Genomic DNA, 57,671 nt, shown 5'->3' on the forward strand with positions numbered 1-57,671 from the left:
GTAGATGTTTTGTAAAATCTAATATTTATTAAGTTCAGTCTCCCTACCACATGGAAGGTTCGCCACTTGAAATATAATCCGCCCCACTGTTAAGAGCTTCTATAATCTCCTGCTCGTGGCGAATCAATCCACCGACAATTAGAGGCTGTTTGATCGTGCTTTTAAGCTCGCGAATCACTCTCGGCATCAATCCAGGCATTAGCTCTACTTCATCTGGTTGAGTGCTGTTGATCATGCGAATCGCCGTTTGCATGGCAGCTGTATCAATAATAAAAATGCGCTGAATACTTTTTAGTCCCGCTTGTTTAGCAGCCGCAACGACATTCGACTTCGTCGTCATAATACCATCTACTTTAAATTTCTTCGCCAAATACTCGACGGCATACGCATCTCTGCCGAGACCAGCCACCATCTCAAGATGAACGTATACCAGCTTACCAGTATGATGAATTTGTTCAATAATCGATTCTAGATTCCCGATATTTCCCGACATTAGATTGACCCTTGACACTTTGCTGTCGAGTAATTTCGGGATTTGCCCCTCTTTTGTGACCGAAGCTATGATCGGATAATGATTCATTACCTGACACCCCCAAACAAATTGTAGCTTAACTGTATCAACTGAATGTTTGGGGAGTGTTAATGCGTAGCTATTAAATCTTAATAATAATTCATTTCTTCCGCCCGCTGTTCAGTTAAGTCGTATTTTCCGTTGATACGTAGATAGGATAACTCCTGCTAGAATGAATAAAGACCCTAATATTTCTACACCAGTAATGGGTTTGTACAGTAATATTAATCCCATAATCATCGCCACAAAAGGCTCTAAATTAGATAATACAGATGCTTTGGAAGCATCAACATATCGAATATTGTTATTCCAAATAAGTGTGGCTATGCCATGTACAACAACGGCAGTGCCGATTAGAAGAGCCCAATCTGCTATATTCGAGCTCATTCGTAGAGGAGTATCTAGCGAAAAGGCAAACGGGATCGATACAATAAAGCCCACCAAATTCGAATATAAAGTAATCGTGAGCGGATCTATTCTTTGCGAGAGTACCCTGGTCATAATAATCATCATTGCAAATGTTATCATCGTGACAACAATCCATATTAGGCCCTTATCAATATGTAAAGAAGATGAACTGCCTTTTACAACGACAAAATAAATGCCTATGATCGCAAGAATGGATCCCAATAACATACGGATCGTTAATTTTTCCTTTAAAAAGAGCGCTGCTAACACGCCCGTTAAAATAGGAGTCATTGCTAAGATGATGGCAGATGTTGTTGGATCAGCTGTTTGTAAACCTTTAAAAAAGGACCATTGATTTATAAACACACCAATAACACCTAGAATTAAAATGGATAGTAAATCCGATTTATTCACTCGCTTGAAATGTTTCTTGTAAGACGTCAATCCAACTAGAAATAACACAATAAATAAAAGTCTCAGTGATGTTAACAGACTTGGGGAGAAGTCCTGAACTAATATCTTGCCAAATACAAAATTGCTACCCCATACGACTACACAAAAAGTGAGCCAACCATAAGCTTTTAACATATATAATCACCTTTCATTAATACCGACGGTACGGCTTGTCCATAAGCATCCATATTTCGTTCTGTAAGTACGGATAGCATGAATAAGTGCCAACAGCTTGAGCGTAGGCGGTGAGGCGATTTAGACTTTTACGCCAAAGTCGGCAAAAACTTCTTCTAATTAGATATATTGAAAAAATAAGAAAGACGCCGATCAGCGCCTTCACCATTCACTATTCACTATTCACTATTCACTATTAGGTACATTAAATACATCTAAATTCAACCCAATTCCTCTAAAGCTAACTTTAGTTGCATGGAGTACATCTAGATTACTGGAATCCTCACTTTTTTACCGTTATCGCCATTTTTAACTGTAGTTTTGACAACTAATTCACTCATTCCCTACTTTTCCTTCTAATATTTCAAAAAAAACGATAAGATAAATTCTTATCGATCTCTTGAACGGGTGCGACTAGACTGAACGGTCCCTCCCCAAAGGAACGACGAGTGGTGTAAGAGCGATCGGATCTTGTATTATCCTACATCTTAAGCCAAAGACCTCTTCTACTAGCTTCTCAGTGACGATCTCACGAGGATCACCTTGTGCAATAATTTGGCCTTCTTTCATGGCAATCATGTGAGTTGCATATCTCGCAGCATGATTTAAATCATGTAATACAGCCACTAGTGTATTCCCCTGCTGATTAAGGTCTGTAAATAATTCAAGCAACTCAATTTGATGGGCAATGTCAAGAAATGTCGTTGGCTCATCAAGAAGAAGCAGAGGAGTCTGCTGTGCAAGTACCATCGCAACCCATACCCGTTGTCTCTGTCCACCTGAAAGCTCGTCTACGAAACGATGTGAAAGCTCACGCGTATTCGTAAGCTGCATCGCAGACATTACCGCTTGTTCATCTTCATCAGTCCACTGCCTAATGAGATTTTGATACGGATAACGCCCATGTGCGATCAAATTAGCTACTGTAATACCATCTGGGGCCGTCGAAGATTGTGGTAGCAGACCAAGCTTCCGAGCGACCTCTTTTGACTTATATGTCGTGATTTTCTTCCCATCTAATAAAACCTGCCCTTCAGCTGGCTTAATCAGTTTAGAAAGTGTGCGCAAGAGGGTTGATTTACCGCATGCATTTGGCCCAACAATAACCGTAAATGATCCATGAGGAATCTCTACAGATAGGTTACGGGTTATTACCCGATCATCGTATTTGATTGTAATATTTTCCGTCCAAAGCCGAGAGCCTGATTGAGAAATCATCTGGCTTTGAACATCTGCGGTTGTTATCTTCATATTCAATTTCAGCTTCTTTCAATCAGTATATCGTAATCTATGGAACCACCGAGAATGGACTTATACACAATTCATCGACTTTTCGCTTCAATTAAGGCGCCGAACGTGCCTGGTGAAACAATAACCACACGAGATAGATCCCACCTAGCGATAGAGTGACTACGCCAACTGGTAGAATCATTCCAGGAATAATTCTTTGTGCAAGAACGTCTGCACCTAATAATAGAAAGGCACCCATTGCTGCTGCTGGTACAAGGCTCTCCGCTGATTTTGTAAACCGCTGAGCAATCTGTGGTGCAACAAGAGCAACAAAGGTAACGGGTCCAATGACTGCCGTTGGCGCAGCTGTTAATGCAACGGCTATAAGGATTAGCACAATTTGGGAACGTTCAATTCGGACACCGTGAGATTTAGCTGCATCCTCACCTAGCTCCATCTCCCGTAAAGGTCTGTTCATCATTCCAGCGCAAACAAGCAGAAGAAGAACAAGAATCATTGCGGGGATTGTTTGACTCCAGGTAATTCCATTTAAAGATCCTACACCCCAGGCTGCTGCGGTCAACGCTACTACTGCATCACTTCGCAGGAGCAGCATCGAGTTCACACTTCCTAACATAGCCGAAATAGCTATACCGACGATAATAAGACGAAAGCCCTGCGTTCCTTGGCGAAACGCAAGCATATATATGACGATCGCTGTTGTGAATCCTCCAACTAAAGCACCCGCTGCTATACCCATATATGAGGTCGAACTAGATAGAAGAATCACGATAAGTACGCCAGTGTAGGAGCCTGAAGTAAAACCTATAATGTCAGGGGAACCTAGAGGATTTCGTGTTAATGATTGGAAAATTGACCCACTTACAGCTAATCCCGCTCCAAAAATAATTGCTGCCAGTACACGGGGCAAACGCCATTCAACGACAACCGTTCTTGTCATCCCTGTCGCTTGACCAATCAAAGCGGAAAGAACATCCTGAATACTTATTGATAATGTCCCTACCATTAATGCAAACACTGCAATTGCAATAGTGGCTCCAAGGACAATTAACGTAACAATCATACTTTTCATATCGAAGCGTAATTTCAATAGCCCTTTCAGTTGCAAATAGCGCCGACCAAAATCAATGGGATCTATAGTAATCACTCCTTCATACATCATAATCCACTCGCTTTTCGTCTTCGGACAAGAATTAGTAGAATCGGTGCACCAACAAATCCCATAATGATTCCGACTGGAACTTCTGTAGGAGACATGACGACTCTTCCAATAATATCAGAAAGAATAAGCAGTAGAGGAGCCGCTACCATTGAATATAGAAAAATCCAGGGTTGGCTTGGCCCAACAAACCATCGCACACAATGGGGTACCATCAACCCTATAAAACCAATCGGTCCAGCTATCGCAGTCGCCCCTCCAGCTAACAGGGCAATGGCAATAAGACCAATTATACGAATCCATCCCACGTTTACACCTAGAGAAGATGCACGATCATCTCCAAATGCAATGGCATTTAAAGCTGGGGATATCGATAAAGCTAATAATGCACCAACAATGAGAAATAGTGAGACGGGCCAGAGATCGTCCATACTCCTTCTCGCTAATGTACCGACAGTCCAGTTCAACATACGTGAGAAAGCATCACTATTCATCAATGTCAATGCAGTTGTTATACCGCTCAATGCGGCTCCTAATGCGACCCCGGAAAGTGTAATTTGTACAGGTGTCGGTGTCTTCTTGCCAGCACCCCCACTAATGACATACACAGCAATGGTTGCTATGAATGCACCCACAAGAGCAAACCATATGTAGCCAGACATTGTTGTTACAGAAAATATACCAATACCCAGCGCAACAGCGAAAGCTGCCCCGGCATTCACTCCAAGAATACCAGGGTCAGCTAATGGATTTCGCGTCAAGGCCTGTATAAGTGCACCCGCAAGCCCAAATGCAGGTCCTACTACAAGTGCAGTAATGGTGCGGGGGATACGAGCCTGTTGAATAATCGTATGGTCATAGCTGTTAGTTGGAGAAAACAGTGCATCCCACACGACTTCAATGGGTAGGGATTTAGCCCCTACCATTAAGCTTAAGAACATTGTAGCCATCAAAAGCAAGAGTACTACGATAAGCCCTGAAATACGTTGCAGCCGCAAGGTAGTCATTGTCTTTATTTTCTTCTCAACTACTTGCGTTGTCCCGTCCTCTAGATGCTCTACCGTTGTCACTTAGTTCACTCCCCGCCTTCTAACACTTCTTTAAACTGTGATGATAAATTTTCGATTGTCCACAACAAAGCGGGAATCGTACCCATAGAGAATGCATTTGATGTGTCGGCATCAAGAATAATAGATCTTCCATCAGCAACGGAAGGGACTTTCTGATACAATGCATTACTTGTAATTTCATTTGGATCGATCCAAATTGGTAAGATAACGGTCAGATCAGCATCTAGAAGCTCTAGCTGTTCATCCGAAACTTTAATATAAAAATTTGAATTCTCTATCGCTTCAATTTCAGCCTTAGTCTTAAATCCAAGTCGAGTAGCAAAATCGATACGAGCATCGCCTTCTACATATGCACCAAAGCCAGAGGCGTCATAGGCACCTACAACAATCGTTTTACTAGCAAATTCCGGATTTTCTTCGGCAGTCTTTTTGAATGCGGCATCCACCTCTTTAAGCAGTGCCTCACCTTCATCTACTTTACCAAGCGCTTTTGCGATCATCCGAACTTGATCATCGGAGGAAGTCAAATAGTTATCGCCACCATTTGGAACTCCAATCGTCGTTGTAATTTCTGAGAGACGTTTATACCGCGTCTCATCCCCTGAAGATTTTATATCAAAAATAATATCTGGGTTAAGTGCTGCAATTTGCTCATAATCTAGTTCCATCGTTCCAATAATAGTTGGTGATGTTGTATATGTTCCTTCTAACCACGGTCCTACACCATCACCACCAAAAGCAAGCCAATCGCTCGCGCCAATAGGTTCGAATCCAAGACTTAGTACAGTTTCGGCATCTCCCCAACCAAGAGCGACAATTCGCTTAGGCTGCTCTTTAATCTCTACTTGCCCAAATTTTGTATCAATGATAACAGTGGAATCACTGGAGATGATCTCTTTGTCAGACTCTTTACTTGTCTCCGACGAACAACCAATTAATCCTATCACTACTATTATAGCCATTACAATCCCAAACAATTTGGGTAATTTGATACTTCTATTCATTTCCATCTCCCTCTCTACGTGATAATGATTATCACTATCATTAATTATACTGAATTATGCCGTATTGTCAATCCATCTTTCTAATTCTACGGTTCACTTCAACTACATATTATACGAAAATGAAACGACAGCCACATTTAGCTGTCGTTTCATTTTTGTATGGAGGCGGGCTGCTATGTAGGGGCACAACACACCCCGTTATTTCATATACAATTCTACCAACTCATAGCATCTTTCCTTTGTAACTCGTGATAGAGTAGCAACATATTGTAATGATTCCATTGATCCACCTTTATACTCCAATGATTCAGCCTTTGCTGTTTCATCTCTATATGTTATCCAATTTACCTGTTTCTCTTTTAATTCAGCCATTTCGCTTGTTGACAGTTGTTCCTTTAACTCACTATAAATTTCATTTAAAGCCGTATCCCATCTTTTATACGTTTCTTCCGCGGCAGCTTTCATTGATACTGTTGTTCCCTCATCATTTAAGTCTTGTAAATCGGCAAGACTCTCTTCTATATTATTTAACTTTAGAAGATACTCATCCTTCGTCTCCGCAGCGGCAGTCTCTTTCTCAATAACAGGTGCTTCTTCTTGTGTCATTTCTTCTTGATCTGTGTTTACTGGTTGCTGTATATTAGTACCCTCATTCATGTTATTACTACAACCTGTTAATAAAATGCATGCTAGTATTATCAATATCAACAATTTCCTCATCTGTATTCTCCTATCATCTGATAAATTTTTTTCAATCTCCGCCACCCTGTTAATCTTAGTTGTCCAATTGCTGGAGACCTCATATAGATAGACGCATACTCGACAAATATTGTTGCATTATTTTGCCCGTTGGACAAATAACTAGCAATAATGTATCGCTTAGGGGGGAATCCCTATCCGAAAATATCCTGCATAAGCTGCGCTTAGCGATGGATGTAGTTACAGATTTGATGTCATCCTAAAAACTCGAACACAGGTTATTAATCATGTTGCTAACATAATTGACTGCGATTGTATTTATCCTTTAATGGCTTTAAATAGAGCAGCCTTAGATATCAAATTCATTGCTTTAGCACTACCTGCAAAAGATATGAGAATTTCACCATATGTCCTTACTTGTTTGTCCGTTGGATCCGTATACCTCAACGGATTATTACTCACATACGTATACAAATTCAATGTCTGTGGATTCTTAATATCCCCTTCATACGTATCCTCATTATAATTCGTAAGTAAAATCCTAAAAAATAACCACATTAAGTTTTTCATACGCATGTGGTTCTAAATAACCGAGAATCCCTTATTCCCAATGTAACTGAGCTATTAACTCCGACCAACTAATCATTTTCAGTTCGTTTTCAGAATTATCCTCTATTTTATAAATAAAATAGTCTGGCTCTCCTTCATGATTATTCACGATTCTGAAATCACACCAATCTTCCTCGTACATGTTATTTAATACTGAAAATTGTTTTGATTTAATGTTGTAGAAGACAATCTCTGTTACATCAGGTACTCTATCCTCTGAAATAAACACGATATAATCATCATTCGCTGTTAAAAAACGATGAAATCTATAGGGCTCAACTTGGAAACAAAACTCCTGTTCTAATGTTTTTCTATGGACTCTCCACATATACCCATTATTATAATCACTTTCAAGTAGTAACCCATCTTTATCTGTATCAATAATTTTTAAATAATACAGATATTTATCTGTAAAATATACTTCATGAATATCAAAGTCTCCATGTTGAATGATTTCCGATTTCATATCATTATTTATATTAACCATCCAAATCGACTTTGTTTGTATTGTATTTTCTGGTTCCGTAATAATGTTGCCATTAAAATCATTTTTTCTGATATGTGTTTTAGAAAAAAATACATTTTCATTCGACATCGCAAGAAAATCGATTGACTCTCCATTTGAATTTATAAACAATGATTTGTATGATTTCAAACTTGAAATATTCAATAAATCACCTCCTTATGGGGTTAGTACATTTGCTGGAAGAGTTGGCCAAAGAATAGGATTAAAGAGGGTAATATCCTAACCCCTCTATATAAGATAGCCTCCTCCAACTACAGCTGCACCAGTTCCAATATCTCTTGAGTCTATTGAACTTATAGGTTGGGTGGATGGTGTTGGAACAGCTTCCTTCCATTTATATCTCAATTTTTTATCCATTTCTTTCTGTACCCACTTTGGTGGTGATCTTGGACTATTCTTTTTCTCACTATGATGAAGGTTTCCCTCTTCATCACGCGACCATTGCTCGCCATTTGGTTCAAAAATATGACCATGTCTATTGGATCTAGTGCCATCATTCTGTGCATCAACTCTTCCCTTATACCCCGCGCCTAAATCCACATTTCTACCAAAAATGTACCCAGCACTACTTGCAGCATTTATTTCTAATTGAGTTAGATTTACAATTGTACCGTAGTAATTAAATCAAGAGTCCTTTGGAAATTTGCAGTTTGAGTAACGAGATACCATACTATCGAAAACATACATAGAATGGTTACAAGAATCCAACATATCTTACTAACATTTAACATATAACCCTCCAATATGAATAATCTAACTCAACTAATACGGGGTACAAAATATTTCATCCATACTTCTATATTGCTATGCATAAATGAATGATTAGCAAGCTGATTGTTCCGTTGTTTTTTTGGAATTGTAACTTTCACATTTTCAGCATCTCCGAATGTACGACCTGCTCGCGCACCCTCTTCCAAAGATCCCCTCCATTGACCTGAATTATATCGTATTTATTATATACATTAATATGTTGATTAACTTCAACTTCCAACTGATATTCACGTACTGGTGTCGCAATAGTAATAAGAGTTTCAACTTTCATTGTAGGATCAAGTTCAGCGAGACGGTTAGCTATCAATATCGCAACATTCCCACCATGACTATGACCGATTAATCTTATTGGGTCATTTCTATTTGCTTTAAGTGTATGCCACTTATAAATCTGATCTGCCAAGGCATTCGTTTCATTGACTCGGGATGGGTCATCATTTCCACTATTCCAATTCAATTCACCGCTTGTCTCCTGAACAAGATCTTCAACATAGCTCACAAATTCAGCAGTCCAAGTTGAATATCCCTTATCTTCAGGATTTGCACCAGTACCATGGATGAGCCAAGCTCTATGCCCACTAAGATCAACATAAATTAAAGGATTATTGTGTACGTAGGTGTACAGATTAAGAGACAATGGATCATTCAATTCCCCTTCATACGTATCCTCATTATAATTCGTAAGTAAATTCCTAAAAAATAACCACATTGAGTTGTTACACTCGCATGTGGCAAATGGTTTGAATAGTTATACTGTTTTGTAATGATTACGAACACCTAAATTCTGTTTATAAAGAATCTATCATTTTACGAACATAAATATCAATTAATTCAGAGTTCTCATTAAAAACAAAATAGACTTCAACATCTGTAACAAAAATTATCCGATATTCTCCAATATGAACCGATAAACGCTTTTTACCTACTTCCTCTTCAAGATCGATTCTATAACCATTTATATAACTTATTTTAACATCTGACCAACCTTTCTTATGATTTTCGAATTGAATAATATCGTCCATCTGTGTTCCCACTGGGAATTGAGACAACATTTTTTGGCGTATTGTATTCTCTGATCGTGTTAAAGGATTGAACACTATTTTCATACTTGCAATAAGTATTGTAACAATTACAATTAGAACGATTGCAAAAATCATTTTCTTTACCATATTTGCCACCAAGGTTTCTTTGTTTCTTTTATTTCTTCTGGTTCAATGAAATATTCGATCAGAACGGGTTTTCCATATCCAGGGAGAATCCTATCTGGTTTTTCGATTTTGTATCCTGCCACTTGCAAGAAACCAGTAACAAATGTATTTGAATTGTAAGCATTACCTCCTTTTCTAGGGAACAGATCATAATCAATTGATTTCCGTTCTGAATTTTCCACGAAGTTGTCGAAAAATTTTAAGAAATCTATTAATTCTGTGTCGTCTTCCTGTTTGCCCAGTTTTATCATATCTGTTTTAATATCAAGAATTATATCTTTATCTCTATTAATACCAGCTTTTAATTTCGGATTCATCACCCTTGACTGCCCTGCTCCGATAGTCATATATTGCATACCCCTTTCCTCATCAAAATTATCCTGAAAATCCGCAGTATTCCAATACTCACTTTCTTCATCTATAAATATGATTATACTTAAATGATAACGCCCCGCAGCCACTTCATGAGCCCCGACGTACATCTCAACCTTATGTCCGCTTGGATCAATATACCTCAACGGATTATTATGCACATACGTATAAAGATTCAAACTCAGCGGATTATTCAATTCCCCTTCATACGTATACTCACTAATAAAGCGTCCTACCTCAGAGTCAAAATACCGCGCACGTGCGTAAGAATGACTGCTATTGAAGTCATATCCTAGCCCAGTATAACCGAATAGGTTATCCGGTCCTGCCCAGTTCAAGTCGAACTTCTGAGCGTCTTTGGCTACTCCGAATTCATCGTAGTGGTAACGTGCTGAGACACTACCACGTACATCACTCATATAATAGAGTGTCTTCGGTGTGGTGTTGCCTGCGGCTCCGCTTGCTCCTGGAGTTGGTTCCCAACCATCTCGCATCCCTGCGGGATTACTGCTTGGGTAATTACTTTGCTTCGTACCGGTTCCCAAGGTTACGCTTATGGATACCCGATTGCTATCTCCATCATAACCATAGGATGTCTGGTCACCTGAATAGTTCGTGTTCCCGATGAGTCGATTGGCTCCATCCCAACGATTGGATTCGATCGTCCGTGGGCCTGCTAAGGCCATACTATTTAGGTTAGCTTGGCTATTTAGTGCTGTCGGATCGATTCCATATACACTCGACGAAACGCTCAATCCAGTTAATGGGTCAACAACCCATGGATCGATGACGCCTCCAGCGCTTGCATTTGGATCTACAATTTATCCATCACAGCGCTAAAAGCAGAATACTTTATATATGGTTGGTAATAGTTTCTGACTATTTCTAATTCCCAAGGATACAAAATTACTACCCCCCCCTAGAAACAGGCTACCAGAAAAATCTACAAGTCTACTTTACTATTATACACAGAATGTCTAATGCTATTTCGAAAGAAAAACCACATGGAGTATACTCACATGTGGTCAAACTTGTTGTAAAAACCCTTCACTATTTTGTCACTCTCATCAGAACTTTTAAAGTTAGGTTTTAGACTTTTCGAGAGTTATCTTTATTTCCTTTAACATTTGATAGTATTCTTCTCTTTCTTGATTAGAGAATCTCTCTCTATCTTCTGGAAAATCTAGTTTGTTATTTTGAATTAACTGCAAGAAGTCTTCTATAAATAAACTAACTAAATCACATATGTTAGGATTCTCATTCCAATCCCTTTCCTCTACTTTCGATAGTGCTTCTAAAACCTCACCATCTCCTAAATATCCAGCTAAGGGGTTCTCTTTTAATCTTTTCAATGCTTCTGGAATAATGGAGTCTAAATGCATCGTTTGTCTTATTAACTTTGCAATATTACCATCATTCAAGTCTTTGAGCATTACATTTTGAATGCTACCATACCAAATAGAAAGAGGGACTCCTTCATCAACCACGAAATTTTCAGTAAAGCCCTCCAATTTTGATATTTCATGAATCGTTAGGTTTCTTATATTAATCTTCATAATATCACTCCTACGGTTTAACAGAATCTCTTATTTTCTTTACCTTATCTAAAAACCTCTGTCCCTTATTAATAGCATCTTGAACTGCTTTTTTTGTTACTTTCGATGTGTCTCTTTCAAAAGACTTACTCTGTTGAGCATTCTTCAGCCTTTCAATCATTTTTTTAATTTTGGCTTCTGATTGCTCAACTTCCTTAATATGATTCCATGGTTTTCCGGTTTTAGGGTTCAATTTTACATTACCATTTTTATCATATAAGAAACCGTCCTTTAACTCTTTTTCGTATGCTTCTAGATGTTTTTGATTATTAACAGCTTTTAAGTTCTTCTCAATATTTTTAATTTGATCTTTTTGTGTGTTTGTAAGCTCATTATCAATAATTTCTTTGTCACTTAATGGCTTATCTCTTGTACCTACAATAGCACCAGCTATACCTATAGTACTGTACTTTATACCGCTCCATAATGTACCGAATATATTTGGCATAGCCCCAGACATCGGAATGGCTAAACCGCCGCCTCCACCGCCACCGCCCTGTTCATGCTTATGTCCACTAGGATCCGTATACCTCAAAGGATTATTGCTCACATACGTATACAAATTCAACGTCTGTGGATTATTCAGTTCCCCTTCATACGTATCCTCACTAATGAACCGTCCTACTTCAGAGTCAAAATACCGCGCACGCGCATAAAAATGACCACTGTTGAAATCATATCCTAACCCGGTGTAACCGAATAGGTTATCCGGTCCTGCCCAGTTCAAGTCGAACTTCTCTGGGTTTTCTGCTACTCCGAATTCATCGTAGTGGTATCGTGCTGAGATACTTCCGTCTGCGCCTAGAAGACCTATCGCACTACCACGAACATCACTCATGTAATAGAGTGTCTTCGGTGATGTATTGCCTGCTGCTCCGCTGGCTCCTGGCGTTGGTTCCCAATCTGTACTTGCATCTGCGCTTGGCAGATAGCTCATACTGATTCGTTCTCCACCCGATCCGTAGACATAGGACTGCTTCCACTTGTTCCCGCTCGCATCGGTTGCCATTAATGGCTCTAGTAAGCTTAGCATTATATCGTTCGTGAAGTAGATATCCATCTGTTGCTTCTTGTATTGTGGTTCCCAGCCATCTCGCAACCCTGCTAGATTGGTGCTTGGGTAATTACTTTGCTTCGTACCGGTTCCCAAGGTTACGCTCATGGATACGCGATTGCTGTCTCCATCATAACCATAGGAAGTCTGATCTCCGGAATAGTTGGTGTTCCCGATGAGACGGTTGGCTCCATCCCAACGTTTGGATTCAATCGTCCGTGGGCCAGAAAGTGCCATACTCATCAGACTATTTAGAGTATCCAGACTATCTAGTGAAGTCGGATCGTTTCCGTATACATCCGCTGTTACACTTAGGCCAGATAATGGGTCTACTACCCATGGATCGGTGATTCCTCACTTCCACCTGACTGGCGTTCGCTATGAAAAATAGTATTTCTTTGGCGTAATCCTTTATTGGCTTTAGCCACGAATAGAAATGAACTAAACCATCGGGATGACACTCAATTCTTAGTGTATTCTTTCTTGATTTTGGTACATAGTTAAGTTGATAGGAGATGTGTAGATAATGCTCACGAAGGCGTAATTGAAACGGATTAAAGAAATCCCAATACACTTCCTTCGGACTATATTAGAGGGCAAGGTGGCTAGCCTTCATATTGCCTTACCTGTATAAGTGAACTGGTCGTCACCAGATTGCTATTCTATTAAAGCTTTCAGTTGATTTTTTTAAAACCCTCTCCTTATGCAAGTCGTTCCATTTATATAAATGTGTGCGAATAGTATAGAAAATTTGAAAATCTTAGAGAAAGCGAACATAACAAAAAACAGGCTAATCATAGTCGTATCTGACCATAATCAACCTGTCTAGTGAGAGAGGGTAATTTATTTAGATGTTTATTTCTAGCTTCAACCTTTAATGTGTGTGCACGTTAATGGTTCAAAATCTTTATGGGTATTACATAGGTTATATCGGTTATTGGTTGAATGATGGGTTCATTCGACACTGGGTAGCCCCACCAAAGACGAAACCTTGATAAGTTCCTCCAGTTTTACCCGTCCCCTAGTTAATAAAGCGGACGGTGACTATTTGTCAACAATCACACGCCCATCACATTTATTTATTCATTAAATTCTTCAATTAATTTGCCTAGCTTAGGTCTTGTATAGTGCCTTCTTCCAAATCAATTAGAAATATCTTCATTTCAATAAACAAATTTTCTGTTGTCTTTAGTAAATATTGATTTGAATGATCAGTTTGGTATAGTAAAGCCCAGTCCCCACGAGAAAATCCTTTTAATCTCCCCTCAATTAAATTAATTTTAAGGTAGCGAACTTCTTTTGTAGAAGTGTTTTCAAAAACTAATTGCTCAAATTGATTTTTTTGATATAAATTTACTAACTCAAAGTGATACTTATACTTTCCATCGTCAGTTGTCTTTGAAGAATCACTTATTACACTTCCACCCTGATTATTATGAATATATATTTCCTCATAATAAACTGCAGAAAATGAAACTAGTATCACACTTATGGTTATTATAAATATATTAACCAAAACACTCGATGATAACCAGTGTTTAATCAATAGGAATATCAGGATTATTCCTAATATAACCGTTAACCCACCTAGTATAAGCGTATTTAACCGACCTACAATGTCCATAGATTTCTGCAATCCAGCTGTTTCAGTATAAATGTACAAAATTAAGCCTACAAAGCTAGCTATAATTGAAAAAACGCTTACCATTTTAATCCATATAGACATTTCCAGCCTCCAATCTTTATTACCTAATGTTAGGTATAATATACTTCTCCCACACCTTAACATTTGAATGCATATATGAATAGTTCGAAATGCCATAAGTTACTAGCACTCTTCTATGGAAAGGTAGTTTTACCTGAAAATTTTCAGCTTGACCTAAAAATTGTCTTTCAGCTAATAAACCTTCGTCAAAAGCACCTCCAACGGTCTGGATTCGGTCATATTTATTATAAACATTTATATGTTGACCTACTTCAACAGTTAATTGATATTCTCGAACTGGTGTTCCAATTGTAATAAGTGTATCTACCTTCATACCTTTCTCTTCAAGAAGATTAGCTATTAAAATCCCTACATTCCCCCCGTGACTATGGCCAATTAATCTTATCGGCTCATTCTTATTTTCTTCACGTGAATGCCATTTGTATATCCAGACCGCCCATTCTTTAGCGGAAAGCTCACGATCTTCAATTGTATTTCCTCCATTCCACTCAATTACAAAGGATTTTGCATCTTCACTGAAGACATGATTATCGATGTAGTCTATGAATTCTTCACTCCAAGTACTAGGATCAGAACCTATTCCGTGAATAATCCAAGCTCTATGCCCACTCGGGTCAACATACCTCAATGGATTATTATGCACATACGTATAAAGATTCAAACTCAGCGGATTACTCAGTTCCCCTTCATACGTATCCTCACTAATAAAGCGTCCTACTTCAGAGTCTAGATAACGAGCTCTTGCGTAAGAATGACCGCTGTTGAAATCATATCCTAGTCCTGTGTAACCGAATAGATTATCCGGTCCTGCCCAGTTCATATCGAACTTTTGGGCGTCTTCCGCTACTCCGAATTCATCATAGTTGTAACGTGCTGAGACACTACCATCTGCACCTAGGAGTCCTATCGCACTACCACGTACATCACTCATGTAATAGAGTGTCTTCGGTGTGGTGTTGCCTGCGGCTCCGCTTGCTCCTGGGGTTGGTTCCCAATCCATATTTGCATCTGCACTTGGCAGATAGCTCATACTAATTCGTTCTCCACCCGCTCCATAGACATAGGACTGCTTCCACTTGTTCCCGCTCGCATCGGTTGCCATTAATGGCTCAGGTAAGCTTAGCGTTGTATCATTCGTGAAGTAGATATCCATCTGTTGCTTCTTGTACTGTGGTTCCCAGCCATCTCGCATCCCTGCTGGATTACTACTTGGGTAATTGCTCTGCTTCGTACCAACGCAAACACCTTAAGCTACCATTAAGGTTCTCAAGTGCGTTATATGGTCAGTTTGAAAACACTGCTGTATAGATTGTTATTGGGCTACTGCAAATCCACAAGACTAAGAGCTCTAAGCGGAGATCAAGTTTTCAAAGAGTGGATCACCTTCTACAATGAAATTAAAAGCCACGTAGAGTTGTTACACTCGCACGTGGCTATAAAAATGAATTTAATCGCTATAACGTAGGTATAATCCTCTGAGGTAAGAACACCGTATCATTTAGCTCTACTCTCAAACTGTTTCCTAGTGCATTACTGCGATACGTCAAGAATATCTATCTACGATAATAGGGTATGCTTAGTGAAAACTATTAACTAATTTTCTGTTGAAAAACATCACGCAAATATTGCTCAACAGCACAAAATTGCTTGAATTTTTCATCTTCGATCTTGAGCTCATTCCACTCTTTATTAGATTCACTGAAAAAGCTTGATCTCCAAAGCAGTTCTTTTTCAAGGACAAATAAATAATATGCAATCCTTCTACTCATGACTAATTCATTGATTGTTTCTTTTCTTATCATCTCTAGCAAATTATAGAATTCTTGCCCCAGATCTAATGTATTGAGATACTCGCTTAGCATATTACTAGTTTGATCTTCTTCTGTGTCTTCAGTCACATTAAAAGCTAAGAAGTCGACAATATACTTTTCGAAAACAATGCACAATTCTTGTAACTCATCATACTTTTTATTTATACTTTTCAACAAATCAATTAATGAGAGGATATCTGTGTAAGTATTCCAAACGTATTTTAATATATATCTGCTTACAAATTGATTATTTACAGACTCATTAACCTTTATTAATAATAAATCCATATGATCCAAGGATGTTTGGCTTAATTCATTTTCGCATCTCAATTCAACACTTATTTTAATCAATAATTCAACTAAATTTTCTTCTAGATCCCAGGTATCCATCCAACAATCGCCTTCCTTTGAATTCGTGATCGAATAGCAATTTCTTTATCAGCCCACGCGAAATTCTTAGCAGTTTTATAATCCATATGAGTTCTATCTAAATTTGATGGAACCCAAGGATACTTCGATGTAACTTTTGTTAAGTCAACCACAATTATTCCATTGCCATGATTATAATGTTGTGCTCTAGTCAAATCAACAGTCGTTGAAATCCATGGGTCATTTTTTTCTGGATGTTCTTTACTCTTTGAACCATAAGCTACATGTGAAGTTAAGCTCCACAGCCCACCAGGGTTCTTAGCAATTATATCTTTGCCTGCAGCTAGATTCTTTACATCCAAATTACTAATCGCTCTATAAATATAAACACCGTTTTTTTTCTAAATTTCTCAATATCATTATAACTAAGCAGAGGAAGCCCTAATTTATTTGCTGAGGAGTTATTTCTTATCCATTCAGCTTCTCCTTCATTAAGTAACGTCGGATTCAGGAAAAGTGAACCTATAGTAAAGCCTGCTATAATTCCAAAAGGGCCACCCTTTGAACCCTTCTTAACTCCCTTACCCCCACCTCGAAGAACTCTTAGCGACTCTCTCTCCTAATATATTCCAAAACATACGCTGCCTCATGTCCACTCGGATCAGTGTACAGTAGCGGATTATTATGCACATACGTATACAAATTCAACGTCTGCGGATTGTTAATATCCCCTTCATACGTATCCTCACTAATAAACCGTCCTACGCTCGAATCCAAGTAACGTGCTCTCGCATACGTATACCCACTATTGAAATCCAATCCTAGCCCTGTGTAACCGAACAGATTATCCGGTCCTGCCCAGTTCAAATCGAACTTCTCTGGGTTTTCCGCTACTCCGAACTCATCATAGTGGTAACCTGCTGAGACACTTCCGTCTGCGCCTAGAAGGCCTATCGCACTTCCACGTACATCACTCATATAATAGAGTGTCTTCGGTGTGGTGTTGCCTGCGGCTCCGCTTGCTCCTGGGGTTGGTTCCCAATCCGTATTTGCATCTTCACTTGGCAGATAGCTCATGCTGATTCGTTCTCCGCCCGCACCGTAGACATAGGACTGCTTCCACTTGTTCCCGCTCGCATCGGTTGCTATTAATGGCTCTGGTAAGCTTAGCGTTGTATCGTTCGTGAAGTAGATGTCCATTTGTTGCTTCTTGTACTGCGGTTCCCATCCATCTCGCAATCCTGCGGGATTACTGCTTGGGTAATTACTTTGCTTCGTACCGGTTCCCAAGCTTACGCTCATGGATACGCGATTGCTATCTCCATCATAACGATAGGTTGTCTGGTCACCTGAATAGTTGGTGTTCCCAATGAGTCGGTTGGCTCCATCCCAGACATTGGATCGATCGTGCGTGGACTGATTAGAAGCTTACTCATTAGCAGTTATAATCCTCTATACAAAGGACATCTGTGATAGCAAATTATACTAAACAAGCTGATCCCTGTTGATTATAGGAACCAGCTTGTTTAGTTATTTTAGTTATTTTTACAATATACACAATATGAGTTTTGATCATTTTACCTAGTGCAGCATACTTCTTTAGAAAAACGATTATCCAATTCTAACGATTTTTTTAGCTTAGAAGTAGTAATACTTGAAGCATAACAAGTCATATTATTATTCAACATGTTATTGTGAAAGTTACGGTGTAAAATCCCCATTAAGGTTTGATAATATCTCCATATTTATTTTATTCTTTATTTCATCATAACTTATCTCTAGCTCAGCATGGTTTCCAACTACAAATGGTACTTCCACACTAATCCCCAATGATTTATTAGTCAAGTAGCTGCTTATTCCGGACTCTCTGGAGTCTGCGTCTTTTAGCAAACTGATCCACTCTTGATCAGTTTGTTCATTCAGAATATCTCTTTGTTCGGATATCGTGGACTGTAGCTCTCCTTCTTTAAATTTTGTCACAAATTCCTCATTAATATCTACCATATCTTTCAATTGTATTGCTATAGACTTATCCATATCAATGTTAATGGAATAGAATACATCATTCGGATGTGCAGCACCTTCGTCAAAAGTATAGCCCGAAAACTGCACACTAAGAAAATGTTCACTTTTTAATGTTACGTTATAGTTAATATCCAAACTAAAATTGTCCATTTCCTCGACTGTGTAATTATCCAAATAACCATATGCTCGTTCCTTAATCATTTCATTCAAATTCATTTGCTTATCCTGATCATTTATATTAATGATTTGTGGATAACGAACCGTAATCATATCATTGTACGTATAAGCTTCAGAAGTTAAATCATAAGAACTTGTATCCTGAGAAAGTTCAGGTTGATTATTATTAGTATCATTCCCCATAATTGATCCACTGTCATTACTTCCACACGATGAGAGCACAATTGCCAAGAAGGTGTACAACACTATTAAAACACTTTTACTCATTTTAGATTCCTCACTTAATAGATTTAAAAAAAGATTTAACAGTACATTGTATTATTTAATTATTTTATCACTTTTTTAACTTGTTGATATTTCTTCTGTCTATCTGGCCATCCGTTAGGTAACCCTGTACTTTTGTTGTATCCGTTAACCTTTTTTGAAACTGCTAGAAGAGCAGAATCTCCTTTATCAGCGGTGGGATTGATATTTTTGTATATACTCCAGAAATATCCTGCAGCTTCCCATGCATAATTATCTATAACATAGTTGAATCCTTTTTCCACAATTTTTTTATCTCCTACATAATCAGCAAATTTCTGGTATACATCTCTACCTGTTATTTGGATATACCCAGCACCCCTGAATTTTGGCCCATCTCCTGGTTTATTTCCAATGTCTGATCGGTGATCATATTTTTTTGTGAAGTACTCCTCTGGATCTCCATCATGCTTTTCTCTAAGAGACTCGCCTAACGCAGACTCGTGCATAACCTGTGTAAGGAAGTGCCTAATCCTCTTTGTTGTATTTATTTGATATTTTTCCAATGTATAATTCAAACTACTAACCATACTATCAGTAACATTCACAAACTTTAGTTCAATAAGTTGTTTCTTAGAAACGTATTTTTCATTAATATTGGTTGGTTTAGTGCACTGTCCCTTGTTCCCATCTTCACAGAATCTATGTCCACTAGGATCCGTATACCTCAAAGGATTATTGCTCACATACGTATACAAATTCAACGTCTGAGGATTATTAATATCCCCTTCATACGTATCCTCACTAATGAACCGTCCTACTTCAGAGTCAAAATACCGCGCACGCGCATAAGAATGACCACTGTTGAAATCATATCCTAACCCGGTGTAACCGAATAGGTTATCCGGTCCTGCCCAGTTCAAATCGAACTTCTCTGGGTTTTCTGCTACTCCGAATTCATCGTAGTGGTATCGTGCTGAGATACTTCCGTCTGCGCCTAGAAGACCTATCGCACTACCACGAACATCACTCATGTAATAGAGTGTCTTCGGTGATGTATTGCCTGCTGCTCCGCTTGCTCCTGGCGTTGGTTCCCAATCTGTACTTGCATCTGCGCTTGGCAGATAGCTCATACTGATTCGTTCTCCAACCGATCCGTAGACATAGGACTGCTTCCACTTGTTCCCGCTCGCATCGGTTGCCATTAATGGCTCTGGTAAGCTTAGCGTTATATCATTCGTGAAGTAGATATCCATCTGTTGCTTCTTGTATTGTGGTTCCCAGCCATCTCGCAACCCTGCTAGATTGGTGCTTGGGTAATTACTTTGCTTCGTACCGGTTCCCAAGGTTACGCTCATGGATACGCGATTGCTGTCTCCATCATAACCATAGGTTGTCTGGTCATCTGAATAGTTGGTGTTCCCAATTAGACGGTTGGCTCCATCCCAACGATTGGATTCGATCGTCCGTGGACCAGAAAGTGCCATACTTATCAGACTATTTAGAGTATCCAGACTATCTAGTGATGTCGGATCGTTTCCGTATACATCCGCTGTTACACTTAGGCCAGATAATGGGTCTACTACCCATGGATCGGTGATTCCTCCAACACTTGCGTTTGGATCTACATTACCTGTTGCATTAGGGTCGATTCCTACGTTCGGATCGGCTACTGCTCCTCCGAGACCTGCATTCGGATCAAGGCTTATACCGGTGTTCGGGTCAATTTCTAACCCATATACACTATCCAGCACACTTGAATCGATAGAGTCACTCATTGTCGAAGTAATCCCCATCCGCAGACTATTAAGAGCCGCTGCGCTATCGATTCCGACGACATCTAGCAAGTTTCCACGTAGATCGTACGTGTAATCTCTATAATCGCTTCCTTTGGTCCAACGCATAAGCTTATTCGCTGCATCGTAGGTATAATCCTCTGTGGAGAGGATACCTGCCTCATCTACAGCTACGTTTACACGGTTCCCTACAGCATCATAGCTGTAATCCGTTGTTGCACCGTTCAACTTTTGAACTTTGGTCAGTTGGTTCAATGCATCGTACATGTAATTCGCTATTTCTGCAGGTTGTGTAGCGCCTGTTGGGTTATCTTCATCACTTCCACCTGATTGGCGTTCGCTATGAAGTTGGTTCCCTGCTGGGTCATAGGTATATTTCAATTGCTCTAGTAATGTTCCCCCAGGTCCTTGATGTTGGATCTCTAAGACTTGTCCTAACGCATCGTAGTTGTACGTGCTTTGCGTGTTGTTCGGTAGAGACTTACTAGCTAATCTACCATTGGCATCATAGGTATAGTTCGTCTTCATACCTGTCCCATCTGTGACTTGCTCAATCAGTCCAGAATTATCGTAGGAATAGCTGACTACGGTACTGTCTGGATAGATGATCCGACTACGTTCTCCCGTCGCTGTCCACTCATAACGAATGTTCTTATTATTTCCGTCAATGACTTCCGTTAAGCGATCTAGAGCATCGAAGGTATAACGGGTATCACCTGTGCTATCTTTCATTAATGTACGACGTCCCGCTAAGTCATATTCGTAGCTTACCTGTTGACCATCACCATATATAATCTGATTCAATCGGTTAACAGCATCATAACTGTACGAAGTCGTCAACTGATCTGGATACACCATGGATGTCTGATTCCCATTGGCATCGTACGTGATTGTCGTCTTTTCTTGAAGTGGATTCACGGATTGTTCCACTTGATTCAACTTGTTGTAGCTGTAAGATGTTACATGTCCTAACGCATCGGTCTTCGTAAGAAGATTACCTAAAGCGTCATACGTATAACTCGTAGCATTGCCAGCTGCATTCGTGACCTTCGTCAAGCTTCCAAGCATATCATATTCGAATTTCGTTTCTTGGTTATTCGCATTCAGAATGTGATTGACTTGACCTAGTGCATCATAGGCATACGTCGTCTCATGACCTAATGCGTTTCTAATGCTTGTATTACGATCAACGACATCATATTCATAATGTGTCTTGCTACCGCTTGGCTCAGTAACAACTGTTACACGCCCACGGTCATCGCGAGTCATCGCTGTCTTACGATTCATCGGATCTATACTTCCGACTTCAAGTCCGCGGGCATCGTATAGGGTCTGCCACTTCGCCTCAGCTAGTGTCGTAGAGAGGGTATTCCCATAAAAAAGACCATAAGAGAATAATCCTCCTATGGTTCAAAGATATTATTTAATCATACAGACTTTTTTCAACCGCTTCTGAGAAAGTAGTTTTTATATAATTATCTACTTTTAACCTGTATTCATTTAGTTGTATCCATTTACCTTTATCTATACTGATTAATGCATTACATCTTTCTGCTATAAATTCAATTGCTTTATATATTGCCCTAAAATCAACAAAACACGCATCTTCATCAATCTCTAATGATAATTGTTGTTCATTATTAAAGGACTCTGTTTCAAAATAAATGTGCTCTTTAGACTTTGGATTACTATTCCATCTTTCATCATCTAACCATTTATCCCACGATAATGAAAGAGGGTAACCATTTTTCAAACTATCCTGTTGCCCTACTCTAGATAAATTAACCCCTTCTTGCCACATACTCTCTACTAATTCATCTACTTCAGGTAGACAATTCTTATCTTTTACTTTTAAGAAAAATTTCATAATAACCTCCTTAGTTATTCAACCAATCTACAGCTTTTTGTAAATTTTTAAGAAGTTCTTGTTTTTGCCCTTTAGTTAAGTTTAAATACTTTGGTATTTGAGGTTCTAATGGTAATTTGGGGTTAATCCTTTCATCTACTATAGAATTTTTACCACCACCTGCTTGTATCTGAATTTTATTACCATCAGGTTCTGCATCAACTCTTAACTTAACTTTCTTACCGTTTATTGTTGTTTCTAAAGGTTTCCCAAAGGTTTTACTTGTTATTTTAATATTACTAGTGCCCTTAGAAGTCTTGTTCCCTGCACTTCCAGCCGCCATTCCCATAGCAAGTAACGCAACATATTCTGCCTCTTTCGAAATCTGATAATCACCTAATAACTGCGCTTTCGCCCTATCCGAATTGCCTGCATTATTAGTATAGGCACTGGTTCCCGTTAACAAGTCGTATAAGTAATTGTACCGGTTTTAGCCCATGATGGATACAAAGTCGTATCGATCCCGTATGAAATCCTTGTGTAACTTATAATTTATATTTTTTCTGTTGAATTTCGTTTTCTCCCTAGCATCATTCAGTAAAATTCCAAGTTCTATATAATCAGAAGTTTTAAATGCAAAATGCCCACTCGGATCCGTGTAAATCAACGGATTATTCAACACATACGTATACAAATTCAAACTCTGCGGATTATTCAATTCCCCCTCATACGTATCCTCACTAATAAAGCGTCCTACTTCAGAGTCTAGATAACGAGCTCTTGCGTAAGAATAACTACTGTTGAAATCCAACCCTAGCCCAGTATAACCGAATAGATTATCCGGTCCTGCCCAGTTCAAATCGAACTTCTCTGGGTTTTTCGATACTCCGAACTCGTCATAGTTGTAACGTGCTGAGTCACTCCCATCTGCGCCTAGGAGGCCAATTGCGCTACCACGTACATCACTCATGTAATAGAGTGTCTTCGGTGTGGTGTTGCCTGCGGCTCCGCTTTGGGAATCCAACAAATATAAAAAAAAAAGCCACAAGTAGTGAACTGCACCCCGATTGTTAGACACAACTAACAATTGGGGTGCAGTTCACAGTTACACACATGTGGTTAAGATATTGGCTAAAATAAATAATCAATCAAAAAATTTCCCGAATAATTCATCAACATAGGATTCAACTTGACCAGAAAGCATAAAAATTGGTTCAGGATAATCCGTATACATTGCCTCAGTATGAATTTGTCTATACAAATAAAACATTAAAGCTACGAATCTCTTGTTCACTACCTCTTCATTCCGTATAAATTCTTTCATTTGCTCTAACAGGAGAAACAATGCCTTCACTGCCTGTTCATCAATTGATTTTTTACCTAAAGAATCTACTCCACGCAAAGAGCTTGTTATCTTTTCAATTAATTCTTCGACTTCTTGATTAATTTTGTCTGTGTCCAACTGCATACTAATATAACCCTCCTTATTATTCAGGGAATCTAAACATAACACCTAATATTGCACTCTGTTCAATCTTATTATAAACCAAAACTTCCCCATCATTTTTTGCCCATTTGTAAGCTTTTGTATCGGGGGATAACTCCGACATTGGAAATACAATTCTATTTTTAACTTTCCCTAAATCAATGACCGCCACACCATAACTACTCCCTTTATACTTTGTGAATGCTATATTCAATTTTGCAGTAGTCGATATCCATGGATCGTGTAACCAAGCTTGACTTTGTGAACCTTCGAGGATATGCTGCTCTACACTCCAATCTCCATTAACCTTTTTAGCACTAATTCCTTGACCTTTCATGATTGTTTGTACATCTTGTTTATTTAACGACCGAAACACAATCGATCTATTTTTTCTATAACGTTCAAGATCACTAGGTGAAATTAATTGTAGATTAATATATTTAGCATTCATTTGGTCTATTTCTTCTTGCGTCTCACCTACAGGACTAGGTTCTAGCAATGCACCCAGAACAACACCAAGGAAAATAGATATGGGATTTTTACCTTTCTTCGCCCCTTTCACAGCACCCTTTTTTCCACCTTCAAGAACTTTAAGACCTTCTTTCCCAAGTTCTCCCCAGTTAATATTCGGAGCTGCCTCATGCCCACTCGGATCCGTATACTTCAACGGGTTATTACTCACATACGTATACAAATTCAACGTCTGCGGATTGTTAATATCCCCTTCATACGTATCCTCACTAATAAACCGTCCTACTTCAGAGTCAAAATAACGCGCACGTGCGTAAGAATGACCGCTATTGAAGTCATATCCTAGCCCGGTGTAACCGAATAGGTTATCCGGTCCTGCCCAGTTCAAGTCGAACTTCTCTGGGTTTTCTGCTACTCCGAATTCATCGTAGTGGTATCGTGCTGAGACACTTCCATCTGCGCCTAGAAGACCTATCGCACTTCCACGTACATCACTCATATAATACAGTGTCTTCGGTGTGGTGTTGCCTGCGGCTCCGCTTGCTCCTGGAGTTGGTTCCCAATCTGTACTTGCATCTGCACTTGGCAGATAGCTCATACTAATTCGTTCTCCACCCGCTCCATAGACATAGGACTGCTTCCACTTGTTCCCGGTCGCATCGGTTGCCATTAATGGCTCAGGTAAGCTTAGCGTTGTATCGTTCGTGAAGTAGATGTCCATCTGTTGCTTCTTGTATTGTGGTTCCCAACCATCTCGCAACCCTGCTGGATTGGTGCTTGGGTAATTGCTCTGCTTCGTACCCGTACCCAACGTTATGCTCATGGATATGCGATTGCTATCTCCATCATAACCATAGGTTGTCTGGTCACCTGAATAGTTGGTGTTCCCAATTAGACGGTTAGCTCCATCCCAACGATTGGATTCGATCGTCCTTGGACCAGCTAATGCCATATTATTTAGGCTAGCTTGGCTATCTAGTCCTGTCGGATCGATTCCATATACATCTGCCGTTACTCCTAGCCCTGTTAATGGGTCTACTACCCATGGATCAACAACGCCTCCAAGGCTTGCATTGGGATCTACAACACCCGCTGCGTTTGGATCAATTCCTGCGTTTCCTGCATTCGAATCAAGGCTTATACCGGTGTTCGGGTCAATTTCTAACCCATACACACTATCCAGCACACTTGAATCGATAGAGTCACTCATTGTCGAAGTAATCCCCATCCGCAGACTATTAAGAGCCGCTGCGCTATCGATTCCGACGACGTCTAGCAAGTTTCCACGTAGATCGTACGTGTAATCTCTATAGTCGCTTCCTTTGGTCCAACGCATAAGCTTATTCGCTGCATCGTAGGTATAATCCTCTGTGGAGAGGTTACCTGCCTCATCAACCGCTACGTTCACTCGGTTCCCTACAGCATCATAGCTGTAATCCGTTGTTGCACCGTTCAACTTTTGAACTTTGGTCAGTTGGTTCAAGGCATCGTACATGTAATCTGCTATTTCTGCAGGTTGTGTAGCGCCTGTTGGGTTATCTTCATCACTTCCGCCTGACTGGCGTTCGCTATGAAGTTGGTTCCCTGCAGGGTCATAGGTATATTTCAATTGCTCTAGTAATGTTCCCCCAGGTCCTTGATGTTGGATCTCTAAGACTTGTCCTAACGCATCGTAGTTGTACGTGCTTTGCGTGTTGTTCGGTAGAGACTTACTAGCTAATCTACCATTGGCATCATAGGTATAGTTCGTCTTCATACCTGTTCCATCTGTGACTTGCTCAATCAGTCCAGAATTATCGTAGGAATAACTGACTACCGTATTGTCTGGATAGATGATCCGACTACGTTCTCCCGTCGCTGTCCACTCATAACGAATGTTCTTATTATTTCCGTCAATGACTTCCGTTAAGCGATCTAGAGCATCGAAGGTATAACGGGTATCACCTGTGCTATCTTTCATTAATGTACGACGACCCGCTAAGTCATATTCGTAGCTGACCTGTTGACCATCACCATATATAATCTGATTCAATCGGTTAACAGCGTCATAACTGTATGAAGTCGTCAACTGATCTGGATACACCATGGATGTCTGATTCCCATTGGCATCGTACGTAATTGTCGTCTTTTCTAGAAGTGGATTCACGGATTGTTCCACTTGATTCAACTTGTTGTAGCTGTAAGATGTTACATGCCCTAACGCATCGGTCTTCGTAAGAAGATTACCTAAAGCGTCATACGTGTAACTCGTAGCATTGCCAGCTGCATTCGTGACCTTCGTCAAGCTTCCAAGCATATCATATTCGAATTTCGTTTCTTGGTTATTCGCATTCAGAATGTGATTGACTTGACCTAGTGCATCATAGGCATACGTCGTCTCATGACCTAATGCGTTTCTAATGCTTGTATTACGATCAACGACATCATATTCATAATGTGTGATACTACCGCTTGGCTCAGTAACAGCTGTTACACGCCCACGGTCATCGCGAGTCATCGCTGTCTTACGATTCATCGGATCTATACTTCCGACTTCAAGTCCGCGTTCATCGTAGATCGTCTGCCACTTGCTGTTCTCTGTCATCGTCGAGAGGGTATTCCCGTTCTCGTCATATTCATATTCAGTTTTGATACCTAAGGCATCTGTCATCGTTGTTAATCTGCCTATAGCATCATAATCATACCAAGTAATATTGCCGAGTGGGTTCGTTACTTTCTTGATTTGTCCATTGGCATCATACTTGTACTGTGTAACCTCACCGAGTGCATCTGTGACCGTCATCAATTGATTTCGGCTGTTGTACGTATTCGTTGTTGTGTTTCCTTTGGCATCCGTAAATGTCAATTGGTTTCCGACAGCATCATACGTATATGACGTCACATGGCCTTCTGGATCTGTTGCCTTCACCATCTGACCCATGCTGTCATATTGATACTTCGTTACACCACCATTCTCATCCCGTTCTTCTACAACATTCCCAACCGTATCATAGATCGTAGCACTCGTATTCTGAAGTGCGTCTACTGTTGAGGTTAGTCGGTTCACTTCGTAAGCATAGTTGGTCGTTCCACCTATAGCATTACTCTGTGCTACCAAGTTACCATTATCATCATATGTTGCACTTGATGTCTGCTGTAGTGCATCTTCTTGTGCAGTCATACGTCCCTTTAGATCATACTCAAATTTACCGAGAACACCTTGTGTATCACTGGTTTCCGTTACCCTGTGTAGAGGATCACGGGTCACTTGAGTAATATATCCTGTTGGATCTTTGATCGATCGGGCGAATCCAGCTGTATCATTGGTAATCGTCGTTACAGCTCCTGTAGCATCCTTCATGACCGTTGGAATGCCTCGGCTATCATAATCAACCGTTGTAATGTTACCTAGAGCATCCGCTGTTTGTGTAATGTTCCCAGCCGTATCATAACTATAGCTGTTCTTGTAACCAAGTGAATCTGCAACTTCTACAGGTCTATTCAACGCATTATAACGAATCACTGTGGATTCACGATTGCCATCCACGAATTGTATAACGTTTCCTCGTTCGTCGAATTCCATTTGTTGCATGCTACCATTTCCATCCTGCACAGCAATCAATCGATCAGCATCATCATAACTCAGTGCCGTAGTAGAGCCATCCGCACTGCGAATCTCAGACATTAAGAAACGATCGTTCCATACATATGACGTACTATGATTCAATGCATCACTATGCTTCGTCTCACTCACTGAGGTTAATGTAGAAGAAACATCCGCTGGAGTTCCTCCCGTCTGGCCCGATGAGGATCTAGTTGAGACTGAACCTGTTCCACCATCCACTGGATAAGTAAGAATAGTCTTTCCTGAACCTATACCTGATTGGACCTGCGGTGTCTTATTCGGAGTCATGTCTCCACCGATTGCGAATACGCCGCCGGTCTTCACTTTCATCTGATTATTAACGCTCACATTGTCTCTTACGAACAAATCTCCGCCCGGTATGTTGATATCCGCTACCAAGTTGTTCGAAACCATGCCACCTAAGACCATTTCCTTAGCAATATTCATAATTACTTCGGTATTAATGTGTAACTCGCCTTGAACGACAACGCGGTTGGCATCCACCGTAAGTTGTCCACTATTATATGTCAGACTTCCCGCGTACAACGTATCCGCTACGGTAACAGCCGAATCATTATTAAGATGTAGCGTTCCATCTACCCATATATTTCCGTAATTATTACCTACACTGATAGCGTTTAGCGCAAGCTTCGTATTAGCATTCAATGCTTGTTTCACAATCAACGTACCGTATATCGTGATTGTCATATCTTTGTTCGTATTCATGCCATCGGCAATAAGTACGACCGGCTTGGTTGGGCTTCCCAACGTAACGCCGTTCTCAACATTCAGTTGACCTGTCTTAATCACGACAGGATTACTATTACTTGCCTGAATTGCAGCCTGAACGGTGCTCATATCGGAGTTCACAGATACTGCTGATTGCTCATACATGCTCATCTTCGCATGGATATCTGTGCTTAGACTTCCCATATAACCCGTGATCGCCGGCTTAAGACCGTCAATGATCATATATGGAGGAGCATTCTGCAAGTTATGCATCGTGCCAGATAGTAGCACTTTGTCTGAATCCGCAATATCTCTTCCATTGTTAGGATCAATACTTACCGGTCCACTCGGAATTGGACCTTCCTCTTCTTCTTCTTCTCCACGAATGACGGGAGCCACCTTGCCTTCATAGCTCGACGTACTCTTCGATCCGTAGAAATCAGTAAAGCTTGTTACACGCATATGTTGATCATATGTGACATTCATGGATGCCGTCTGATTAGGATCAGTCACACCCGTCACGTGATGCGCACTATCGTATGAGAACTTCGTAACTGCATCATTCACATCCGTGAATGAGATCATATCGTTAGCAGCTGAATAACCATATTGTTGCTTCCGATTGGTATGGTCTGTCACTGTCGTTAACTGATTATTCGCATTATATGAAAGTGTTAATGAAGCGCCATCGGTTGATACCGCTTGTAATAACTTTCCTTGATAGCTAAATGTAATCTGATTATGATTGCTGTCGATGATCGATGTCAGAAGCCCACCTGCATTGAACCTATAATGTTCACCTTGTGGTGTCAGCACATCATATCCACCTGATGAGGCTTGTGACAATGTAAGATCTGTTCCACGCGGTGTTAAATATCGCCCACCTGTGAGTGGAATGAACTCGTATCGGGAACCATCAGGTTGCATAAGTTCCATCTTGCCATCTACAGGGGTAAGCGACCATTCATAAGAATGATGCCATCCAAGACCGATAGCCCCTTCATATGGGTCGCGACTTAGATAGTTCAATCCGAATTGAAGTGGCATTAATGCCTGAAGTACCATAGAATCCGTCGTGAATGTAAAATCTCCCCGTGCCGGTTCAACGTAATCCTGCCCCAATGGATTAACAATCCGTAGACGTTTCTTAATTGCCGCTTCCGTGAACTGCGTAAGATCTGCTTGCGTGATTGGTTCGATCACTTCTGGATCTTGCAAGATCAAGGAAGTTGCGCCCGTGATGGTACCTGGCACAGTTGCCGTCACATGATTAAGTGTAGCCACTTCCACTGCCTTAGCTCTTGTGGAAGCTGTAGAATCCGTTGCATAGTAGTAACTTGCTAAAGCTTCCCAAGTCAATGGGAAGGAAGGTACGGAAACATTCATGACCTTCAACACTTCTGAATAACTAGATACTAACGTACCCTTTTTCGCTTTGGCTGTAATATGAGAGATCTTACCAGCATCTAAGCTGATCTCGCTACTCCATTGGCCTTGCGTATTAACCGGTATATTATTTACGCTCTGCTTCTGATCCCCTAGAGAATAACGAATCTCGAGATCAATGGTTGTACCCGCCTGTGAAGTACCCTTCACTAATGCTTTACCGGCAGAAGAACCAGATTCCACTGTCATCGATGAAGGTGCCTTCGGCTGTACCGAGTTCACAATTTCAAAACTTCCAATCTGCCCGTAATAGACACCAACTCCGTTATACGTTGCGGGTGACACACAGATGTTATAGCGACCTTCTGGAAGAGCTACTCCACCTATTTTTCCGTCCCATTTCACGACATGTTCAATATAATCATTGCCCACCTTCGTGGCATAATCGTCACTTGCAATTAAACCTAACAGCTTAGGAGATGCACCGTTCGGCTGAGGTGTACACACATTGATGTTCGTAGGATGGCTAGTCTGTCCACTATCCGCTGCATTAAATTTGAAGCGAATCTCAGTAGTACCACCTTCATCTGTGTTGATCTCACTCGGTACGATCTGCACGTTAGTCGAAGCAAAGGCTTTCTCCGTGAGCACATCTACGCCTGGTAATAGTGGAACTGAGGTGACTAGCAGCAAGAACACAAGGGTTAACGAAATAATCCTGTTGATGCTAGCTTTCCTCTTTCTGCGAACCGTACTTGAAAATATCATAAATATTATTCACTCCCTAATCATTATTATAAAAGTTCTAGCTTAAGCATTAATCGATAGATCACAGTAGCCGCTTGCGCTCTTGTTGATGTCTGAAGAGGTTCTAACTTATCTCCATTACCTTCAATTAACTTCAGTTGAGTAGCATCGATAACGAACGTCTTCGCCCAAGGACTCACAGAAGTATGATCGGTAAACTTAGTCAGATCAGTTGACTGCACCTCTTGCCCAGCACCCTGAAGTCTGTTTCCTGCGGCACGCATCATCATCGCCATCATCTGTTCACGTGTGAGTGCTGCATCTGGATGGAATACTCCATGATCTCCTTCAACAATACCTGCTGCAGAAGCTGCTTCGACCCATCCATAGCTCCAATTCTTCGCTTGCACGTCTGAGAATGTAGGTGAAGATGAGAATATTGGTTCCATGCCCATCGCACTTACTAGTAATTTCGTGAATTGTGCTCTTGTAAGCTTGCCATTCGGAATAAAGGCATCTTCGGTCATACCATTAATAATTCCTCTAGCAGACAACACTTCAATGGAATTAGATGCCCAGTGTTCTGAAATATCAGAGAACGTCACTTGACGCAACATGACTGCATATATCCCAGGTTCTTGAATAGAAGCTTGTACGAATCCATCCTTCACACCTGTTATTCCGCCAATATAAGTCCAGTATGAATGTGCTGTGTCGTATTTATAAATACCAAGCTTCTCGCGTTCGGCTTTCCATTTGGCTAAGTCTTTGTATCCTAATGTAAGTTGAACGGGTTGTCCGAACGTAGAAGCTGTATCCACTTGCCAGATCGAATTATCCGATTCAATGGATCTTCCTAACTCATCTCGAAGAGGTCTATTATCTAAACTAATCTGAGATAGACTGACCTTAGATTCCTTCGTAAACGCACCTGCTGGAACTTTCAACTCAGCCATACCATCCTTCGAAGTCACCATTCCACCTTGTGCACCAAACACAGCTGATTCTGTCGATATCACTTTGTTATCCGTACCCTGAGGAATGACAGGTTGGGAAGAAGACTGACCTCCAGATCCTCCTGTTGATGGTTGTTCAGACGAGGACCCATCCAGACTAACGGTAACGAATGAATCATCCGTCGTACTATATACGAACTTATCGCCGTTAAACCCGATGTACTGTCTTCCTTTCGTTGCGCTTGTCACTGAATACATGGATGCCGTAGACAGATTCACACCTCGCAGAACCGGTTGTCCATTTACCTGTTCCAAATACACGGCTTGTGTATCACCCATCGACATAACCGAATAATCGACATCTTTCACACTCATTGGAGCTAGATCCTGCGACTGTGCCTTAAGATCCGTAAGTGACATCACAACGAACTTGCTCTCAGAAGAACCATTCTTCTGTTTCCACAAGACGTAATTACCATTGGTCACGAACCAATCCACGTCGTTCGAACCACCTAGATTAATCAGTGATCTTCTAACGCCTGTGCTCAGCGTCAACATACTGAGTCCACCATCTCTTGCATTCTTATAGACGACAATACCGTTCGCAAGAACAGGAAATTTACCCTCTCCCAGTGCAATCTCCGTATTCGTTGGTAAGTCATGGTATATCATCGATCCGTACAGATTCCGATCGAACCAGACTACACCATTTCCGTCCACGTAAGGGTTACCGTATTCACCCGAACGCACGTTTAGTTTCTGCTGCACGCCTGACTGAAGATTGTAACTATAGATATCCCAGTACAAGGATGACGGGTCCTGCGTACCCTTATCTGCCCAAACAACTCTATCCCCCTTAATATAGGGAGCATCTTTTGCCGTCTTACTCGTGGTTAGTACTTTTTCTTGTTTCGTCGATTCATTGCGGTAGTGAATCTGTTTGTTACCCTCACTATCCTTTTCCATCCATATAATCTGGTCCCCTGACACACTGAAATCTGTCCGATTCGATGCCGTTGCGCTCTCTGCATGTATTTCAATAGGCATCGCGACTAGGAATAATACGCTACTGATACACATCGATAGCGCCACCATTAGCGGAATCATTCTCATTTTTGTTAGGATATTGACTGACTTCATCTTCTTCTCTCCTCATTTCCCATGATCTAACACACACCAACTAATATGTTGGTAATAGTTCCTCCGAATCAGGACTTCTCCCGATTCACTCCACCTTTGTATGTACTTTTATTACTACAGTCTCACTTCATCGTTCTTTATCCCTTCCTTTCACTAGGACAAAGCGGAAAATTTTGACGAGTCTTATTTGATTATCGGAATAATATCCCAATAAAAGAAGAAGTGAACAACAATTGATTCTTTAGACCTATATTTAAACACATAAAAAACGCGACAAAAGTCCGATTCCACTTTTGTCGCGTTTAGGTATGAACACATTTAACTATCCATCGTTACGCCTGTTGCCTTACTACCATCTAGATCTCGATGGCATTGTGTCAACAGCTCCTCGTTCAGAAGATGATACAGCGATGTGAATTGCTCTCTTGGCTTGGCTGTAAACTTTCGGGCTGTATCTTTGTAATCTAATGAGCTAATGTGGGATTGTATTTCTTCTGGAAGAGCGGATTGAACAAGAATCTGCAACATGGTAGACTTTTCATTAGGTCGCCTCCTTCAAATCGTCTTGTAGGGTGCAAATGACTTTACAGAGAAAGTGACCTTTTAACTATCATTTATCGTTGCATGTTCTGCTCCCTTTGGGGTAATCTCTTAGTAAATAATCAAAGGAGAATCTCTCAAATGAAAAGTCTATTACTTATTGAAGATGACAAGCAAATTTGTGAGCTGCTTGAATATGTATTTGCTAACAAATATCAACTGGAGCAAGTCCATTCGGGAACAGAAGCTCTTTTGAAAACAAATAAAAATCAGTATGACTTGGTGCTTCTTGACTTAATGCTGCCTGGCGTGACAGGTGAAAGCGTCTTGGAGACGATTCGAAAAACTTCCCCTGTACCTATCATCGTTCTGACTGCCCTTAGTGACAAAGAACAGACGGTGCGCTTGTTAAAGATGGGAGCGAATGATTACATCACCAAGCCTTTCCATGTAGAAGAGCTTGAGGCCAGAATCGAGGTTCAGCTACGTAATGCTGTTCCAACAAAAGCACCTACCGCTGAACTATCTTACCGCAACCTGATATTGATACGCGAAGAGTATAAAGTATTGGTCTATGATAGAGAGATTCAAGTGTCTCACAAAGAGTACAAGCTGCTAGAATTGTTACTGCTTCATCCTAAGAAAATCTATTCCAAGGCTAACCTCTACCAGACAATCTGGCAGGATGATTACTTTGGTGGGGAGAACACCATCAACGTTCATATCAGTACACTAAGAAAAAAGTTGAAGGATGCTGATCCTGATACAGAGTATATCGAGACGATCTGGGGCATGGGAATCCGTCTAGCTGAGGGGAATGAGTAACATGTTGTGGCTGCTTAGTATCCTGCTTATTGCTGTACTGGCCTATCTCGGTTTAATTCTGTCCGACTTGAAGAAAATCACCCAGCAACTCGACTATATCGCCACGAATGATACCAATGCGGAGTTAACCTCCACTTCCAAGAATAGCATCTTGAGACGGTTATCAGACAATAATAATCGATTAATTAAGCAAAATAAAATCTATAACCAGGAACGATATCTCAAGGAAAAACAAATGCATGAGGTCATCACCAATCTCACTCATGATCTTAAGACACCTTTGACCGTTTCTTCAGGCTATACACAAATTCTCTTACAGGAGCCTGAGCTTGCCAAGCAGCATGAGATGATTCAGAAGATCGATAGTAGCTTAAATTCCATCTCTCATTATCTTCATTACCTCATGGAATATAATCTGATTCAGGAGAAAATGTTAACCCCTGAGTTCCACAAAATAGAGGTGTCTGAGCTATTAACCCAAAGCTTATTTACCTATTATGATGAGTTGCAAAAAAAACAGCTCTCCTTGGAAGTTCATATTCAGGAGCAGCAATATCTCATTACCGATGAAACGATTCTGCAAAGAATTTTCCAAAACATATTAGGTAATATTCTGAAATATGGCTATCAAAAGGTACAGATCTCGCTCACATCACAACAAGACCATTTGATCATTCAATTTATGAATGGTTTAGCCAATCCTATTGTAGATGCTGACCGGCTATTTCAGCGCTTTGTCACTGAAGATCCTTCTCGCTCCAACAAAAGCACAGGGTTAGGTCTATCCATTGTAAAAAACCTGACAAAAGCTATAAAGGGTGACATTACACTCACTACAGATGCAGAAGCCTTCTACGTGACTCTTCAATTCAAGAACAGCAGAGATCATTAGTTCTCTGCTGTCTGGCACTGTGGCTATAGTTCTTTATGACGGATAACAAAGGCGCTTCCTACGAGAGTGGTGGCAATAGTAGCAAGACTCACGAAGATATAAGGAATTAATTCTGTGCCTGCGATTAAACCCTGACCCATAGTCTGAGCAAGTGAGAAGAAATCAAAATATTTGAGCCCCTCCCACTCTATGAACGTATAGATCAACTGAATGATAATGGGATAAACAATGATAAATATAGAGGCGATAATATTGCTAGTTGTCAGGAACAACACTAGTGTCGCCAAACTAAAGATCACGCTAATACAAAAGCTTAAGCTTAACATCGCAATGAGCGCATCCTTTAGAACTTCACCCGTATGAATCCCTTCTGTACCATATCTAAAAAAGGCAATAAGAGCCGTTGTACCAAAATATAAAAAAGTTCCTAATAACAAAGCAGTCAACTGCGTAAAGTATTTGGAAAGAACAAAGGAGATTCGGCTCACACCAGAGGTTAACGTATTTTTATACGTTCTTTGTGAGAATTCGTATCCTATAATGATAACAAAGAATGCGATAAACAAATAAACAAGGAGACCACTAGAAAAAGAAGCACCAGTGAGAGCTACAGCCATATTCCAGGAAACATTGGTTTGAGATTGACCCTCCATAACAGAATCACTCTGAACCCCCACTGTACCTACACTTTCAGTAGACACATTTCCCACTGCAAAAGTAATAACAGCGAGTAATATGATATAAAAACCTTTGGTACGGAGTAAACGATAGCAATCAGCTTTCATTAAACGAATCATGAGTGTGTACCTCCGAATTGTTGAATAAGATTGGTGTAGTAATTTTCTAAGCTGCTTTCCTTTTTACCAATAAAATCAATAAGAACACCATTCATAGCTAGCAATTGATTGATACTGGCAACGGTCGATTTCTGATCTGAAATGTGAATTTCATTCCCCTGTACAACCTGGAATTGATCACCAATCGCTTCCTTCAAGATCACGGCAGCCTGAGCTGTATTTTGCACTTTAACTACAATGGCTTCCGTACATAATGAATCGAATTCTTCCTTCGTAATTTCTTGAATCATTTCACCTTGATGAATAAAGCCAAAACGTGTAGATACATGATATAATTCGCTCAAAATATGACTAGAGATCAGAATGCTTGTGTTTCTCTCCCTATTAATCTTCTCCAGCAATTCACGGAACTCAATAATCGCTATCGGATCTAATCCATTAATCGGTTCGTCTAGAATAAGAAAATCCGGGTTATTCACCAATGCCATCGCAATACCTAAGCGTTGCTTCATACCTAACGAGAAGTTGTGGAATTTCTTCTTACCCGTATTCGCCAAGTTCACGAATTCCAACATTTCTTGAATGATCGAGTAATCATGGATTCCCTTCTGGATGCAAACGATCTTCATATTCTGATAAGCGGTCAACTTATTAAATGCCACTGGCGCTTCAATAACAGCTCCGATCCGTTGTAAAGCAGTATGATAGTTCTTCGCTCCTTTCGACTTGCCTAATAGTGTGATCTCACCCTTCGATTCTGTTGAGAGATCTGTGATGAGCCTCATGATCGTTGTCTTCCCTGAGCCATTTCGACCGATAAGGCCGTAGATATCTCCCTTTCTTACCGTTAACGATACTTGATTCAATGCTTTCTCTGATCCAAAAGACTTGGATACCTTTTCTAGTGATAATACACTTGTTTCCATACTGTCCACTCCCCTTCTTTCTGCTACAAACTATATAAGAATTGAAATCCTGTATGTAATACTTGCAATCTACTGCACCTTCCCTTTGATATCTCTACTTTATCTGTCATTCATTAAGTAATCTCTTAAGCGAATCTTAAATCATTCTTAAAAGTTGATTCAGATAACAAACTGACTTTTCGAATGGTGGTAAAGTGAAGTCATAGTCATAACTTTCCCCCAATATTGTAATAAAAAAAAATCCAGCGATAGGAGTATACTGATATCCCTACCGTCAGATTCTTCTTTGGATTCTATTCTTCTTTAACAAGTTAACTAACTGAAACATAGCTCTAAGTGGTATGAGCAATATGGTCAGCAAGCGCCATCGCGGCAGCATATCCGGAGCTCCAGGCCCATTGCAGGTTATAACCACCGCAATCTCCATCCACATCCATAACCTCACCGGCCAAATACAGCCCAGGTACTAGCTTAGATTCCAACGTTCCTTCGATTAGCTCAGTCGTATCAATGCCACCGGCTGTTGTTTGCGCATTCGTGAAGCTATTGGTATCGGTCACTTTAAATTCCCAACGCTTCATGATTCGATACAATATTTTCTTCGTTTTCCACGATAGATCCTGACAAAGTAGGTGAAGCTCTTGATCAATTCCTGCCTCCTTCAGCAGAACAGGAATCAGCTTCTTGTTGATGATGCCGATAAGGGAATCCGCAACAGTCCGGTGTCCGAAGATCCCCCAGTGCGTTTCCAGAAACTCAACTATCTCTTCCTCCGTGCGGCCAGGCATCAATTCAACCGATAATGTCACAGATTCTCCTCTGCCGAGATTATACGCAGCCTTCCTGCTTAGCTGGAGTATTGGCGGGCCAGAGATGCCATAGGCCGTAAATAGAATTTCCCCATATTCAGTGCGGATGACTTCATTGTTTACGATAATATGAGCATGTCCTTCGAATTTTATGCCGGACAGTTCCTCCAAATATGGATAGTCTAACTTTAATTGCACAATCCCCGGCACAGGCTCAATCAGAGTGTGCCCCAGACGTTGGACAAGCGTATAACCAGATCCATCCGTTCCCGTTTTCGGAGCAGTAAGACCACCCGCACATAGAAATAGGTATTCGCTGGTATAAACGACCTGCTCCTCTGTCTCTGTTTGGCATTTAATCGTGAAGCGCGGATGTTCCGTCGAGACGATAACATCCAACACTTTATTCTTGAAATATATCGGAACATTCCGATCCTCCAGAGCAAGGCGAAAAACACCCGGCACGGATGCGGCTTGCAACGACATGGGATACATCCGACCATCCTCTAAGGGTATAAGAGGAAGCCCGAGCGAGGAGAAAAAGTCGATCGTCTGGCGCACACCAAATTGCTGTAGAACAGGCAATGGAAATCCAGCCTGATTGCTGTGATACTTGTGCGATAAAGCGACCGCTTCATCCGTACCCGTCGCAGTAGATTCGTTCGTAATGTTGCAACGCCCATTGCCCGTCGTTAATATCTTCTTCCCCATCCGGTCATTGCTTTCAATCATTGCGGTATCAATACCTTGGTCCCGTGCAGTAAGAGCAGCCATCATACCTGCAGCGCCTGCACCGATAATTAACAGCTCGTGGTGCTTAGAATTCTGATCCTCATACATATTGATCGATGCATCCCTTTTCCTATAAATTCATTATATTTGCTTAGCAAGCGCCATCGCAGCCACATAACCAGAACTCCAGGCCCATTGTAGATTATAGCCGCCGAAATCCCCGTCCACATCCATCACCTCGCCAGCCAAATAAAGCCCAGGTATTAGCTTGGATTCCAGCGTTCCTTCGATTAGCTCGGTTGTATTGATGCCGCCCGCTGTCACTTGCGCATTCGCGAAGCCATTGGTATCAGTCACTTTAAATTCCCAACGCTTCAAGATTCGATACAATTTCCCCTTGGCTTTCCACGATAGATCCTGGCAAAGCAGGTCTGGCTGCTGATCGATGCCTGCCTCCTTTAGCAGGACGGGAACCAACTTCTTGTTGAAGATGCCGACGAGGGAATCCACAACAGTCCGGTGTCCGAAGCTCCCCCAGTGCATTTCCATAAATTCAACTACCTCTTCCTCCGTGCGGCCCGGCATCAGATCAACCGATACGGTTACAGATTCTCCCCTTGCGAGATGATGCGCAGCCTTCCTGCTTAGCTGGAGAATTGGCGGGCCGGAGATACCATAGTTCGTGAAGCCAATTTCACCATATTCGCTGCCGATGACTTTACCCTTTACGATAATATGAGCTTGTCCCTGAAATTTGATGCTGGACAGTGCCTTCATATGCGGATTTTCTAGCTTCAATTGCACAATGGCCGGAACAGGCTCGACTAAGGTGTGTCCCAGACGCTCGGCAAGCGTATAACTAGGACTATCTTTTTCCGGATTCGGACCGGTAAGGCCACCCGCACATAGAAACAGATATTCACTAGTATAAACAACCTGCTCCTCTGTCTCCGTTTGGCATTTAATCGTGAAGCGCGGATGATCCGTCGAAACGATAACATCCAACACTTTATTATTGAGGTATACCGGAACATTCCGATCCTCCAGCGCAAGCTCAAAAATATCCAGCACCGATGCAGCCTGCAGCGACATCGGATACATCAAGCCCTCCTTCAATCTTGTAAGCGGAAGCCCGAGCGCTGAGAAAAAATCAATGGTTTGACGGATGCCAAATTGCTCCAATACAGTCAATGGAAATCCAGCCTGATTACTGTGATACTTGCGCGATAAAGCGATCGCTTCATCCGTACCCGTCGCAGTGGATTCATTCGTAATGTTGCAGCGACCATCACCTGTCGTTAATATCTTCTTTCCAATCCGGTCGTTGCTCTCCAATATAGCTGTATCAATACCACAGTCACGCGCAGTTATAGCAGCCATTAAACCTGCTGCGCCCGCACCAATAATGACTAGTTTATGGTGGTTCCTATTTTGAAATTCATTCATATTTTTCGATCACCCTGTTTCACATTGTAAATCAATATTATAACATTAAGTAAGTAGTAAATCCTAACTTACATCTGAACAAATATGACATCCTGATTAGAAAGGTGCATTGCCTGTTACTAATGGACATCCAGTTCTCTTACTATAATTGTTCCCATTTCAGCGCGACTCATAAACATATAATAAACAGAGCCAATCCCCTTTTCAAGAGGTCTGGCTCTGTTTATTTGTAAATTATTATGCTCTTTTGAAACAGATCAGTAAAAGAAGTTCTTCTATAGCTCTTTATAAGCTGGCTGCATCATCCCTTGAATGGGCTGATCTTCTTGGTACTCATAATATTGTGACTGAGCTTGTGCTTCCACTGACGGCTGCTGATATGGCTCGTCCACATACATAATTCTGCGCTGAATTTGCATGAGACCGTTCACCACGCGAAGCGCGATCCAAAAAAGTACAAGTCCAACGCCTACGTACAGCATATACTGCTGATTATAGGTCCAATCGATATGAAAATAACTAAACAAGCTATTCTCTAAAATATCAAGCTTCATTTCATTCATCAGAATAATATGCACGACTGGAAGAGCAATAAATCCTAATCCTAACGAAATCACCGTTACCATAATAACAAAGAACACAATGCCTGTTACAAATCTTAGTAATACGAGCAGCAGATTTCGTATGAATAGCCCCCCGTCAAAACCTCTCACCATTCGCATCAACCAATTCCCTCTGAATTCAGACTGTTGATTGTAGGTATACGAAACGGAAGGTGTCGGTAAACCTAAAATTTGTCTAATCATGCTTTGTTCAAAATTAACAATCCCATTCAACAGCTTAGCTACTCCAAAAAACAACGGTATTCCAATAAATATTGGAGTTAAACCGATTGATAGTGCAAGTCCCGTTATCGCTACTGTAAAATAAATAATCCCTAATGGGAGGGATAACAATAAATAAAGGATCGTTGCATAAGTTTTGGGATTAAAAAGTACCCAATTCACCTTACCTGTTGGCGCCTTTGCAGTCACTTCTATTGCCTTCATATTCAAACACTCCTTTGGCTACATATGTCACGCTCTAAGTTATAAATCCATTATAACCGCCTTATCTACCTGACATAACCGTCTTAAGGGGGATCTGAACCTAGACCTTAGACTAGGAGTGAACTGGGGGGGACTGTTGGTTTGATCATAACAAAAGCCCCCATTCCGTGAAGAATGAGGGCTTTTGATGTCTTACCTGTAAAGGGATATTAAGCATTTGCTCTTAATATATATCGATTAATTTCGAATTAGATAATCGAAAGCACCTAACGCTGCAGTAGCACCAGATCCCATAGAAATGATAATCTGCTTGAATGGACTATTGGTACAATCGCCAGCAGCAAACACTCCAGAAAGGTTAGTAGCTCCATGGCTGTTTACAACGATCTCGCCCATGCGAGTGCGTTCAACCGTGTCACCTAACCAATCTGTGTTTGGTACAAGGCCGATCTGTACAAACACGCCTTGCAATTCAATGTGCTTAACTTCTTCTGTATCGCGATCCATGTAGGAAATACCGTTAACCTTGTCCGTTCCGGTAATTTCTTTGGACTGCACGTTCTTAAGTACAGTAACGTTAGGCAGGCTGTAAAGACGATCTTGTAGAACAGCATCAGCTTTGAGCTCGGGTGCAAATTCAAGAACCGTTACATGGTTCACAATCCCTGCAAGATCAATTGCTGCCTCAATACCAGAATTACCGCCACCAACAACCGCAACATCTTTACCAATGAACAAAGGACCATCACAATGCGGGCAATAAGCCACGCCCTTGTTCTTGAACTCCTCTTCACCAGGTACACCCATATTACGCCAACGAGCGCCTGTCGAAACGATGACCGTCTTACTTTTTAGTACAGCACCGTTTTCGAGTTCAACTTCGATGAGATCCTTCTTCTCTAAACGCTTAACACGTTGCAATTTCATCACATCGATGTCGTACTCTTTCACTTGCTGTTCAATATTCGCTACAAGCTGAGGCCCTTCAGTATATTTCACACTGATAAAGTTCTCAATGCTCATAGTATCGTTGACCTGACCACCAAAGCGATCAGCAACAATACCTGTGCGAATCCCTTTACGTGCTGCATAAATCGCTGCACTAGCACCTGCTGGGCCGCCGCCAACAACAAGTACATCAAAAGGTTCCTTATTGTCAAACTCTGATGCATCAGGAGCATTACCCAGCTTGGCAAGAATCTCCTCGACCGTCATACGACCGCTTTCGAAGAATTCACCGTTAAGGTAAACACTTGGCACAGACATAACGTTTTTGCTTTCAACCTCTTCTTTGAATACTGCACCATCAATCATGGTATGAGTAATGCCAGGATTAAGAATGCTCATCAAGTTCAGTGCTTGTACAACATCAGGACAATTGTGACAGCTTAAGCTGATATAAGTTTCAAACGTATATTCACCTTGAATGCTTTTGATCTGATCAATAACGCTTTGCTCAACCTTTGGAGCTCTTCCACTAACCTGCAGTAACGCAAGTACTAATGATGTGAATTCGTGGCCCAATGGAGTTCCAGCAAAGGTTACGCCTGTATCTTCACCTACACGATTTACACTAAAGCTTGGTGTTCTAGATAATTGTGTTTTCTCCACCGTTATCATAGAAGACATGCTCGCAATTTCTTCGACCAGAGACAACATCTCTTCAGATGCTTCATCATTGCCTACGCTGACTTTTAACACTATATTACCTTCTAATAGCTGGAGGTATTGTTCTAATTGAGATTTCAGTTCATTATCTAGTTTCATATTTACGCACCTTCCTTAAATCTTGCCTACGAGATCAAGACTCGGCTTAAGTGTTGCTCCACCTTCTGACCATTTCGCTGGGCAAACTTCACCTGGATGGTTACGAACATACTGTGCAGCCTTGATCTTGTTAACAAGAGCACTTGCATCACGGCCAATGCCTCCTGCATTAATCTCAACAGTTTGGATAATACCGTCTGGGTCAATGATGAATGTACCACGATCAGCAAGACCGTCAGCTTCGATCAATACATCAAAGTTACGAGAGATTACATGTGAAGGATCACCGATCATAATATACTTAACCTTACCAATAGCTTCAGAGCTTGCATGCCATGCTTTATGAGTAAAATGAGTATCCGTTGAAACGGAATACACTTCAACACCAAGTTCTTTTAGAGTTTCGTATTGGTTCTGTAGATCTTCTAGCTCAGTAGGACACACGAATGTAAAGTCAGCTGGATAAAAGCAAACTACACTCCATTTACCTTTTAAATTTTCCTCAGTAACATCGATAAATTTACCGTCTTGAAATGCAGATGCATTGAATGGTAGTACTTCTGTTCCGATAAGTGACATAATTTATATTCTCCTCTTAAGTTCTATTTTTTAGTATTAACATAGCATATTCAGGCCTTCATACAAAACAACTTAAATATACTTTATAATCATTATTATCAACTAAATAATATAATCTGTCAAGTAATTTAGAACGATTATAATTAACAATTCAGTGAACATTCTAAAATGATTTAACTCATCATTCATTATGCTGCTAATTAAGCCATAGTATTCATTGCTTAAAGATGACTACCATTTCAAACACAAGCAAAACCCCCGGCCTCTTGTGGTGGGGGGTTACATACGGTATATACTTCGAAATCATATCTCACTATCCTCGTGAAAATTGCGTGCTTTCTTTTAGTTGGACGATATCATGGCCCGTTGGATTCTGGAAGGTACGAAGCCTAAATGTCGGTGCAACTGCAAAGATATGGTCAAAAATGTCCGCTTGAATCGATTCATACACGCCCCAGTTGGTATCATTGCTGAAAGCATAGATTTCAATTGGCAGTCCGTTATCTCCCGACGCTAACTGTCTGACAATCATGGTCATATCCTTATGAATTTTTGGATGATTCCTCAGATATTGATAGATGTATTCTCTAAATACACCTACATTCGTAAGCTGTCTACCGTTCACATTGCTCTCCTCATTAATCTGATGTTCCATGTTGTACGCGTTGATTTCATTTAATTTTATCGTGATATAATCGGTAAGGTAGTGAATCTTCTGAAACTCCTCAATCATTTCCATGGTACAAAACCTTATGCTGCTCGTCTCGATATAGACGCTTCGCTTAATCCTTCTGCCGCCAGATACTTGCATGCCTCTCCAATTCTTGAACGAGTCTGAAATGAGGGCGTAGCTCGGAATCATCGTGATCGTCTTATCGAAATTCATAACCTTTACCGTGTTTAATGTAATGTCGATGACATCTCCATCCGCATTATATTTAGGCATTTCAATCCAGTCACCGACACGCACCATATCATTCGATGATAATTGAACGCCTGCCACCAGGCCCAATATGGAGTCCTTGAAGATTAGCATCAGAACGGCCGATAAGGCACCAAGCCCACTGAGAATAATCAAGGGATTCTGGCCGATGAGGTTCGAGATAACCAGAATGCCACCGATGATAAACAGAAATATCTTCACCACCTGAATGTATCCCTTAATCGGTCTGATCTTGGAGACTTCAAACGAACGATAGATCGCATCAATAGCATTGAGCAGTGCATTAAGTACCATCATAGTTACGATAATCATATACGTTAATGCCGCTTTTTCAATCAAAGCTTGATAGGTCGGAAAGATGGACGCAGAATAATAGATGATGAGCGCCGGCACGAGATGCGACAGCTTGCGGAATACTTTTTTCTCCAACATGATATTATCCCACGTGTACCGATTGTTATTAATGAAGTGAATAATCGTCTTCAGCACGATTTTTTTGGCTATAAAATTGGCCAGTATCGAGACCGCAGCTATAAAAACAACCATGATCATATTCGAAAGATATCCAATGGTTTGTTCACTCATGCCAAATCCGTCTAGTTGATGTTTGATAAATTCCATTGTTTCCTCCTAACACAGTATATATTAGCCTATTATTATAGATTAGATTCTAGTGCTAAGCAAAGTTCAAAATAAAACATCTCTAGGCTTATTCGGAAAAGTGTAAAAATTTAAGAAGCGGCTTGGTATAACTGCCAAAAACAAAAAACCACCTAAATTGAACTGCACCCCGAATGTTAGACACAACTAACAATTGGAGGTGCAGTTCAAATAGGTGGTCTCACTGATTAAGTATGGAGGCGAGGCGAATCGTGGCTATGCAAAACCACGATTCGCAGAAATGTGATGCTAAGTATGTTGGAAAGGTCGCGAAATCTAACCCGTTCTGATTGTACTAGACAATAAGACAATTAAATTAAGTTTGCATATTCAAGCATTCTACGAATAATGATTACAATTTCAGCTCGAGTAACAGGGTCTTGTGATGCTAGTGTATGAGTAGTTTTCCCTTGCAGTAAGCCCGTTTCTATTGCCACAGCCACTGCACTTTCTGCCCACCCAGATACCTTATCTGCATCATGATACTGCCCTAAAATTTGTTCGACTTTATCATCTGATAAGGCAATTTTAACCCCTTTCATTTGCAATGCTCTCGTTATGACCACGATCGCTTCTTCTCTTGTCATGCTTTGATTAGGTAGGAACGAGCCATTCTCATACCCTTGAATGAGCGATCTATTCATTGCAGACTGTATCGAAGCTGCTGCCCAGTTTTCAGAGTGAAGATCATCGAACTGGCCTTGATATGGAGCGCTAATTAACCCCAATGCTCTACCCAATATTGCTGTAAATTCCGCTCTTGTTACATCCGCATTGGGCGCAAAAGTCGTTTCCGTTTTACCATTCACAATCAATTGGCTTGCAAATTCCTCGATAGCTGCTTCTGCCCAATGTTCCTGAATATCTCCAAAACTTTGCTGATGTGAAATTAGTGCAATCGTTCCATCCACAAACGTATAAACTTCAGCATAACGCTTTCCATCTTTCACAACGATTTTCGACGGTACACGGACAAATGAACCATCCTCTGCTATCACGACAGCAGTTGCATTATTCAGTTCCATCGATGAACCTAGCAGTAAAGTACGTTTGTTGTAATGCTTGCTTTCAACATGAGATACAGCTTTGTCATCCTTCTCGTAATAAACAAACATCGTTAGTGGTTGGCCAACGATAGACATATTGTGAAGGAATGGATAGGGTGTACTCGACTGTTCACGAATGACAAATGTTAAATTTACTCCCTGATCAAATTCAGTAACACCCAATTGAGCTTTTATTTTTGCTAAATCCTCATTAGCTGCATCCCATATCATCGTTCCATCTTCTGTCACGATTTGAAATACGATCCCTTTATCGATCAGAAGATCTATCGTATCCCCATCAATATCAATCAATATATGCTCTATTGCAAAGTTGACTACGACACTTAACTTTTCTCCTCTAGCCAATTGTTGAACATATGGAATAAATTCATTTGGATCCAATGTAAGTTTTAAGACTTCTTTACCGTTTTCTTTTACAATCGTCCCATTCCAGAGGCGCAGATTGGACTCGCCATCTACCGTAATGTTCAATTTGTTTTGTTGCTGATTATTGTCTGTAGGCGTGGTTGAGGTCGGCGTATTTGGAGCCGACGTAGTTGGGGCCGGCGTAGTTGGGGCCGGCGTAGAGTTCAGTACGGTAATGGTAAAAGCCGCATCATTTCCCGCATTGAACCTGAATACGAGACTATGTGCTCCTGTACTTAGCGTTGCCAGATACTCCTTCTTCAGTGTGACCTCATCACCAGCACCGTTCACGTCATATTCACTTGAAGCTACTGGTGTACCAGTAACTTCGATACCTTGGAACGTGTTGCCTAATAAACCTAGTTGTACTTTAATATCAGCATAACCTGATGCTGATGCATGTTTATCAAAGCTCGCTGTGCTTGGTGTGATTGTGCTATTTGCTAGTGTACTGTCGCTTACCGTTAGCGTTAGCGTTACATCGTTGCCTGCACTGAAGCTGAAGTCAAAGCTATGTGCTCCTGTGCCTAGTGTTGCTAGATACTCCTTCTTCAGCGTAATCTCATTACCCGCTCCGCTCACGTCATAGACACTTGAAGAAACTGACGTTCCTCCCGCTTCGATGCCTTGGAACGTGTTGCCTTGCAAATCTAACTGGACTGTAATATCTGCATAACCTGGTGCTGAAGCATATTTATCAAAGCTCGCTATGCTTGGGGTGATTGTACTATTCCCTGGCGTGCTGTCGCTTACCGTGAGCGTTAGCGTTGCATCGTTGCCTGCACTGAAGCTGAAGTCAAAGCTATGTGCTCCTGTGCCTAGCGTTGCCAGATACTCCTTCTTCAGTGTGACCTCATCACCAGCACCGTTCACGTCATATTCACTTGAAGCTACTGGTGTACCAGTAACTTCGATACCTTGGAACGTGTTGCCTAATAGACCTAGTTGTACTGTAATGTCAGTATAAGCTGATGCTGAGGCATATTTATCGAAGCTCGCTGTGTTTGACGTAATTATACTGTCCGTTGCAGCCCTCGTCACCGTGACGGTATACGTTTTCGTATTACCGTTACCTGATGTAACAATCACCGTTACGGTATTGTCCCCGACGTTTAGCGCTATAGCTGTAGGATGACCGCTCGTTACAGAGACGCCGTTCACCGTCATCGTTGCTCCGACATCCGCAGTCGTTGGCGTTACATTTATGTTCGTCACATCATTATCGACGCTTGCCGTGTAGCTTGTTGTTTCCGAACTAAATGTTGGTGATAATGTACTGCTACTCAGCGTAAGTCCACTCAATTCGGTACTATACCCAAATTTCATAAGACGGTCAGCCATAAATGGAATCATCCAAATATTTTCCCCATCATACACGCCGCCAAGGAACGCACTTCCACCTTTTGTAAAACCATTAGGCCAATTGTTGTATCCCGCCATTTCACCGGTTAACGAGTCAACCTTGATTAGTCGATCGGCATTACTTGGAATGAGCCATATACTAGTACCATCATACACGCCGCCAGTGAAACTACTGCTCCCTTTTGCAAAGTCTCTAGGCCATCCGTTGTATCCGGTCATATCTCCAGTTTTCGTATCAAATTTAACTAGATGAGTAGCATTATGAGGTATCATCCATATATTGGTTCCATCGAAGACACCTCCCCAAAATGCATCTGTACTTTTGGAAAATCCGCTAGGCCAATTGTTGTACCCCGTCATTTCACCTGTTTGGGGATCAACCTTAATTAGTCGATCTGCACTGTTCGGAATGAGCCAAATACTAGTACCATCAAATATCGAACCATAAAATGAATAACTACCAAGGATCGTTCCGCTTGGCCAACTATTGTAACTAGTCATTGCTCCAGTCGTTGTATCAACCTTTATTAAGCGACTGCCATAATAGGGGGCAAGCCATATGTTGGTACCGTCGAAAGCACCTCCAATAAATTGATCGCTTCCTCTCGATCCATCTGGCCAACTGCTATAACCCGTCATTTCTCCTGTAGCAGCGTTAACTTTAATAATCTGATTTGCACTATATGGAATTAGCCATATGTTAGTACCATCATACACGCCTCCAGCAAAAGCATTACTACCTTTAGTGAAGCCTCCTGGCCAATTACTGTATCCCGTCATTTCTCCTGTAGATGGATTAACCTTGACTAATTCGTTAGCATTATAAGGTATCATCCATATACTCGTACCGTCATACACTCCACCAACAAAGGCAGAAGATCCTTTTGTTAAGCCGCTTGGCCAAGACTGGTACCCTGTAAAAGTAGTACCTACCACTTCATTTCCAAAAATGGGGCCGCTATATCCAATTCCATCTTGACTGGAGATGTTTGTAGCCGCTGCAACGGTCGATATGCCGCCGATTCCTGCGCTGAATATTCCCGGAATACTGCCTGATGTTAAAATAATCGCCAACATTATAATTGCTATTTTTCTACTCAATCTTATCACTGTTCTTCATTCCTTTCGTATAGAGGATCCTCGTTACTAGTAAACGTAAACGTTTCGTATCAGAGTTTATAATAGCCCTCACCTTCTCAACCTTAAATATGTAATGAGCTTGAGCGCATAACCCTTGCTATCTCATTGAAAGCTACTGCTTGAGATTCAGCTCAACAATTTTTTATGTTTTGGAGTCGCCCCTCATATCTGCATTAGAGCAAATCGTTAACCTATAACAATCTATATAATCTTATCGACTACTAGTTTAGTTTATATTAACTTAAAGTGATCAATCTGTAACTCGAATTACATTTTATAAACAATTGAATCAATTTCATAAATCATCTTCACAGTAATCAGATCAACCGAATATTAACGCATTCATTTTAAAAAAAGTGAGCTAATGCACCTCGATGACGAATGTCATTCAATTGAAAGTATTCTTTCAAGAATGCATTTACTCATTCGACCGCGGTTTTTTTTATACAATTCATAATAACTGTCACTACCACGAGCAGGGATGGTGTATCTTCTTGGATGATCATCGATTTTTTTCGTTGCGTGTATTTTATAGTTTTGTATTTCTAGTCATAGCTGTCGTATCAATAAGAATGGCCCTCTTTACAAATGGGACGAAAGTACGGTCTCCATCACCTTCAACTTTTCTGCAGCAGAAAACTCTTGATCTTTAACCTTACCCAGATCAAGCTTCTTATCTAGCTGTTCGTTCGGGTACAAAGTTGTACCTTAACCCTGTTTTTTGGGCTACCTTAAGTTCGTGCTTGAAACTTATACTTTCTATTATGTTAAAAGGGCTGTCCCTAGCTATTTCATAGCTTTTGGGACAGCCCCTTCTGGGGTAATAAGTATGGAGAAAAATCATAACTCAACTTCGGAACATCATTTTATAGCTAGAGATTAGCGAGTCCAAGCAGCTCGCTTACGGTCAAGAACCGATAACCTTCGGCAGCAAGCTCTTCCACCAATACCTGGACAGCTTTAATCGTTTGAGAGCGTTCGCCATACCCGTCATGAAACAAAAATATACTGCCATTTTCGATGGTTGGCCTCGTATGATCCAAAATAAAATCAACACCTGGCTGCTCCCAATCCTTCGCCTCACCGTTCACGGCACCGATCGAGCGGTATCCGAATTCTGCTGCAAGCAAAAAGATATCGTCATTAACACCAAAAAATGGTGGTCTGAAGTTCAATACAGGCTTCCCCGTTACCCTGCGAATCGTCTCATCCGCCTGCTGCAATTCAGCCCGCGCTTCGTCTACCGTCAGTTTTGTCAAATCAGGATGCGAGTAGGTATGATTGGCAAGCTCATGCCCGGCGATATGAACCTTTGCTGCGATATCCTCGAACATATTAATTTCTTTACCAATCATAAAAAATGTTGCTTTGCCATTAACCTTGTGAAAAATGTCCAACAGCTGTTGAGTATATAACGGATGTGGCCCATCATCAAACGTAAAGGCGACGGCCTTTTCCTGGATTGGAACCTTATGTACCAACGATAATTTGACCATTATGATATTCCCCCGATTATGGATACTTTTGAAACCAACCGGCATTGCTACAGCGCAATGCCAGTCATTTTTTTTGAAGTTCGTGTAGAATTGCCATTCAATCATTATCCTATTTTGCGAACAAAGGGTTTGTAATCCAGAATATGCTCAATTTCATTCAATATCTCTTCCGATAATGTAAGGCCGCTTGCAGCAATATTATTTTCGATCTGTTCTGGTCTTGATGCACCGGTGATCAAGCTACTAATTTGAGGGTTTCTTAGTATCCATGCCAGTGCCAGCACGGAAAGATTTGTACCAATACTGTCGTCAACTTTTCAACAAGCCAAACCTCCGACCGTATTCATCCAAACCACACAGTGGCCACTCCTTGTAATTCTCCAAAGGATAATGTGATCTAAGAGAGTGAAATTGTCTCCAAATAATTGGCAACACAGTTTCTGGACCTTTAAATCCGAGTAGCAAACATAAAACAGAACGTATATATGGGTTTGGCGCTTCTGCCGCCAGCTTTTCAATCTCATGAAGAGGAAACTCAGAGCATTGATGAAGATACTGAATACCTTGTTCAATCAGAACATCATCTTCCGTGTTCCATACGTATTTGTTTTGCCTCTTCTTCACCCATACTTGTAATTGACCTTGTTAGGTTTGAGGCAATTTGAGTTAACTCGGGCGTCAACAATCTTGCGTGCATTAGCATGGCAGCTGAGAATTGACCTATAGGATAGTAATAGAATAACCACTCATTCACGACTGGATTATTGATATCCTCGAAAATGTGCCTTCGTTCGTTCTCTGACTTATTCATGCATCATTTCTTATATTTCAATCCGCTTCCGCAAAAGCATGGATCGTTTCTCCCTATCACATCCAGGAATTTGGGTTTTACATTCAACATATTTTCTACTTCTCCTCTTAAAATTAAAGCTCGATACGCCCTTTGAAAAAGGTATTTGTTCCTCCTTGTGAAAACTGTGAATTTCAGGCCAGGTCGGTTGGGCGGTGCGAACACTTTCCAAAAGATGATCAAGTAGACCTTCATACTTTTCTCGAGGATTACCTTCAGATGCAAATGAAGTAATGTTAAGAACAACTACTTTCTTTCGGTCTAAAAGATTTTTCTGAGCAACAGTTGATTATATTGAAACGTTTGCTTTTTATTTCTTGACAGGCCCGCTTAAAATCATTATTTTGAGTTATTCGGCATACTTGTTATGTTTTTCTCTACAAAATCTATTTGATAATCCCCCCTCGAAGATAAAGCACTTCAGAAATCATTGATCATCAATCGCCTTTAATACTCTATCATATTTTCTAATCTTCCTCTGTGAGTTATTCCTTTAAATAATATCAGCTTTTTTCGGAAGATTATAGTTGCAAGCGTAGTAACATTTGACCACAAATTTGGGGAACGTCAGCTCAGTTTTGTTACATAGAGTCTATCTTCATATTCCTGAAAAGAAAAATCCATAACCTCATTTGGTTATGGATTTTCATATCGAGGCCAGGGCAGTCGAACCCCTGTCCGGAAATATCGACACATAAGATGCGCTTCGCGTTGGGTGTAGTTACAGATTTGATGTCACTTGAAAGTCATTGCGGAGCAATGGCTAGCATCGAAAGCATATGCTGTATCACCCTGTAAAATAAAACAAGACCAGCAGATAAATCTGCATTTCTTGGATTATCCGGATTTATGGTCCTTGCTATCTGATCTGGATCAATGATAACCCCAACGTAATCCTTCATTTGAAAACTGACTGTACTTTTCCCCGCCCCATTGGTACCCGCAAAAACGGTCATTATAGCTTGATCATTAGTCATGATACACAAGTTCAGTACGCTTCCCAGTTATATCGTAAATGATTTCAAATTTTTGCCCACTGGAATCTTCTCGCATCCGCTTGCCATCTTCTATATAGTAAATAGATGCTCCAGCCTGTTTCGCCTGGTCTATTGCCTATTGATTTGCCTTTTTTAATAGACCTTGTAACTTTTCTCTTTGTGGTAGCATTAAGCACACCTCACTCTAATTTGAGTTTCTATTTTACAACTATTATACCATACCCATCTGCTAATCCAGATATGAAATGCAGTAAAATAATACAAAAACGGCCACCAAATGGTGGCCGTCACTGGTAATACATATGGAGGCGAGGGGAGTCGAACCCCTGTCCGAAAATATCGACACATAAGATGCGCTTCGCGATGGGTGTAGTTACAGATTTGATGTCACCTGAAAGTCATTGCGGAGCAATAGCTAGCACCGAAAGAATATGCTGAGTCGCCCCGTACTTTATTAACACATACTTTCTACAGTTTTTGGTGATTCAGCGCTAACCACTGCATTACTCGATCGACTTACCCACAACTCTCATATCCTTTTGTTTGACTGCGGATCCTACAGTCTCCAATAAACAATGGAAGACCAAGGAAAAAGAGACATTTATATCATACATTGATATTATCTCAATAGTACATTCATAATTCTAGATCCAGTACAGCTTTAACTTCATCAGGTGCCAAAGAATTAATACACGCTATTGCACAGGCTGAAAATGGGGATTCACGAGAAATTGCGTCTTTAAGTTGAGTTATGCAATAATCTCTAGTTATTTGTTCATCATCATACGCCTTAATTATCCTTTCAACATTATCCCAAGTCGTTGATATTTGTTTTTTTATGTACGGATCTATTAAATTATATATTTCTATTGATACATCAACTCTTAGCTTTTCGTAATTATCCTCGGTAGCATAATGTACTTGTCCACCAAAAAATGTTATGAGTTCAACGTCCTCTTTTTTAAGAGGATCCAAAAGCATTGAAAATTCATTTTCATTTCCACCTTCTGTTAAGAACTGACTTTCATTTTTTAGTGGAAAAGCAGTACCTTTCCCACCTTCACCTGTCTTACGATTCGCATAAATACAACAAGCTCTGTAATTAGATATATCATTCTTTAACCAAAAATAACCTATGCCTTTTAAAGGTTCATTGTGATTATAATCTCTAAACGGTTCTACAGTTGCTTTCGGTCTAAAATGATCAATATGAACATCTTGACCCAACAAAGGGACTTCAGTATACCAACACTTATTGTAAAAAGCATCTCTGAAGTCTTTCTTTAAAGTTTCATTTTTCCAAAGCTCCGCACCGTGCCCCCAGCTATCTCGTTTCTTATATAACTCTATTGTATCTACATAACGCATTTTAATTCCCCTCAAAAAGCTTATTAATGATTCCTTTAATCTTATTACGCCGTGTAACAACTTCATCAAAAGTTAGGTACTCTTTCGTGTAATATTCTGTATCTCTATACTCTTTTATAAAATCGTCATACAAAAAATCAATTGTATTATTTGAAAAAGGTAGCGATCCTAAATCTTTTGTAAGTAATCGTAATATTTCTTTCTCTTCATTAGTTATATTGTCATTTATAAGTTTAATATATAGTTCTTGTCTTCTAATATATTTATCTGAAGTATCTTTATCATAGGAAGTTTGTAGTCCATAGTACTCACTTTGCAAAAGTCCGTCTATTCCCATTCCTCTTGTATCTTCTGTAGGAATATTTACTTTCGTTCGATAAGAGCCAGTAACCATATCAATATTAAATATTCTAACAAACTCCTTTTCTACTCCGTTAATCACAAGAGGATCGTGGGTTGCAATCAATGCTTGAGTATTTGTTACACCTTTCAGACATTCATCAATAATATTTTTAAGGTCATACTTCCATTTTGGGTTCATGTGAGCGTCAGGCTCGTCCATAATGACAAAGGTATCCTCATGTTTGAATAGACCAAGCATGCCGAAAATTCTAAATAACTGTTGTTGTCCCTCACTCATTTCACTTACCTGTACATCAGACTCACCATATTTGACAGTAACATCAAATTTCGCATCAAAAAGAGTTGATAATTTTTCGAAGGTGTTGAAAATGGTAATTCTGTCCATGTCTAACGTGTCTAATTCACTTAATGCAAAGTGAATTCTATTCTTATCTCTAAATAAAATGCTACTTCTAAAAAGTTCAACAAAAGAGCTTTCAATGAATTCTAATATTTTCCAAAATAACTCAGGGACGCCTTGTTTGTCATTATCATTTTTAAATATGTGATTCAACTTATTCAGGTTGATCACAATATCAATTCTCTCAATTTTTTCAATATGACAATCTTTTTTCAAAATATCTTTTTCATAAGTATTCTCAGAATTGTCTAGTAAAATTGAAGTAAGGTATATTGGAGTCATACTTTCATAACAGTAGTTGTATTTTCTATCTGGGAAATAAGGTATTAATATTTCATCAACTCTCTTAGACGAAATTAAATTAATGTAATCGATTATAGTTTTTCTACAGTTTTGGACATATACTTTATCAACATTTCTATATATGGGCAGCAAATTATTTTGTGTTCCCGAATAAAAGATTACCACTCTTTTTGGAAATATATCCCTTTTGTCTTTTTGAAGTGTCTTTTTCAACTTAGCTAATGAACCTGTTATATAATATTTTTCACTTTCAATTGAAAGACTATATTCGCTACCTTGTTTAATAATGAAAATGATTTCTCCTGCATAAAGATATTTTAAATGATAATTAAAGATTCGTTCCTTAGCAATTGCTGACGAATCAAAAGAAGCTAGTATTCTTAATATTACTTCAATCATTGTTGATTTACCTGTTCCATTTTCACCTATTAAAATTGTTGAACTTCCATTTTCACTGACATTAAATTTAATCTCGAAATCCATTAAGAATTTATAACCATCGATTTTACATTCTAATATTTGCATATTTATCCTCTTTTGCAGGAATATACTCCATTCCTATTTTTAATTAAAAAAATTTTCTCCATTCTGTGTAATGCTCGAGTAATTTCAAAATGATTATTACTTAAAAATAGTAAATCATTTATTTTCAATTGTTTTTGCCTAAGTAATTGTAAATATATTTCTCGCTCTAAATTTGTTTTTAGCTCACTTTCAATGGCTTGATCAATTTTTATACTTATATCACGTTTAATAATCTTAGACACTTCTTTTGTATCTTCTTTCGAATTATTAATTACTTCTATAAGTAATTCCTTTGCATTTTCTTCAATCGGATCATTTGTGCCTAGTTCGCCACGGAAAGCACGAGCGAGGATTGCCTTTTTCATTATGTCGATTTTATCTATGACATCAACATGTTCTTTTGCTTCCTGCTCTTTATCAAACAGGCTGTCCAATATACGGACAATTTCTTGCTGTTCGGACAGAGAGGGGTACAATATTGAAAATTTCCCAATCATCGTTGCACTATAATTCGGTTGATTTCCACCAACCGCTTTTTCACGGAAAACCCAGTAATTATTCATTAAATAGTAGTACAAAAATTTGTTTTCACATTCTATATTTGGCATAAGAGCGCAAACTGCTTGGTTTGTTGACGCATCAATATCAAGAATTGCAGCTCGACCACGTGTTAAGCCCTGTCCATACATAGCAACCAACACTGATCCTTTCTTAAATAATTTAGCTGAACTATTCCTAATTGCTTCTGGTGTAATCTTTTCTTCACTATCAATAATATAATTCCATTTTATTTCACCTGTTTTTATCCACGGGATATTTCCTGTATAATACTCTGGAATCTGACGTGATGGTGTACCCCCAGAAGATATTTTGCAAATTTGGCTAAGGTATTTCTCCACCCAACTATCCATCCCCACACCATGCTCTTCCCGCCATTGAGTAGTGAGTTCGCCTTTGAAGGCTTTGTGGAGGATGGCGGCTTTGCGGGTTTCAAAGCTATCTAAAGCGTTTTGTGCTAGCTCCTTTGCCTGATCAAGCTTTGCAAACAGGTTCTCAATATGATCAACGATACGATGTTGTTCAGTAAGCGGGGGAAGTGGGCATTCCTTTTGCAGAATAATTTCTCTTGATATTCCAGGGATGAGCCCATTTCCAGCTTCTTTAAGCAATTCACAGATATGCTCAAGGTAATATCTTATATATAATCTATCGATAGAGTCAAATGACCTTAATGCCATTATTTGTCTACTAATATTAATGATTGGTTCCTGCTGTAAATAAATCTTCCCGATCGTACCCTTTACACTGATTAGAATATCTCCTGCATTGGAGACCACAACAGGATCCTCAATCCAACGTTCAACTGTAAAATTATTATCCTCAAGATTACTCGCTCCCAGTATATAAGGTACACCTATACCTTTATCATTACAAAGAGCTGAAGAAACATCACGTCCTGATATTAGTTGAATGATGTATCCCAATTTCGTCCAAACCCAATTCCCAGGCACCTCATACGGCTGTTCATCCTCTGGGACCAATGCCTGTTCCAATAATTCCTCTACCGATAAATTCTGCTTTTTCTTCGCCTTAGCCAATAGTTTTTCCCTCCAATGACTTCAGTTCCTTTAAAACGCTCATGATCAGGTCAACTGCTTCTTCCAGCTGAGCAACGACTTCTTCGCCGCTCTCAATAGGATCTTGGAGATCATCGTAGTCGAGTACACTATCATCACGGATTAGCCCAAGATCTAGGCTGTTGTTCTTCTCTCGGATTTGCTCACGTGTAAATACATTCCAACGCTCATCTTGCACTTTTCTTCTATCTTCTGCTGAATAAGCCTCAATAAATGCATTAAAATGCTCAGCCTTCAACGGACTTGTCTTACCGAAGTTTTGCATATTGGTACGAAGATCATAGATCCATACTTCCTTCGTGTTATCCTTTTCTGTCTTCCCACGTGTAAAGAACAGTACATTAGTCTTTACTCCC

Annotated in this window: 51 protein-coding genes and 2 pseudogenes (1 of these 53 only partly in view); 3 read left to right on the top strand and 50 right to left on the bottom strand. The window is 40.2% G+C overall.

Annotated features, from left to right (window positions below; all coding sequences use genetic code 11):
- Nucleotides 1-43: 43 nt before the first annotated feature.
- The 30 genes from AC1TO9_RS15915 to AC1TO9_RS16060 all read right to left on the bottom strand — a co-directional run bounded on the left by AC1TO9_RS15915 (nt 44) and on the right by AC1TO9_RS16060 (nt 33,964).
- The gene (locus AC1TO9_RS15915; protein WP_482056372.1) at nt 44-580 is read right to left on the bottom strand and encodes a glycerol-3-phosphate responsive antiterminator; all 537 of its coding nucleotides are present in this window, start codon (nt 578-580) and stop codon (nt 44-46) included.
- Between the two features lie 111 nt (nt 581-691).
- The gene (locus tag AC1TO9_RS15920; protein WP_482056371.1) at nt 692-1,567 is read right to left on the bottom strand and encodes a DMT family transporter; all 876 of its coding nucleotides are present in this window, start codon (nt 1,565-1,567) and stop codon (nt 692-694) included.
- Between the two features lie 453 nt (nt 1,568-2,020).
- On the bottom strand, nt 2,021-2,857 hold the full coding sequence (locus AC1TO9_RS15925) for an ABC transporter ATP-binding protein (protein ID WP_482056370.1): 837 nt from the start codon (nt 2,855-2,857) through the stop codon (nt 2,021-2,023).
- Nucleotides 2,858-2,948: 91 nt separating this feature from the next.
- Complete coding sequence (locus AC1TO9_RS15930) at nt 2,949-4,004, bottom strand: FecCD family ABC transporter permease (RefSeq protein ID WP_482059817.1); 1,056 nt, start codon at nt 4,002-4,004, stop codon at nt 2,949-2,951.
- Nucleotides 4,005-4,015: 11 nt separating this feature from the next.
- Complete coding sequence (locus AC1TO9_RS15935; RefSeq protein WP_482056368.1) at nt 4,016-5,086, bottom strand: FecCD family ABC transporter permease; 1,071 nt, start codon at nt 5,084-5,086, stop codon at nt 4,016-4,018.
- A gap of 5 nt (nt 5,087-5,091) precedes the next feature.
- Nucleotides 5,092-6,090, bottom strand: coding sequence for an iron-siderophore ABC transporter substrate-binding protein (locus tag AC1TO9_RS15940; RefSeq protein WP_482056367.1), 999 nt, complete (start codon nt 6,088-6,090; stop codon nt 5,092-5,094).
- 198 nt (nt 6,091-6,288) lie between these two features.
- A complete protein-coding gene (locus AC1TO9_RS15945) occupies nt 6,289-6,810 on the bottom strand; it encodes a lysozyme inhibitor LprI family protein (RefSeq protein WP_482059818.1) in 522 nt (173 codons plus the stop codon).
- 297 nt (nt 6,811-7,107) lie between these two features.
- Nucleotides 7,108-7,359 (bottom strand): hypothetical protein, encoded by a 252-nt coding sequence (locus AC1TO9_RS15950; RefSeq protein WP_482059883.1) that lies wholly within the window; start codon nt 7,357-7,359, stop codon nt 7,108-7,110.
- Between the two features lie 31 nt (nt 7,360-7,390).
- Entirely contained in the window at nt 7,391-8,068 is a 678-nt protein-coding gene (locus AC1TO9_RS15955; protein ID WP_482059819.1) for a hypothetical protein, read from the bottom strand.
- 84 nt (nt 8,069-8,152) lie between these two features.
- Nucleotides 8,153-8,464, bottom strand: a complete 312-nt coding sequence (locus AC1TO9_RS15960; RefSeq protein WP_482056364.1) for a hypothetical protein — start codon at nt 8,462-8,464, stop codon at nt 8,153-8,155.
- A gap of 325 nt (nt 8,465-8,789) precedes the next feature.
- Nucleotides 8,790-9,194, bottom strand: coding sequence for an esterase/lipase family protein (locus tag AC1TO9_RS15965; RefSeq protein ID WP_482056467.1), 405 nt, complete (start codon nt 9,192-9,194; stop codon nt 8,790-8,792).
- 289 nt (nt 9,195-9,483) lie between these two features.
- A complete protein-coding gene (locus AC1TO9_RS15970; protein ID WP_482059820.1) occupies nt 9,484-9,864 on the bottom strand; it encodes a hypothetical protein in 381 nt (126 codons plus the stop codon).
- Nucleotides 9,858-11,030: an RHS repeat-associated core domain-containing protein gene (locus AC1TO9_RS15975; RefSeq protein WP_482059821.1), complete on the bottom strand. Its 1,173-nt coding sequence runs from the start codon at nt 11,028-11,030 to the stop codon at nt 9,858-9,860. The genes AC1TO9_RS15970 and AC1TO9_RS15975 overlap by 7 nt, the downstream gene beginning before the upstream one ends.
- Nucleotides 11,031-11,357: 327 nt before the next feature.
- Nucleotides 11,358-11,831 (bottom strand): contact-dependent growth inhibition system immunity protein, encoded by a 474-nt coding sequence (locus AC1TO9_RS15980; RefSeq protein WP_482059822.1) that lies wholly within the window; start codon nt 11,829-11,831, stop codon nt 11,358-11,360.
- A 10-nt stretch (nt 11,832-11,841) separates the two neighbouring features.
- Nucleotides 11,842-13,167, bottom strand: a complete 1,326-nt coding sequence (locus tag AC1TO9_RS15985) for an RHS repeat-associated core domain-containing protein (RefSeq protein WP_482059823.1) — start codon at nt 13,165-13,167, stop codon at nt 11,842-11,844.
- 865 nt (nt 13,168-14,032) lie between these two features.
- Nucleotides 14,033-14,650, bottom strand: a complete 618-nt coding sequence (locus AC1TO9_RS15990) for a hypothetical protein (RefSeq protein ID WP_482059824.1) — start codon at nt 14,648-14,650, stop codon at nt 14,033-14,035.
- A 19-nt stretch (nt 14,651-14,669) separates the two neighbouring features.
- Nucleotides 14,670-15,842, bottom strand: coding sequence for an RHS repeat domain-containing protein (locus tag AC1TO9_RS15995; RefSeq protein ID WP_482059825.1), 1,173 nt, complete (start codon nt 15,840-15,842; stop codon nt 14,670-14,672).
- A gap of 397 nt (nt 15,843-16,239) precedes the next feature.
- Complete coding sequence (locus tag AC1TO9_RS16000) at nt 16,240-16,851, bottom strand: hypothetical protein (RefSeq protein WP_482059826.1); 612 nt, start codon at nt 16,849-16,851, stop codon at nt 16,240-16,242.
- Entirely contained in the window at nt 16,833-17,192 is a 360-nt protein-coding gene (locus AC1TO9_RS16005; protein ID WP_482056350.1) for a hypothetical protein, read from the bottom strand. The genes AC1TO9_RS16000 and AC1TO9_RS16005 overlap by 19 nt, the downstream gene beginning before the upstream one ends.
- 241 nt (nt 17,193-17,433) lie before the next feature.
- Complete coding sequence (locus AC1TO9_RS16010) at nt 17,434-18,132, bottom strand: RHS repeat-associated core domain-containing protein (protein ID WP_482059827.1); 699 nt, start codon at nt 18,130-18,132, stop codon at nt 17,434-17,436.
- The gene (locus AC1TO9_RS16015; RefSeq protein ID WP_482059828.1) at nt 18,129-18,266 is read right to left on the bottom strand and encodes a hypothetical protein; all 138 of its coding nucleotides are present in this window, start codon (nt 18,264-18,266) and stop codon (nt 18,129-18,131) included. The genes AC1TO9_RS16010 and AC1TO9_RS16015 overlap by 4 nt, the downstream gene beginning before the upstream one ends.
- Before the next feature lie 265 nt (nt 18,267-18,531).
- Nucleotides 18,532-19,299 carry a PdaC/SigV domain-containing protein gene (locus AC1TO9_RS16020; RefSeq protein ID WP_482059829.1) on the bottom strand — a complete coding sequence of 256 codons (768 nt, stop codon included), beginning with the start codon at nt 19,297-19,299 and terminating at the stop codon, nt 18,532-18,534.
- 59 nt (nt 19,300-19,358) lie between these two features.
- Nucleotides 19,359-22,358: an RHS repeat-associated core domain-containing protein gene (locus AC1TO9_RS16025; RefSeq protein WP_482059830.1), complete on the bottom strand. Its 3,000-nt coding sequence runs from the start codon at nt 22,356-22,358 to the stop codon at nt 19,359-19,361.
- Nucleotides 22,359-22,494: 136 nt separating this feature from the next.
- A complete protein-coding gene (locus tag AC1TO9_RS16030) occupies nt 22,495-22,938 on the bottom strand; it encodes a hypothetical protein (protein ID WP_482059831.1) in 444 nt (147 codons plus the stop codon).
- A gap of 10 nt (nt 22,939-22,948) precedes the next feature.
- Nucleotides 22,949-23,383, bottom strand: coding sequence for a hypothetical protein (locus AC1TO9_RS16035; RefSeq protein ID WP_482059832.1), 435 nt, complete (start codon nt 23,381-23,383; stop codon nt 22,949-22,951).
- Nucleotides 23,384-23,407: 24 nt separating this feature from the next.
- Complete coding sequence (locus tag AC1TO9_RS16040) at nt 23,408-23,944, bottom strand: RHS repeat-associated core domain-containing protein (protein ID WP_482059833.1); 537 nt, start codon at nt 23,942-23,944, stop codon at nt 23,408-23,410.
- 117 nt (nt 23,945-24,061) lie between these two features.
- Complete coding sequence (locus AC1TO9_RS16045) at nt 24,062-24,385, bottom strand: hypothetical protein (RefSeq protein WP_482059834.1); 324 nt, start codon at nt 24,383-24,385, stop codon at nt 24,062-24,064.
- Between the two features lie 19 nt (nt 24,386-24,404).
- Nucleotides 24,405-31,292, bottom strand: a complete 6,888-nt coding sequence (locus tag AC1TO9_RS16050; protein ID WP_482059835.1) for an RHS repeat-associated core domain-containing protein — start codon at nt 31,290-31,292, stop codon at nt 24,405-24,407.
- Between the two features lie 95 nt (nt 31,293-31,387).
- Nucleotides 31,388-33,436: an S-layer homology domain-containing protein gene (locus AC1TO9_RS16055; protein ID WP_482059836.1), complete on the bottom strand. Its 2,049-nt coding sequence runs from the start codon at nt 33,434-33,436 to the stop codon at nt 31,388-31,390.
- Between the two features lie 318 nt (nt 33,437-33,754).
- Nucleotides 33,755-33,964, bottom strand: a complete 210-nt coding sequence (locus tag AC1TO9_RS16060) for a hypothetical protein (RefSeq protein ID WP_482059837.1) — start codon at nt 33,962-33,964, stop codon at nt 33,755-33,757.
- Nucleotides 33,965-34,117: 153 nt separating this feature from the next.
- Between AC1TO9_RS16060 and AC1TO9_RS16065 the strand changes: the two genes are divergently transcribed.
- A complete protein-coding gene (locus AC1TO9_RS16065; protein WP_482059838.1) occupies nt 34,118-34,801 on the top strand; it encodes a response regulator transcription factor in 684 nt (227 codons plus the stop codon).
- Nucleotides 34,794-35,693, top strand: a complete 900-nt coding sequence (locus tag AC1TO9_RS16070; RefSeq protein ID WP_482056324.1) for a sensor histidine kinase — start codon at nt 34,794-34,796, stop codon at nt 35,691-35,693. The genes AC1TO9_RS16065 and AC1TO9_RS16070 overlap by 8 nt, the downstream gene beginning before the upstream one ends.
- A 23-nt stretch (nt 35,694-35,716) precedes the next feature.
- Here the strand turns inward: AC1TO9_RS16070 and AC1TO9_RS16075 are convergent, their stop codons facing one another.
- The 16 genes and pseudogenes from AC1TO9_RS16075 to AC1TO9_RS16150 all read right to left on the bottom strand — a co-directional run bounded on the left by AC1TO9_RS16075 (nt 35,717) and on the right by AC1TO9_RS16150 (nt 52,698).
- Entirely contained in the window at nt 35,717-36,490 is a 774-nt protein-coding gene (locus AC1TO9_RS16075; protein ID WP_482056323.1) for an ABC transporter permease, read from the bottom strand.
- On the bottom strand, nt 36,487-37,416 hold the full coding sequence (locus tag AC1TO9_RS16080; RefSeq protein WP_482059839.1) for an ATP-binding cassette domain-containing protein: 930 nt from the start codon (nt 37,414-37,416) through the stop codon (nt 36,487-36,489). The genes AC1TO9_RS16075 and AC1TO9_RS16080 overlap by 4 nt, the downstream gene beginning before the upstream one ends.
- Nucleotides 37,417-37,748: 332 nt before the next feature.
- Entirely contained in the window at nt 37,749-39,065 is a 1,317-nt protein-coding gene (locus tag AC1TO9_RS16085; RefSeq protein WP_482059840.1) for a BaiN/RdsA family NAD(P)/FAD-dependent oxidoreductase, read from the bottom strand.
- A 33-nt stretch (nt 39,066-39,098) separates the two neighbouring features.
- Complete coding sequence (locus AC1TO9_RS16090; RefSeq protein ID WP_482059841.1) at nt 39,099-40,403, bottom strand: aminoacetone oxidase family FAD-binding enzyme; 1,305 nt, start codon at nt 40,401-40,403, stop codon at nt 39,099-39,101.
- A 275-nt stretch (nt 40,404-40,678) separates the two neighbouring features.
- A complete protein-coding gene (locus tag AC1TO9_RS16095; protein WP_482059842.1) occupies nt 40,679-41,452 on the bottom strand; it encodes a sensor domain-containing protein in 774 nt (257 codons plus the stop codon).
- A gap of 237 nt (nt 41,453-41,689) precedes the next feature.
- Entirely contained in the window at nt 41,690-43,219 is a 1,530-nt protein-coding gene (gene ahpF, locus AC1TO9_RS16100) for an alkyl hydroperoxide reductase subunit F (protein ID WP_482059843.1), read from the bottom strand.
- 15 nt (nt 43,220-43,234) lie between these two features.
- Nucleotides 43,235-43,798 carry an alkyl hydroperoxide reductase subunit C gene (gene ahpC / locus AC1TO9_RS16105; RefSeq protein ID WP_482056317.1) on the bottom strand — a complete coding sequence of 188 codons (564 nt, stop codon included), beginning with the start codon at nt 43,796-43,798 and terminating at the stop codon, nt 43,235-43,237.
- Nucleotides 43,799-44,111: 313 nt separating this feature from the next.
- Nucleotides 44,112-45,362: a mechanosensitive ion channel family protein gene (locus AC1TO9_RS16110; RefSeq protein ID WP_482059844.1), complete on the bottom strand. Its 1,251-nt coding sequence runs from the start codon at nt 45,360-45,362 to the stop codon at nt 44,112-44,114.
- A 350-nt stretch (nt 45,363-45,712) separates the two neighbouring features.
- The gene (locus AC1TO9_RS16115) at nt 45,713-49,336 is read right to left on the bottom strand and encodes a X2-like carbohydrate binding domain-containing protein (protein WP_482059845.1); all 3,624 of its coding nucleotides are present in this window, start codon (nt 49,334-49,336) and stop codon (nt 45,713-45,715) included.
- Between the two features lie 398 nt (nt 49,337-49,734).
- Nucleotides 49,735-49,977 (bottom strand): annotated as a pseudogene (locus AC1TO9_RS16120) (IS5/IS1182 family transposase); the annotation flags it as partial.
- A gap of 270 nt (nt 49,978-50,247) precedes the next feature.
- Nucleotides 50,248-50,871: a polysaccharide deacetylase family protein gene (locus tag AC1TO9_RS16125; protein WP_482056314.1), complete on the bottom strand. Its 624-nt coding sequence runs from the start codon at nt 50,869-50,871 to the stop codon at nt 50,248-50,250.
- A gap of 104 nt (nt 50,872-50,975) precedes the next feature.
- Nucleotides 50,976-51,173 (bottom strand): aldo/keto reductase, encoded by a 198-nt coding sequence (locus AC1TO9_RS16130; RefSeq protein ID WP_482059881.1) that lies wholly within the window; start codon nt 51,171-51,173, stop codon nt 50,976-50,978.
- 7 nt (nt 51,174-51,180) lie between these two features.
- A complete protein-coding gene (locus AC1TO9_RS16135) occupies nt 51,181-51,495 on the bottom strand; it encodes a hypothetical protein (RefSeq protein WP_482059846.1) in 315 nt (104 codons plus the stop codon).
- Entirely contained in the window at nt 51,452-51,682 is a 231-nt protein-coding gene (locus tag AC1TO9_RS16140; protein WP_482059847.1) for a hypothetical protein, read from the bottom strand. The genes AC1TO9_RS16135 and AC1TO9_RS16140 overlap by 44 nt, the downstream gene beginning before the upstream one ends.
- A 3-nt stretch (nt 51,683-51,685) precedes the next feature.
- Nucleotides 51,686-51,916 (bottom strand): SEC-C metal-binding domain-containing protein, encoded by a 231-nt coding sequence (locus tag AC1TO9_RS16145; RefSeq protein ID WP_482059848.1) that lies wholly within the window; start codon nt 51,914-51,916, stop codon nt 51,686-51,688.
- A 551-nt stretch (nt 51,917-52,467) separates the two neighbouring features.
- On the bottom strand, nt 52,468-52,698 hold the full coding sequence (locus AC1TO9_RS16150; RefSeq protein ID WP_482059849.1) for a hypothetical protein: 231 nt from the start codon (nt 52,696-52,698) through the stop codon (nt 52,468-52,470).
- 488 nt (nt 52,699-53,186) lie between these two features.
- On the opposite strand from AC1TO9_RS16150, the pseudogene AC1TO9_RS16155 reads away from it, so the two are divergent.
- Nucleotides 53,187-53,291, top strand: a pseudogene (locus AC1TO9_RS16155) (ATP-binding protein); the annotation flags it as partial.
- A 64-nt stretch (nt 53,292-53,355) separates the two neighbouring features.
- Here AC1TO9_RS16155 and AC1TO9_RS16160 read toward each other — a convergent pair.
- The 4 genes in view from AC1TO9_RS16160 to AC1TO9_RS16175 are tightly spaced (at most 2 nt apart) and all read right to left on the bottom strand, a layout consistent with a single transcriptional unit that may run on beyond the window.
- Nucleotides 53,356-54,087 carry an HNH endonuclease family protein gene (locus AC1TO9_RS16160; protein ID WP_482059850.1) on the bottom strand — a complete coding sequence of 244 codons (732 nt, stop codon included), beginning with the start codon at nt 54,085-54,087 and terminating at the stop codon, nt 53,356-53,358.
- Between the two features lies 1 nt (nt 54,088).
- Nucleotides 54,089-55,678, bottom strand: a complete 1,590-nt coding sequence (locus tag AC1TO9_RS16165; protein ID WP_482059851.1) for an AAA family ATPase — start codon at nt 55,676-55,678, stop codon at nt 54,089-54,091.
- Nucleotides 55,679-55,680: 2 nt separating this feature from the next.
- Nucleotides 55,681-57,276: a restriction endonuclease subunit S gene (locus tag AC1TO9_RS16170; protein ID WP_482059852.1), complete on the bottom strand. Its 1,596-nt coding sequence runs from the start codon at nt 57,274-57,276 to the stop codon at nt 55,681-55,683.
- Nucleotides 57,269-57,671, bottom strand: the 3' end of a protein-coding gene (locus AC1TO9_RS16175; RefSeq protein ID WP_482059853.1) for a class I SAM-dependent DNA methyltransferase. 1,022 nt of this gene lie beyond the right edge of the window; only the last 403 of its 1,425 coding nucleotides appear in the window; its start codon lies beyond the right edge, outside the window — the gene reads right to left on this strand; the stop codon is at nt 57,269-57,271. Before AC1TO9_RS16175 ends, AC1TO9_RS16170 begins: the two co-directional genes overlap by 8 nt.

The sequence above is a fragment of the Paenibacillus sp. Y916 genome, from assembly GCF_056786435.1.

What these genes read in the sequence shown, in the direction of transcription:
- AC1TO9_RS15915 (WP_482056372.1), bottom strand. Translation starts at nt 580, where the DNA reads ATGAATCATTATCCGATCATAGCTTCGGTCACAAAAGAGGGGCAAATC.
- AC1TO9_RS15920 (WP_482056371.1), bottom strand. Translation starts at nt 1,567, where the DNA reads ATGTTAAAAGCTTATGGTTGGCTCACTTTTTGTGTAGTCGTATGGGGT.
- AC1TO9_RS15925 (WP_482056370.1), bottom strand. Translation starts at nt 2,857, where the DNA reads ATGAAGATAACAACCGCAGATGTTCAAAGCCAGATGATTTCTCAATCA.
- AC1TO9_RS15940 (WP_482056367.1), bottom strand. Translation starts at nt 6,090, where the DNA reads ATGAATAGAAGTATCAAATTACCCAAATTGTTTGGGATTGTAATGGCT.
- AC1TO9_RS15945 (WP_482059818.1), bottom strand. Translation starts at nt 6,810, where the DNA reads ATGAGGAAATTGTTGATATTGATAATACTAGCATGCATTTTATTAACA.
- AC1TO9_RS15950 (WP_482059883.1), bottom strand. Translation starts at nt 7,359, where the DNA reads ATGAAAAACTTAATGTGGTTATTTTTTAGGATTTTACTTACGAATTAT.
- AC1TO9_RS15970 (WP_482059820.1), bottom strand. Translation starts at nt 9,864, where the DNA reads ATGGTAAAGAAAATGATTTTTGCAATCGTTCTAATTGTAATTGTTACA.
- AC1TO9_RS15980 (WP_482059822.1), bottom strand. Translation starts at nt 11,831, where the DNA reads ATGAAGATTAATATAAGAAACCTAACGATTCATGAAATATCAAAATTG.
- AC1TO9_RS15985 (WP_482059823.1), bottom strand. Translation starts at nt 13,167, where the DNA reads ATGAGTATGGCACTTTCTGGCCCACGGACGATTGAATCCAAACGTTGG.
- AC1TO9_RS15990 (WP_482059824.1), bottom strand. Translation starts at nt 14,650, where the DNA reads ATGTCTATATGGATTAAAATGGTAAGCGTTTTTTCAATTATAGCTAGC.
- AC1TO9_RS15995 (WP_482059825.1), bottom strand. Translation starts at nt 15,842, where the DNA reads ATGCGAGATGGCTGGGAACCACAGTACAAGAAGCAACAGATGGATATC.
- AC1TO9_RS16000 (WP_482059826.1), bottom strand. Translation starts at nt 16,851, where the DNA reads ATGGATACCTGGGATCTAGAAGAAAATTTAGTTGAATTATTGATTAAA.
- AC1TO9_RS16010 (WP_482059827.1), bottom strand. Translation starts at nt 18,132, where the DNA reads ATGAGCGTAAGCTTGGGAACCGGTACGAAGCAAAGTAATTACCCAAGC.
- AC1TO9_RS16015 (WP_482059828.1), bottom strand. Translation starts at nt 18,266, where the DNA reads ATGAGTAAGCTTCTAATCAGTCCACGCACGATCGATCCAATGTCTGGG.
- AC1TO9_RS16020 (WP_482059829.1), bottom strand. Translation starts at nt 19,299, where the DNA reads ATGAGTAAAAGTGTTTTAATAGTGTTGTACACCTTCTTGGCAATTGTG.
- AC1TO9_RS16025 (WP_482059830.1), bottom strand. Translation starts at nt 22,358, where the DNA reads ATGAATCGTAAGACAGCGATGACTCGCGATGACCGTGGGCGTGTAACA.
- AC1TO9_RS16030 (WP_482059831.1), bottom strand. Translation starts at nt 22,938, where the DNA reads ATGAAATTTTTCTTAAAAGTAAAAGATAAGAATTGTCTACCTGAAGTA.
- AC1TO9_RS16045 (WP_482059834.1), bottom strand. Translation starts at nt 24,385, where the DNA reads ATGCAGTTGGACACAGACAAAATTAATCAAGAAGTCGAAGAATTAATT.
- AC1TO9_RS16055 (WP_482059836.1), bottom strand. Translation starts at nt 33,436, where the DNA reads ATGAAGTCAGTCAATATCCTAACAAAAATGAGAATGATTCCGCTAATG.
- AC1TO9_RS16060 (WP_482059837.1), bottom strand. Translation starts at nt 33,964, where the DNA reads ATGTTGCAGATTCTTGTTCAATCCGCTCTTCCAGAAGAAATACAATCC.
- AC1TO9_RS16065 (WP_482059838.1), top strand. Translation starts at nt 34,118, where the DNA reads ATGAAAAGTCTATTACTTATTGAAGATGACAAGCAAATTTGTGAGCTG.
- AC1TO9_RS16070 (WP_482056324.1), top strand. Translation starts at nt 34,794, where the DNA reads ATGAGTAACATGTTGTGGCTGCTTAGTATCCTGCTTATTGCTGTACTG.
- AC1TO9_RS16075 (WP_482056323.1), bottom strand. Translation starts at nt 36,490, where the DNA reads ATGATTCGTTTAATGAAAGCTGATTGCTATCGTTTACTCCGTACCAAA.
- AC1TO9_RS16080 (WP_482059839.1), bottom strand. Translation starts at nt 37,416, where the DNA reads ATGGAAACAAGTGTATTATCACTAGAAAAGGTATCCAAGTCTTTTGGA.
- AC1TO9_RS16085 (WP_482059840.1), bottom strand. Translation starts at nt 39,065, where the DNA reads ATGTATGAGGATCAGAATTCTAAGCACCACGAGCTGTTAATTATCGGT.
- AC1TO9_RS16090 (WP_482059841.1), bottom strand. Translation starts at nt 40,403, where the DNA reads ATGAATGAATTTCAAAATAGGAACCACCATAAACTAGTCATTATTGGT.
- AC1TO9_RS16095 (WP_482059842.1), bottom strand. Translation starts at nt 41,452, where the DNA reads ATGAAGGCAATAGAAGTGACTGCAAAGGCGCCAACAGGTAAGGTGAAT.
- ahpF (WP_482059843.1), bottom strand. Translation starts at nt 43,219, where the DNA reads ATGAAACTAGATAATGAACTGAAATCTCAATTAGAACAATACCTCCAG.
- ahpC (WP_482056317.1), bottom strand. Translation starts at nt 43,798, where the DNA reads ATGTCACTTATCGGAACAGAAGTACTACCATTCAATGCATCTGCATTT.
- AC1TO9_RS16110 (WP_482059844.1), bottom strand. Translation starts at nt 45,362, where the DNA reads ATGGAATTTATCAAACATCAACTAGACGGATTTGGCATGAGTGAACAA.
- AC1TO9_RS16125 (WP_482056314.1), bottom strand. Translation starts at nt 50,871, where the DNA reads ATGGTCAAATTATCGTTGGTACATAAGGTTCCAATCCAGGAAAAGGCC.
- AC1TO9_RS16140 (WP_482059847.1), bottom strand. Translation starts at nt 51,682, where the DNA reads ATGAATAAGTCAGAGAACGAACGAAGGCACATTTTCGAGGATATCAAT.
- AC1TO9_RS16145 (WP_482059848.1), bottom strand. Translation starts at nt 51,916, where the DNA reads ATGAAGGTCTACTTGATCATCTTTTGGAAAGTGTTCGCACCGCCCAAC.
- AC1TO9_RS16150 (WP_482059849.1), bottom strand. Translation starts at nt 52,698, where the DNA reads ATGACTAATGATCAAGCTATAATGACCGTTTTTGCGGGTACCAATGGG.
- AC1TO9_RS16160 (WP_482059850.1), bottom strand. Translation starts at nt 54,087, where the DNA reads ATGCGTTATGTAGATACAATAGAGTTATATAAGAAACGAGATAGCTGG.
- AC1TO9_RS16165 (WP_482059851.1), bottom strand. Translation starts at nt 55,678, where the DNA reads ATGCAAATATTAGAATGTAAAATCGATGGTTATAAATTCTTAATGGAT.